We start from the raw sequence: 54,172 nt of genomic DNA, 5'->3' as shown, positions 1-54,172 counted from the left end.
GTACGGTTCAGGCGGCGGTAGCCTCGTGAGTGGCGCATTTTATCGTTCCTTCAGTCTATACTTTGTACGGGTCGCCGATGCGTGTCGGTGCCTCTGTTGGGGCAGAATTGCCCAGTTTTTCCCGGTCATTTCGCCGGTATTTTCGTGGTCTGCTAAGCGTCGGCATTGCGTCGGACTTTTGTCGGGCACGCCGGGCAGAGCGGTAAGGCGGGATTTCTCCCGCCCTACAGTATTATTTAGAACGCGTCTTCGAATTTCTTGGCAAGATCTTCGATGTTCTCTGGTGGCCAGTCCACAATGTCCATCCCGAGATGCAAGCCCATGCCAGACAGCACTTCTTTGATCTCGTTGAGGGATTTGCGACCAAAGTTCGGGGTGCGGAGCATCTCGGCTTCGGTCTTCTGGATCAGGTCGCCAATGTAGACGATGTTGTCGTTCTTCAGGCAGTTTGCAGACCGCACGGACAGTTCCAGCTCGTCCACTTTCTTCAGCAGAAGCGGGTTGAACTCTAGCTCGTCTTCGTCGTCTTGCGCACGGGCCGATTCAGGCTCGTCGAAGTTGACGAAGATGCCCAGCTGGTCCTGAAGAATGCGCGCGGCGTAAGCCACTGCATCGTCAGGTGTCAGGGAGCCGTCGGTTTCAATCTTCATTGTCAGCTTGTCATAGTCGAGCACCTGACCTTCGCGGGTCGGCTGCACGTCGTAGGACACTTTTTTGACAGGCGAGAAGATTGCATCAATCGGGATCAAACCGATTGGCGCGTCTTCGGGCTTGTTCTTGTCTGCAGAGACATAACCTTTACCGGTGTTCACCGTCAGCTCCATGAACAGCTCGGCGCCGTCATCGAGGTGGCAGATCACGTGGTCGCGGTTCAGAATCTCGATCCCAGCGGAATCGGAGATGTCACCAGCGGTTACGATCGCAGGGCCCTTCGCGGAAACCGACAGGCGCTTTGGCCCTTCGACTTCCATACGGATTGCCACGCCTTTGAGGTTCAGGATCACGTCCGTCACGTCTTCGCGCACACCAGCAATCGAGGAGAACTCGTGCAGCACGTTGTCGATTTGAACCGAAGTGATCGCCGCACCTTGCAGCGAGCTCATCAGCACGCGGCGCAGGGCGTTGCCCATGGTCAAACCAAAGCCACGCTCCAGCGGCTCGGCAATCACAGTTGCTTTGCGTGCAGGATCGTTGCCGGGCTTTACGTCCAGTTGGGTTGGCTTAATCAGCTCTTGCCAATTTTTATGGATCATGTGTGTCGCCTCCATGCTCGACCGCGGATCATGTCCAAATCCGGGGCCACTCGAGGTTGAAATGACAAACACGGACCCCGCCCAAAATAAGGACGGGGACCGCGCGATAGAATACGTAGCTTAGACGCGGCGGCGCTTTGGTGGGCGGCAGCCGTTGTGGGCCATAGGTGTCACGTCGCGGATGGACGAGATCTGGAAGCCAGCGGCAGCCAGCGCACGCAGCGCGGACTCACGGCCAGAGCCTGGGCCCTGAACTTCGACTTCCAGCGTCTTCACGCCGTGTTCCTGAGCCTTGCGGCCTGCGTCTTCGGCAGCCATCTGTGCAGCATAAGGCGTCGATTTACGCGAGCCTTTGAAGCCACAAGTCCCGGCGGAGGACCAAGAGATAGCATTGCCCTGAACGTCAGAGATCAGGATTTTGGTGTTGTTGAACGAAGAGTTCACGTGTGCAACGCCAGCGGCGATGTTCTTACGGACCTTCTTCTTCGTGCGTACTTTTTCACGTGCCATGGATCAGATCTCCCCTTACTTCTTCTTGCCAGCAATGGCCTTAGCAGGGCCTTTGCGGGTACGTGCGTTCGTATGGGTCCGTTGACCGCGAACAGGGAGGTTACGACGGTGGCGCAGGCCACGGTAGCAACCCAGATCCATCAGACGTTTGATGTTCATGGTGGTCTCGCGACGCAGGTCGCCTTCGACGTCATAGTTTTCGTCGATATGCTCACGAATTTTCAAAATCTCGGCGTCCGAGAGATCGTTCATGCGGCGGGATGCGTCGATACCAACAGCTTCACAAATCGCTTTCGCGGAGGTGTGGCCGATGCCGGTAATGTAAGTCAGTGCGATGGGGACGCGCTTCGCGTCGGGCAGGTTAACGCCGGAAATACGTGCCAAGAGGCAATTCCTTTTTCAGTCGCGGTTCCGTAGCTCCGGAACCTTTTTTCACAACGTAAGCCCGAAGGTTTTTCATAACCTGCGGGCTTGGCTTAGATATGGTCAACACCGTGTCAGCTAGCTAGGCCGTGGTGCGATTCCCGTTAGGGATGGTGCGGCTTAGGAGGTTTTTAACATATGGTCAAGAGCCCCCCGCCCTGCCGTAGGGTCTAGCTGTCCAAAACCCCAGAAATGGCCTTCGCCACCACGTTGATTTCACCCAAGCCGTCAATGCTGCTCAGGTCGCCTTTGGCGTAGTAATAGCCAATCAGCGGAGACGTCTTTTTGTAGTATTCCATCAGCCGCGTGCGCAGGCTTTCTTCGTTGTCGTCGGCACGGCGCTTGAACTCTGTGCCACCGCAGTTGGAACATTTGCCATCGCTTGGGATCGGCTTGGTCTGGTCGTTATAAACCTCGCCACACGCCCCGCATGTGGACCGTGCGGTGATCCGCGCGACCAACGCGTCGTCATCCACCCGCATCTCGATCACAGCGTCCAGCGTGGTGCCGTGCTTTTCCAGCAAAGCGCCCAATGCATCCGCCTGAGGCAGCGTGCGTGGGAACCCGTCGAAGATGAACCCACCCGCGTGGTCGCCTTCCAGCTTTTCCTCGATCAGGCCGATGACGATGTCATCGGTGACCAGCTGGCCCGCATCCATGATCGCCGCAACCTTGTTGCCCATCGCGGTGCCAGAGCTTTTCGCCTCGCGCAGCATGTCGCCGGTAGAGAGCTGCACCATGCCGCGTTCCGCGACCAGTTTACGGGCTTGTGTGCCCTTCCCCGCGCCAGGCGGCCCAAGCAGAATGATGTTCATCGACGCGACGGGCCTTTCGACTTGGTCTTCCCGCCGCGCTTCTTGCCGCGCAGCTGGGACTTCTCGATCAGGCCTTCATACTGGTGCGCCAGCATGTGTGACTGAACCTGCTGGATGGTGTCCATGGTCACCGACACAACGATCAGCACCGAGGTACCCCCGAAGTAGAACGGGATCGCCAGCTGGCTGCGCAGGATTTCCGGCAGCAGGCAGACGGCGGCCAGATAAGCGGCACCGACGACCAGAATGCGGTTTACCACATATTCCAGATATTCGGCGGTGCGCTCGCCCGGACGGATGCCGGGGATAAAGCCGTTTTGGGACTTCAGGTTTTCGGCCACTTCCTCGGGCTTGAAGGCCACGTTGAAGGTGTAGAAATACGCGAAGAACACGATCATCGACGTAAAGAACAGCAGGTAGAGCGGCTGACCAGGGCCGAAATAGGCCAGGATCGTCGCCATCACTTCGCCGGTTTGCGCACCCGAGAAGGTCGACACGGTCGTCGGCAGCAGCAGCAGCGACGAGGCGAAGATCGCAGGGATAACGCCCGCTGGGTTTACCTTGACCGGCAGGTGCGAAGAGCCGCCGTCATAGACCTTCATGCCGACTTGGCGGCGCGGGTATTGGATATGGATTTTGCGCAAGGCGCGCTCCATGAACACCACGAACATGATCGTCGCGATCACCACCAGCAGCACGCCCACGATGACCGCAGGGCTGATCGAGCCGGAGCGGCCTTGCGCGAAGAACTGCGCCAAAGCGGCAGGGATTTCGGCAATGATGCCGACGAAGATGATCAACGAAATGCCGTTGCCGATGCCGCGTTGGGTGATCTGCTCGCCCAGCCACATCAGGAACATGGTGCCGCCGACCAGCGTGATGACGGCGCCGACGCGGAAATACAGGCCCGGCTCGGTTGCCAGACCGGAGCCTTCAAGACCTGCAGAAAGCCCGTAGGCCTGCAACGTGGCAAGGAACACGGTGCCGTAGCGGGTGTATTGGTTGATCTTCTTGCGGCCCTGCTCGCCCTCTTTCTTCAACTGCTCCAGCTGCGGGACCATGGCGGTCATCAGCTGCACAATGATCGAGGCCGAAATGTAGGGCATGATCCCGAGGGCAAACAGGCCCATGCGGCCAATCGCGCCGCCGGTGAACATGTTCAACACGCCACCGATGCCTTGCTGCGCTTGCTCGACGAACTGGCGCAAGGCGTCGCCGTCGATGCCGGGAACCGGAATGTAGGTGCCCAAACGGTAGACGATCAGCAGACCGATGGTGAAGAGGATGCGTTGGCGTAACTCGGTGGCCTTCCCGAAGGCGGACCAGCTCATGTTTTGTGCCATTTGCTCGGCGGCTGAAGCCATGTGCTTGGGTATCCCTGTCTAGATATGCACAGCGCCGCGAACGGGGCTCCCCGTCGCGGCGCTGGAAAACTTAAGAGGTATGTAAGAGGCGCGTTGGCCTCTCACAAGGCTTATTCAGCAGCCGCTGCGGTGTTGAGCTTGCCGCCGGCCTTTTCAACGGCGTCTACAGCCGTTTTGGAAGCGCCAGTAACAGTCAAAGTCACTTTGGATGTGATGTCACCTTTGGCCAGAATGCGAACGCCATCCAGCTTGCGACGGACCAGACCACACTCAAGCAGCGTGTCTTCGGTGATGTCGCCTTTGGCGTCGAGTTTCTTGGCGTCGATGAATTTCTGGATCATGCCGAGGTTCACAACTGCGAAAGATTTCTTGTTCCGCGAGTTGAAGCCGCGTTTTGGCAAACGCATGTAAAGTGGCATTTGGCCACCTTCGTAGCCGTTCAGGGCAACACCCGAGCGGGACTTTTGACCTTTGATACCACGGCCAGCCATTTTACCTTTGCCAGAGCCCGGGCCACGGCCCACGCGCTTTTTGGTTTTGGTGGCACCTGGATTGTCGTGCAATTCGTGCAGTTTCATATCGCTTCTCCTATTGCCGGAAGGGTCCTCGAAGCGAAATGGACCAAACGCGGCGTTTCTTGTTTGTGAGTCGGACCTTTAGCAGGCCACCGGCGGGCTATAGACCGCTCCGCCGCGTGTTGCAAGTGTTGGCTTAGCCCTTTGCAGCGGTCTGGCGTAGGTACTCTGTCCAGGAGGGGGCAGGATCTGTTTTCAGAAGGGTTTTAATACGCGGCCCGAAGGCTTTGAGCAGGATGAGAACGGTCATGCGTGAAATGTCCTAATCAGGAGTTTGAGTCAGCGCGCTCACTACGCTTCGACCGTTCATTTCACTACATATGATTTGGAATGTCAGGGATGTGTCTTTTGCATGGGTTAGCCATGGACGGCAAACAGACCCAAGGTTTCAAAGCCGTTTAACACCGAGTCGACTGCAACCGTGGCTAAGATCATTCCCATCACCCGGCTGATGACATCCGCTCCGGTCGTCCCGATAACCCGTTTTAAGCGCGCAGCCAGCAACAACAGCAACAAGGTGATTAACAGCACTACCCCAAGCACCCCCGCGGTCACCAACTGATCCGACACCGAGTTTCGGTTGTTATCCGTCAAGATGACGATTGCCAGCATCGCCCCCGGCGACGCGATAGACGGGATCGCCAGCGGGTAAACCGCGCCGGATAGGTCTGTGTGCTCTGCTTCTTCGATCTCACGCGCAGGCTTCGACGGACCGAAAATCATTGTCAGGGCAAACAGAAACAAGATGATTCCACCCGCGATCTGGAAAGATCCGAGCCGCAAACCAATCGCCTCGATCACCACCTGCCCCGCGATCAAGAAGAAATAGAGCACCAGTGCCGCGACCAAAACGCCACGCAAGGCGAACTTCCAATGGAAGCGCGCCGCGACCGACGATGTCGCAAAATAGAAGACCGGAAGCGACCCAATCGGGTCCACCACGACAAAAAGCGTGATGAACTCGCGGAGAAGCTGGGCTGAACTGATCTCAAACATGCGGGCGACATACCAGCGTTATCGGCGTCAGTGCAATGGGCGGTCCCGTGTCAATCGCTTCACCTCAAGCACATTCTTGTGCACAGGCGTCTAAGACGAAAAAAACGCCCCGCTTTTCAGCGAGGCGTTTCAAACTCTGCGTAGGGCGGGGTTCACCCCGCCGCCACTTAGCCTTTTTCTTCGATGATCTCGACCATGTGCGAGATTTTCTCGACCATGCCGCGGATGGAAGGTGTGTCTTCCAGCTCACGGGTTTTGTGCATCTTGTTCAGGCCCAAACCGACTAGCGTAGCACGCTGTTTGGCGGGGCGACGGATTGGCGAGCCAATCTGTTTTACAACGATAGTTTTAGCCATGTCTTAGGCCTCCGTTACAACTGGGGCTTGCTCGCCGTCGACCTTGGGGCCGTCTTCGGAGCGCAGGATGTCGGCAACTTTCTTACCACGACGTTGCGCAACCATACGAGGAGAGGCTTCTTTAACGAGGCCATCCAAAGTTGCACGGATCATGTTGTAAGGGTTTTGCGAGCCAATCGACTTTGCAACAACGTCTTGAACGCCGAGCATTTCGAACACAGCACGCATTGGACCACCAGCAATGATACCGGTACCTTGTGGTGCAGTGCGCATCACAACTTTACCAGCACCGTGACGGCCAGCTACATCGTGGTGCAGCGTACGGCCTTCGCGCAGTGGAACGCGGATCATTTGGCGCTTGGCTTGCTCGGTGGCTTTGCGGATGGCCTCTGGGACCTCTTTCGCTTTACCTTTGCCGAAGCCTACACGGCCTTTTTGGTCGCCAACAACGACAAGTGCGGCGAAGCCAAAGCGCTTACCACCCTTAACGGTCTTGGATACGCGGTTGATCGCAACGAGGCGATCTGCAAATTCGGGGGTCTCGTCCCGATCGCGGCGACCGCGATTTCCTGGTTCTCTTGCCATTGGGCAAATCCTTTAATTTCTGCGCCTTAGCGCCGTTTGTTCTCAATCGCAGTGGGCGTGAGCCCCCCGATCATCGAGGCCCGAAGGCCTGCAAAAATGGGCGCCCCTGTTGGAGCGCCCAAAGGCTTAGATTTTCAAACCGCCTTCACGGGCAGCTTCGGCCAAGGCCTTCACTTTACCGTGGAAGAGGAAACCACCGCGGTCAAAGTAGGCAGTCGTCACGCCAGCTTTTTTGGCGCGTTCCGCGATTGCGGCACCGACTTTGGTTGCAGCTTCGATGTTGTTCTTGCCAACGATGCCCAGATCCTTCTCGAGAGAAGACGCCGAAGCCAGCGTTACGCCATTCACATCATCAATCAGCTGAACGCTGATGTTTTTGTTGGAGCGGTGAACCGACAGACGCGCGCGTCCGGCGTTTACCTTGCGAAGTTTGTTCCGAACGCGCAGGCGGCGTTTGATGAACAGATCACGTTTGCTATTAGCCATTACTTCTTCTTCCCTTCTTTGCGGAAGACGAACTCGCCTTTGTAGCGGATGCCTTTGCCTTTATAAGGCTCTGGCTTGCGCCACGCGCGGATGTTGGCAGCCACTTGGCCGACAACCTGCTCGTCAATCCCCTCGATGGTGATCTCGGTGGGCTTGGGAGCCGCAACGGTTACACCCTCAGGCACTTCATAAACAACGTCATGCGACAGACCGAGGTTCAGCTTCAGGTTTTTGCCTTCCATCGCGGCGCGGTAACCCACACCTTGAATTTCAAGCTCTTTCTTGAAGCCATCGGTCACGCCGGTGATCAAGTTCGCGACCATCGTGCGGCTCATGCCCCACTGCTGGCGCGCGCGCTTGGACGACCCGCGTGGCGTGATCGTAACGATGTTGTCCTCAACCGAGAGGGTCACATCATCAGTTGCTTTGAAGGAACGGACGCCCTTGGGGCCCTTAACTTCGATGGTCTGGCCAGAGACGGACGCGGTCACGCCGGAGGGCAGATCGACTGGTTTTTTACCAATACGAGACATAACTGGCGCTCCTTAGAATACCGTGCAAAGCACTTCGCCGCCGATATTCTGGCTGCGAGCATTTGCGTCCGACATCACACCGCGAGGCGTGCTGACAATCGACACGCCCAGGCCCTGACGGACCACCGGGATGTCTTTGGAACCCACGTAAACGCGACGACCGGGCTTGGAAACCCGCTTCAATTCGCGAATGACAGGAGTGCCTTCGTAATATTTCAGCTCAATGTTCAAAGCCGGGTGACCGTCTTTGCCCGTCGTCGCTTCGTAGCCACGGATGTAGCCCTCGTCGGCCAACACGTCCAAAACCCAAGCACGGATTTTGGAAGCGGGGGTCTCGACGGTTGCTTTGCCGCGCAGCTGCGAGTTGCGAATGCGTGTGAGCATATCTGCGATAGGATCGTTCATAATCTAATGCCCTCCTTACCAGCTGGACTTAACCATGCCGGGGATCAGGCCAGCAGAGCCCAAGTCCCGCAACATGATCCGAGAAATCTTCAGCTTACGGTAGTAAGCGTGAGGACGGCCCGTCAGTTGGCAGCGGTTATGCAAACGAGTAGCCGAGCTGTTGCGCGGCAGTTCAGCCAGTTTCAGACGCGCTTTGAAACGCTCTTCCATTGGTTTCTCTTGGTCGTTTGCGATTGCAAGCAGAGCTGCACGTTTAGCGGCGTATTTCTTCACCAGCTTTTCGCGCTTCTTCTCGCGTTCGATCATTGCTTTTTTAGCCATGTTCTATTCCTTCCCGCGGATCAGCTGTTGAAAGGCATGTTGAAAGCTTTCAACAGGCTCTTTGCTTCAGCATCGGTGTCGGCGGTCGTGCAGATTACGATATCCATGCCCCAGGCTTCATCGATCTTGTCAAAGTCGATCTCTGGGAACACGATGTGCTCCTTCATGCCCATGGCGTAGTTGCCACGGCCATCAAACGACTTGCCGGATACGCCGCGGAAGTCGCGGATACGAGGCATTGCGATGGTGATCAGGCGATCAAGGAATTCGTACATTCGCTCGCCGCGCAGGGTTACCTTGGCACCGACAGGCATATCTTCACGCAGGCGGAAGCCGGCGATGGATTGCTTGGCACGGGTGACCATGGCTTTTTGACCTGCGATTGCGGTCAGATCGGCAGCAGCGCCCGCAGGCTTCTTGCTGTCTTTCACGGCCGCACGACCAGCCCCGATGTTCAGGACGATTTTGTCCAGACGCGGGATCTGCATGTCATTTTTGTAGCCGAATTCTTCTTTCATGGCGGCACGGATCGTGTCGACATAAACAGACTTCAGGCGCGGGGTGTATTTTGCGTCGTCAAGCATCAGATCACGTCCCCTGTTGTCTTGGCAAAGCGCACCTTCTTGTCGCCGTCCAATTTGAAACCTACGCGGGTAGGTTTGCCATTGGCGTCGATCAAAGACAGGTTGCTCAATTGGATTGGCATCGCCTGTGGCACGCGGCCACCTTGGTTGTTCTGGCTTTGCTTCACGTGACGGATGGCGACGTTGACGCCTTCCACGATGGCTTTACCGGATTTGGGGTCAACGGAGGCGATGGTGCCTTCTTTGCCTTTGTCTTTGCCAGCCAGCACGACGATCTTGTCGCCTTTTTTCAGTTTAGCAGCCATATCACAGCACCTCCGGGGCGAGCGAGATGATTTTCATGAAGTTCTTTGCGCGCAGCTCACGAACAACCGGGCCGAAGATACGGGTGCCGATAGGCTCGTTGTTGTTATTCAGAATAACAGCTGCGTTGCGGTCGAAGCGAATGGCGGTGCCATCGTCGCGACGAACTTCTTTGGCGGTGCGTACAACGACAGCCTTACGGACGTCGCCTTTTTTCACGCGGCCGCGCGGGATGGCTTCCTTGACCGACACGACAATAATGTCGCCGACGGATGCGTATTTACGCTTGGAACCACCCAGAACCTTGATGCACTGAACACGGCGAGCGCCGCTGTTGTCAGCTACATCCAGGTTGGTCTGCATCTGGATCATTTGATGTCTCCCGACCTTTGGGGACCTAACCTTAGGCCCCAGGGTTTCGAATTAATTAGAAAAGCTTCACGCGTCAGCGAGAATAACTTCCCAACGCTTGGTTTTGGATTTCGGAGCGCATTCTTGAATGCGGACCAGATCACCCACGTTAAACGTGTTCTTCTCGTCGTGAGCCCGGTACTTCTTGGACTTACGGATCGTCTTCTTCAGAACAGGGTGGCGGAAGCGGCGTTCAACGGAAACCGTTACAGTTTGCTCGTTTTGGTTGCTGGTGACGACACCGTTCAGGATACGCTTAGGCATTAGTTAGCCTCCCCAGCTGCAGCTTTCGCTTTTTCGTTCAGAATTGTTTTCACACGTGCCGCGCCACGTTTGACGTCGCGCATGCGTGCAGTGTTTTCAAGTTGGCCGGTGGCCTGTTGGAAGCGCAAGTTAAAGGCTTCCTTTTTCAGTGCGACAAGCTCTTCGTTGAGCTGGTCAGCAGTCTTCTCGCGAAGCTCGCTGGCGTTCATAGCCGTTTCCTTTTTTCATACATCGGAGGGCCCCCAAGAGGGTCACCCTGATTCCAATGGAGTTCATGATGAAACGTGGCTTTAGACCCCTGCCCGACTTATTGCAACCCCCGTAGCTGTCTAGCCGCATATATCTGTAAAATAGGGGCCAACTTGCGTGTTTGGCTGCGATATCAGGTGAGATGAACATGCGCGACCTCTTGGTGACCCGCCTCAATCAAGTCCGCCTTGCCGATCATGGCAATCCCATTGATCCGGAGGAGTTGAATGACAACTACCTTGGCATCACCGAGGATGACGAGGCCGGTCAGGACTGGTGCGAGGAGAACGGCAACACGGGCTACACCAGCTATGCGTTTCTGACGGATGGGACATCTCCACGACACCCCACTCTCGCCGAAAACTCCTTGATTTGCGGCCTCTGACTGCCCAGACTTGGCGCATTATCAAAATCATTATCACAGAGAGGGTTAATTATGCGCTCCTTTATATGCGTCGGTGCGGCACTTCTATTGGCCGGATGCACCCCGGGCGGCGGGCCGGTCAAAGTCACCGCCAATCTCGATTACGCCAATACCAGCCTCGGCTACCGCAACTCTGGCGTGCTGTCGTCGGGGCAGCTGATGTTCTGGGATCTCCAGACCAACCAGCTGGTCACGGTGCCTGCCGACATCAAGCTGCAGTCGAAACGTCCGACGCGAAGGCGCGACCTAGAGGCCAGTCAGGTCCGAGGTTTTGACTTCAAGGCCGATGCCTCGCTCACGAGCCAAGACGAGGCCACACTGAAAGCCGCCGTACAAAACAAGGTCAAGTTCACCGTCAAGGACGCCCAACGGGTCGACCGGCGGCAGATATTCACTGCCGTCAGCACCGCCTACACCGATGCAAAAAGCCGCGGCGAGAACCCGTTCTCCAGTTGGCGGGTCGATGACGCCACCGCAAATCCGGCGCGGTTCAAATTCGTGCTGCTTGACGACGAGGTCCGCGCCAGCTCCGAGAGCATCGAGTTGCTCGGCGAGCGCACGGCGTCGGGTAGTCTGATCGTGGGTGGTGGCGACAAGGGCGGCATCTCGGTGTCCTTCCCCAACTCCACCACGGCGAAATGCTCGGGCGATCAGGTGAGCTGCTATATCAACGCCTCGGTGTTCACGGTGTTTTTGAACCAAAGCGGCGGTTTGGATTACAAGCCCACGGGCTTTGACCGCGAAGCCTTGGCGGCGGCCTTGCGAGACCTCAGCTAGCGGGCTATCCAAGGCGGCATGGATATTCGCTCCCTCTTCGTGACCCGCCTCTACCAAGCCCGCCTTGCCGATCATGGCAACCCCATTGATCCGGAGGAGTTGGAGGATGAATGCCTTGGCATCGCCGAGGATGACGAGGCCGGTCAGGACTGGTGCGAGGAGAACGCGTTCGCGGGCTACACCAGCTATGCGTCGCTGACGGACTTGCCGTGGCGGTCGCCCATCTTCAAAGAAGTGGTGGATGCGCTAGATAAACACGTGGCGGAGTTCGCCAAGGATCTGCAACTTGATCTGGACGGGCGCGAATTGAAGCTGGAGGACATCTGGATCAACATCCTGCCCCAAGGCGGCATCCACACGTCCCACATCCACCCGCACTCGGTCATTTCCGGCACCACCTACGTGGCCATGCCCGAAGGTGCGTCGGCGTTGAAGCTGGAGGACCCGCGGTCTCAAATGATGATGGCTGCCCCGACCCGCCTGAAAGATGCGCGCGAGGAGATGCGGCAGTTCATCTATGTGAAGCCGGTGGTCGGGGATGTGTTGTTGTGGGAAAGCTTCCTGCGCCATGAGGTGCCGATGAATATGTCTGAGGAAGATCGGATTTCCGTCTCGTTTAACTACGCTTGGGCGTAGGGAAACGAGACGCGTGCGCGGCAGTTGCTTTTGCGTAGAAAAAGCAATGAGAGCGTCACTCGGTAGTGTTGGGGTGCCTGAAGCTTCTAAATCTGAGCTAGCTAAATTTAGTTTTGTAACGACCGAGTATAGAAACCATTGAGTATTCGATAGAACTAGTATGAAATAACCATTGCTAAGTAAAAATATTTTAAAGAGGGGGGCTCAATTTTGGGAGCTATCGTACGATTTGTTGTAATTGCAGTGGCGGGCGCTGCTGGTGTGGCCGCCATTGAGAAGAGTCCTTTGGCTGGATTTATTTTTTTTGTATTCTCCTTAGCCGCGGTGGTTTCTTTGTTGGACACCTTGGGTATTGTGAGCTTGGAAGATTGGACCGGAATTTTAGCGTATACTCTTGGATTTTTGGCAACTGTAGTCAGTCTCTTAATCGACGCTGTTGTCGGTTAACTTGATGAGAAAAACTCAACTATGCTTTGGGCTGGGAGTATTTCTAGTCGCTGCGTCGAGCCTGCAGATATTGCTCGTAAGCCCTCAAGTTCCAGCGATATATCGAGCCATAAATGAACTTAGCGAACAGCAGTTCATCCACGCTTTTTTTGTCATTACTAGGGTTGGGTTACTTGCCGGATTTTCATTGATCGGGCTTGTATCTCTGTTTTTACTATTTCGAAGGCGAACTAGATCATAACTACAATTACAGAGTCCAATACAAAACAAGCCCCCGCCGATTTCTCAGCGGGGGCTTCTCTATAACTACCGTGGCGGAACGCGCGTTTTCTAGAAACACGCTGCCTCCGCCACGTCGCGCTAAAGCGCGACGAGTTTACCAATCCTCGCGGACGACTACCCGTGTTTTAATTGGCAGCTTCATCGCAGCAAGGCGCAGGGCCTCACGGGCGATTGGCTCGGCCACACCGTCGATTTCGAACATCATACGGCCGGGTTTGACCTTACATGCCCAAAAGTCCACGGACCCTTTACCCTTACCCATACGAACTTCGATAGGCTTGGAGGTCACTGGCAGGTCCGGGAAAATACGGATCCAGACACGGCCTTGACGTTTCATGTGACGCGTCATTGCACGACGGGCAGCTTCGATCTGGCGCGCAGTGATACGCTCAGGTTCAGTTGCCTTAAGACCGTAGGTGCCAAAGTTCAGGTCTGTCCCGCCCTTTGCTTCACCGTGGATGCGGCCTTTGTGCATCTTGCGAAATTTAGTACGCTTTGGTTGTAGCATTGTTCACGCCCCCCTTAGCGACGACCGCCAGCACCGCGAGGTGTTGGGCCGTCTTGGAGTTCCTGTTGCTTACGGTCACGCGCTTGTGGATCGTGTTCCATGATCTCGCCTTTAAAGATCCAGGTTTTGATCCCGATGATGCCATAAGCAGTCATCGCTTCAACGTGTGCGTAATCGATGTCGGCACGCAGGGTGTGCAAAGGCACGCGGCCTTCACGGTACCATTCGGTCCGCGCGATCTCGGCGCCACCAAGGCGGCCAGCGAGGTTCACACGGATACCCAAGGCACCCATACGCATTGCGTTCTGTACCGAGCGCTTCATAGCGCGACGGAAGGACACACGACGTTCCAGCTGCTGGGCGATGGACTCGCCAACCAGTGCTGCGTCCAACTCGGGCTTGCGGACCTCAAGGATGTTGAGGTGCAGCTCGCTGTCGGTGAACGCGGACAGCTTCTTGCGCAGACCTTCAATATCGGCGCCTTTTTTGCCGATGATGACGCCCGGGCGTGCTGTGTGGATCGTAACGCGGCACTTCTTGTGCGGACGCTCGATGATCACACGGCTGATGCCGGCTTGTTTGCACTCGGTCTTGATGAATTCGCGCATCCGGAGGTCTTCCAGAAGCAGATCACCAAAGTCCTTGCTTTCAGCGTACCAGCGGCTGTCCCAGGTGCGGTTGACCTGAAGACGCATGCCGATAGGATTTACTTTGTTACCCATTATGCTTGCTCCTCAACTTGGCGCACCAGGATCGTCAGTTCGGAAAACGGCTTGACGATTTTGCCGAACCGGCCACGGGCCCGAGGGCGACCGCGCTTCATGGTCAAGTTTTTGCCAACATAGGCCTCGGCCACGATCAGATCATCCACGTCGAGGTTGTGGTTGTTCTCTGCGTTCGCGATGGCGGATTGCAGGCACTTTTTCACGTCGTCAGAGATACGCTTCTTGGAGAAGGTGAGGTCGGCCAGAGCCTTGTCCACTTTCTTGCCACGGATCAGCTGAGCCACGAGGTTCAGTTTTTGCGGGGAAGTCCGGAGCATGCGCAGCTTTGCCATTGCTTCGTTATCTGCCACGCGGCGGGGGTTCTTATCCTTGCCCATGGCTTACTTCCTTTTCGCTTTTTTATCAGCGGCGTGACCGTAATAGGTCCGGGTTGGCGAATACTCACCAAACTTCTGACCGATCATGTCTTCGGTGACGTTCACTGGGATGTGCTTCTTGCCGTTGTAGACACCAAAGGTGAGGCCAACGAACTGAGGCAGAATGGTGGAGCGGCGGGACCAGATCTTGATCACGTCGTTGCGGCTGCTTTCTTTCGCAGCTTCGGCTTTCTTCAACACATAAGCGTCGACGAAGGGGCCTTTCCATACAGAGCGAGACATATACTAGCGTCCCTTCTTCTTGGCGTGACGCGAGCGGATGATCAGCTTTTGCGACGCTTTGTTCTTGTTCCGAGTACGCGCACCCTTTGTCGGCTTGCCCCATGGGGAAACCGGGTGACGACCACCAGATGTCCGGCCTTCACCACCGCCGTGCGGGTGGTCAACCGGGTTCATCACAACACCACGCACAGACGGGCGGATGCCCTTGTGGCGGTTGCGACCGGCCTTACCGAAGTTCTGGTTCGAGTTGTCCGGGTTCGACACGGCACCAACGGTACACATGCATTCCTGACGGACGAGGCGAAGCTCGCCGGAGCTCAGACGGATCTGAGCGTATCCACCGTCACGACCCACGAACTGGGCGTAAGTCCCAGCCGCACGGGCGATCTGGCCGCCTTTGCCTGGCTTCAACTCGATGTTGTGGATGATTGTGCCGATTGGCAGACCGGAGAACGGCATTGCGTTCCCAGGCTTCACGTCGGCCTTGGCCGATGCGATAACGGTGTCACCAACGCCAAGGCGTTGCGGAGCGAGGATATAGGCCTGCTCACCGTCTTCATATTTAACCAGTGCGATAAACGCGGTCCGATTCGGGTCATATTCGATCCGCTCAACTGTAGCAGCGACGTCAAATTTCGTCCGCTTGAAGTCTACGATCCGGTAAAGACGCTTGGCGCCCCCACCCTTGCGACGCATCGTGATCCGTCCGGTATTGTTCCGTCCGCCATTCTTGGTCAGACCCTCGGTGAGGGACTTGACCGGGCGGCCTTTCCAGAGTTCCGAACGGTCGATCAGAACCAACCCACGTTGGCCTGGCGTCGTCGGCTTATACGACTTGAGTGCCATGCTTTCTGTCTTCCGTTGTTGCAGCAAACGGGTCGCCCCGCCGCTTGTGTTTATAGGGCCCCGAAGGTCCCCGATTAGATGTCCTGTTGGCATCAGCTACGCTGAGCCATGAACAACAGCAAAGCCCCAGACGAATCTGGGGCTTGGCCGATGTGGGTGTTTAGGAGTGAGGGGGGATGGGGTCAAGGGGGTAGTGACGGCTATGGCGGGACGAAGCCGTCATTGGGAAGTGAGAAACGCCTCTAAGTCAGAGTTAGAGTAGTACCAGTGTGAAACATCCGCGATGTCATCACCCAGATAGCCGAAAAACCGCTCGGGTGCGGAAAGGTCTAGGTAGTATAGGGCAATTTCATCTCCCTTCGAACCATCCTCAAATTCAAGGTAGATGCGGCGCTCGAAATTTGACACGTCGACCGTAACAGGCATGAAGCGCTCACCGATATAGACGCCGGCATCTTCCTGATCTGGAAAGTCTGACAAACGCATTCGCTTGTCATCGGTATCCCCTGCAAACTCAGACGCAACAATCGGATACAACCAAAGCGTTCCCACACCGTCGTCACCAATCTCGACACTCACAAATAGTGCGGTTGGTCGCCGCTCTTCGAGAATGATCTTTAGGGCATTAATCCATTGCTGCTCATATTGAGCGCGTGAGAAGCAACCAAACGATGAGCGAAAAGTTTCCAAGTGCTCCCCAAGCGTAATCGAACCATTGCAGCCATTGTTGCTGGAAAATTGAATGGAGAACTTCATACATCGGCCTTTCCAGATAAGGGGGTTTGCCACAGCAGATTTAGCCTCAATTGAATACAACACACAATGCGACTTCCGCTTCGGGCTCGAAGCAGACGTTCAGTCAAACAACCGAGCATCGCTGGACCGGGGGATGGCGATCCGACCTCCTTGGACACCACTTTATGGCAGCCGAGCACGTCCTCCCCTTCAAGGTAAAACCAAGCCCAACCAAATCGCCAGCCCGTGGGACGGGCCAGCGATGCTCGGCGCCTGCGGCTTGTTTCCGAGCTTTGCGTATCTCGGAAACGCTTGACCTTACCTTTGGTGATCTTGGCATTAGAGATCCGCGACAATTTCGCCCTTCATCTCACCAGTCATCCGGGTCTTGTCCTCCGTATGGACAGATCTGCGCACTTCGTCGATTTTCAACTCGGCGGCGTCCCTCGTGGCCTTGTCTGGCCATACAGTTATGGCAGCACTGGTTCGCTCGCTGGTGCGGATCACCGTTATACGGCTCGCCCCAAAACCTTTCAAAGCGGGTAGGCGTTTCTCTTCGATCGCACGCAAGGATATATGGTAATCCACACCATCTGCGATTTCCCAAGTTGTTATTGTTACGTAGCTCATATTCCCCTCCATCATTTGTTGTTCCATTCTACCACAAAAACGGCCCATATCTTAGCGCGCTGTCAGGACCTGTAGCGGGATCCAGTCACAGAGGGGCTCTAGCGGGCGTTTGGTGACGCAGAACAAGCGAACGGACGAAGGAATAGAAAAAGCCCCACTTTTCCAAGCGGGGCTTCTTCAATTCTATGCGTCGGGCAGGGATCACCCCGCCGACCATTTACAGACCGGTAGAGACGTCGATCGTGTTACCTTCTTCGAGGGTAACATACGCCTTCTTCACGTCTTTGCGGCGACCGGGCTGACCCCGGAAGCGCTTGACCTTACCTTTGGTGATGGTGGTGTTAACCGCCTTCACCTTGACGCCGAAGAGTGTTTCCACTGCTTCTTTGATCATCGGCTTGTTGGCCGCGATGTCGACTTCAAACACAACCGCGTTGTTCTCCGAGGCCAGTGTGGCTTTCTCGGTGATCAGCGGCTTGCGGATCACGTCGTAGTGCTCAGACTTCGTGCTCATGACAGGCGAGCCTCCAGTGCTTCGAGACCGGCTTTGGTGATAACCAAAGTGTCACGTTTCAGGATGTCGAAGACGTTGGCGCCCATTGTAGGCAGAACGTCCAGACCAGCGATGTTGCGGGCAGCTTGAACGAAGTCAGCGTTCACGTCGGCACCATCAATGATCAAAGCGCGTTTCCAACCCAGTTCCTTGATCTGTGCGGCCAAGGTCTTGGTTTTCACATCTTTGATGTTGATGCTGTCGATGATGACCAACTCGCCTGCAACCGCTTTGGCGGACAGGGCGTGCATCAGGCCAAGCTTACGAACCTTCTTGGGAAGCTCGTGGCCGTGGCTGCGAGGTGTTGGGCCTTTGTAGACACCACCACCGCGGAAGATCGGAGCCGAGCGTGCGCCGTGGCGAGCGCCACCGGTGCCTTTTTGGCGGTAGATCTTCTTGGTCGAGTAGTTAACTTCCGAACGGGTCTTCACCTTGTGGGTGCCGGCCTGTGCGTTGTTGCGCTGCCAGCGAACCACACGGTGCAGAATGTCCGCACGTGGCTCAAGGCCGAAGATGGCGTCAGACAGCTCTACCGAGCCAGCCTTCTTGCCGTCCAGATTGATGGCATCAGCTTTCATCGGACTTGTCTCCTTCAGGTGCATCGCCTTCGGCTTTATCAGCGTCAATGGATGCTTCTGCTTCTTTCATTGCGGCTTCTTCAGCGGCGGCAGCTTCTGCGGCTGCTGCTTCTGCTGCTGCGGTTGCTTCGGCTTCAGCGGCGGCGGCGGCTTCGTCTGCGGCTTTCATCGCTTCACGGGCAGCGGAGGCCAGCGCAGCAGGGAAGATCACGTTTTCAGACAATGGCTTCTTCACCGCGTCTTTAACGGTGACCCAGCCACCTTTGGAGCCGGGAACGGCGCCTTTGATCATGATCAGGCCGCGCTCGTTGTCGGTTTTGATCACTTGCAGGTTCTGCGTGGTCACGCGGGCAGCGCCCATGTGGCCGGCCATTTTCTTGCCTTTGAAAACCTTGCCAGGATCCTGACACTGACCCGTCGAGCCGTGCGAGCGGTGAGAGATGGACACACCGTGAGTAGCGCGCAGGCCCCCGAAGTTGTGACGCTTCATCGCACCTTGGAAACCCTTACCGATAGACGTACCGGCAACATCCACGAATTGACCCTCAAAGTAGTGGGCCGCGATGATTTCTTCACCAACGGGGATCAGGTTTTCCTCAGCAACGCGGAACTCAGCGATCTTGCGCTTAGGCTCCACCTTTGCAGCGGCGAAGTGGCCGCGCATGGCTTTAGAAGTCCGTTTGGCTTTGGCAGTGCCAGCACCGAGCTGAACAGCTGTGTAGCCGTCCTTCTCCATGGTGCGGTTGGCAACCACTTCCAGCTTGTCGAGTTGAAGAACGGTCACAGGGATCTGCTTGCCGTCTTCCATGAAGAGGCGGGTCATGCCGACCTTCTTCGCAATTACACCAGAGCGCAACATATCAAGAAGCCCTCCTTAAACCGAGATCTGGACGTCAACGCCAGCAGCCAGGTCGAGCTTCATCAGCGCGTCCACGGTTTGCGGTGTTGGGTCAACAATGTCGAGCAGACGCTTATGCGTGCGGATCTCGAACTGATCGCGGGATTTTTTGTCCACGTGTGGGCCACGCAGAACGGTGAATTTTTCAATTTTGTTGGGCAAAGGGATCGGGCCACGAACGTCAGCGCCGGTGCGCTTTGCAGTGTTTACGATCTCTTGGGTAGATGCATCCAGGACCCGGTAGTCAAACGCCTTCAGGCGGATGCGAATGTTTTGGCTAGCTGCCATGACATATATCCCTCGAAATGAGGTCTTAACGGATTGGAGGATGGCGGCTCATCCGGCACCCTCATCGCGTCTATTTTTCCGAAACAAAAGAAGGGCACGCATGGCGTACCCCTGTTCCGTGTGGGTTCTTTAGGGGGAGTCGCTGTGTGTGGCAAGGGGTTTTGTATGAGCTTGGAGCAAGTGCGCGAGTTTTGATTAGTTGCGCCCCCAAGCCGTTGCTTACATCATAGCTTAAATAGTAATGCCGTATGCGGCCGATTGACGGAGAAACGCACCCACATGATGACTTGGGCAAAAGCTAATATACTAAAGTGGACAGTGTGCATAGCGTTCGTCAGCTTTCTATTCGGACCCTTTATTCAGTCATATTTCACTGATTGGCTTCAAGTTGTAGTTGGCCCCAAACGTGGGATTGAAGTCATAGTTTGTACACCGTTAAGGAATGCCACTCTCCTTGTAAGTTCGTCAGATGGGCAGACCAGCAAAACGCACTCAGCTGGCCACTACCCATTTCTGCAGCAAGCAAAGGTTATTGTTGTAAATCATAGTGAAGTGCCTGTGCCCAACAGCTCAGTCTTCGTGGCTCCATTGAATATTTCGTCCAACCACCTCGCGGCGGTAAATTTTTATTCTGATAACAACGTCTCGAAGAATGAATATTTTGTTGAAGAGTTAGCCGGCAATGCCTTCCATATTCAACTTGGTAACTTTGCCAGCAAACAAATACTTGTTTTGGAGTTTGTAACCCTGCTCCCGACAAGTTTCGTTGTAGAATTTGGGGGCGAAACCCAGAGTAAAAAGCGGGTAGTTAATGCTGGATATTGCGATGAAGCCCGTGGGCCAAATTCTCTCGCATTGCCAGTAGATTTCTACGCGCAAGATGATTTCCCGAACAACAGTGATGAACGGCTATTTGGGAAAATTGAGGACATTTCCGATCCGATTGGTTTAGTAAGTTTCGATGTTGTTTTGGACTATGACTGCGGAAGTGGACTTGAGCGTCAAACCATTCCAATGGGTGGAGCGGTAGAGTACTGCAATATTAGGTTAAATATGACGCCAGATGGCTAATTCTAAAGCACTTCAAACGCAAAAGGCCGCCTCCCTTCGGAAGCGGCCTTCTGTTTAGCAACACCTGAGTGGGTTCTCATTGCTCTTGCGAGCAACTTCCACCCACGTGGCGTGTTTCCAAAATCAATCCGTGATTTTAGACACAACACCAGCGCCAACAGTGCGGCCACCTTCGCGGATCGCGAAGCGGAGGCCTTGCTCCATGGCGATCGGCGCGATCAGCTCGACGTCGAACTTCAGGTTGTCGCCCGGCATAACCATTTCCGTGCCTTCTGGCAGGTTAACGGTGCCCGTGACGTCTGTTGTCCGGAAGTAGAACTGTGGACGGTAGTTCGCGAAGAACGGCGTGTGACGGCCACCCTCTTCCTTGGTGAGGATATACGCCTCGGCCTCGAACTTGGTGTGTGGTGTCACCGAACCCGGCTTGACCAGAACCTGACCACGCTCAACGCCGTCACGGTCGATGCCGCGCAGCAGGACGCCGACGTTGTCGCCTGCTTCACCGCGATCCAGCAGTTTGCGGAACATTTCAACACCGGTACAGGTGGTTTTTGTGGTGTCACGGATGCCCACGATGGACAGCTCGTCACCCACGTTAACCACACCGCGCTCGATACGGCCGGTGACAACCGTGCCGCGACCGGAGATCGAGAACACGTCCTCGATCGGCAGCAGGAACGGCTGGTCCACAGCCCGCTCTGGCGTTGGGATGTATTCGTCAACAGCGGCCATCAGCTTGCGGATGGACTCCTCGCCGATTTCCGGGTCGCGGCCTTCCATAGCGGCCAGAGCGGAGCCCGGGATCACTGGAATGTCGTCGCCAGGGTAGTCGTAGGAGGACAGCAGCTCGCGGATTTCCATTTCAACCAGCTCGAGCAGCTCGTCGTCATCCACTTGGTCAACTTTGTTCATGTAAACGACCATCTTCGGGATGCCAACCTGGCGGCCCAGCAGGATGTGCTCACGGGTCTGTGGCATCGGGCCGTCAGCCGCGTTCACAACCAGGATCGCGCCGTCCATTTGGGCGGCACCGGTGATCATGTTTTTGACGTAGTCGGCGTGGCCGGGGCAGTCAACGTGGGCGTAGTGGCGGTTTTCGGTCTCGTACTCGACATGCGCGGTCGAGATCGTGATGCCGCGGGCTTTTTCTTCGGGCGCGCCGTCGATTTGGTCATACGCTTGGAAGTCACCGAAATACTTGGTGATCGCTGCTGTCAGCGTGGTTTTGCCGTGGTCAACGTGGCCGATTGTGCCGATGTTGACGTGTGGTTTAGAGCGTTCAAACTTTTCCTTAGCCATGATGGCCTCCTGATTTTTTGTATGTTCAGACGGCGGGTCAGACCCGATGCCTTAGAAGTGGGACGATGCGCGCCCGAGGCGCGCACCGGAATTATGCAAATTTGGCCTGAATTTCTTCAGAGATCGCGTGTGGCACTGGCTCGTAGTGATCGAACTGCATGGTGAAGTTCGCACGACCAGAAGACATCGACCGCAGCGTGTTGATGTAGCCGAACATGTTCGCCAAAGGCACGGTGGCGTCGATAGCAATCGCGTTGCCGCGTGTATCTTGACCCTGCACCTGACCACGACGCGATGTCAGGTCACCGATGATGCCGCCGGTATATTCTTCCGGTGTCACAACTTCGACCTTCATCACAGGTTCCAACAGTTTGGCGCCAGCTTTGCGCATCCCTTCACGCATACACATACGTGCTGCGATCTCGAATGCCAAAATGCTGGAGTCAACGTCGTGGAACTTACCGTCGATCAAGGCCACCTTGAAGTCGATCACGGGGAAGCCAGCCAGCGGGCCGCTATCCATAACGGACAAGATACCTTTTTCAACACCTGGGATGTATTCCTTCGGAATAGCACCACCGACGATCTTGCTTTCAAACGAGTAACCTTCGCCCGGCTCTGTCGGGGAAATGATCATTTTCACTTCGCCGAACTGACCAGAACCACCCGACTGTTTCTTGTGGGTGTAGGTGTGCTCGACCTCGTGACCAATGGTCTCGCGGTAAGCAACCTGAGGCGCACCAATGTTGGCTTCAACTTTGAATTCGCGCTTCAAACGGTCCACAAGGATATCGAGGTGAAGTTCGCCCATGCCCTTCATGATGGTTTGACCGGACTCGATGTCGGTCTCCACGCGGAAGGATGGATCCTCGGCAGCCAGACGTTGCAGGCCCAGAGACATTTTCTCTTGGTCGGCTTTTGTCTTCGGCTCGACGGCAATCTCGATCACTGGATCGGGGAATGTCATCGTTTCCAGCACCACCTGCTCTTTTTCGTCCGACAAAGTGTCGCCCGTGGTGGTGTTTTTCAGACCGGCAAGCGCGATGATGTCACCAGCAAACGCTTCGGTGATCTCTTCTTGCTTGTTCGAGTGCATCATAACCATACGGCCGATACGCTCTTTGTTGCCTTTAGTGGTGTTCATCAGGTTATCACCCTTGGCGAGCTTGCCAGAGTAGATACGTGTGAACGTCAACGTCCCCATGTAAGGGTCGTTCATGATTTTGAACGCAAGGCCAGAGAACGGCATGTTGTCATCCGCACGGCGCGGAATGTCACGTGTTTCTGTCTCGTCGCCCGGCTTAAAGCCCATGTAGTCGACAACGTCCATTGGAGACGGCAGGTAGTCGATAACAGCGTTAAGCAGCGGCTGAACACCTTTGTTCTTGAATGCAGAACCACCCAGAACCGGAACAAATTTCAGCGCCAGACAACCCTTGCGCAGCAAAGCGCGCAGAGATTTAACGTCCGGCTCGACGGCGTCCATCAGGTAGGCTTCCATCGCGTCGTCGTCCATTTCGACGGCGGCTTCGATCATTTTGCCACGCCATTCGTCGGCTTGCGCTTTCAGACTGTCGCGGATCGGAGCTTTGATCCAGGATGCACCAAGGTCTTCACCCTGCCACAGCCACTCTTCCATAGTCACGAGGTCGATAAGACCTTCGAGTTCGGTTTCGGCACCAATCGGGATACCAACCGGAATAGCGGTTGCGCCTGTGCGGTCTTCGATCATGCGAACGCAGTTAAAGAAGTCTGCGCCGATCTTGTCCATTTTGTTAACGAACACGATCCGCGGGACCTTATAGCGATCAGCCTGACGCCAAACAGTTTCGGTTTGCGGCTCGACACCAGCGTTACCGTCAAGAACGGTCACGGCACCATCGAGAACAGCCAAGGAACGCTCGACTTCGATCGTGAAGTCAACGTGGCCCGGTGTGTCGATGATGTTCATGCGGTGCTTCAGAGAGTCAGGCTCGACGCCGTTCTCAGTGCGCTCCCAGAACGTGGTTGTCGCAGCAGAGGTGATCGTGATGCCACGCTCCTGCTCTTGCTCCATCCAGTCCATGGTTGCTGCGCCATCGTGCACTTCGCCGATGTTGTGGGATTTGCCTGTATAGAACAGGATACGCTCGGAACATGTGGTTTTACCGGCATCAATGTGCGCAATAATACCGAAGTTCCGGTAGCGTTCGAGGGGATAGTCGCGTGCCATATCAGATGCGCTCCCTTACCAGCGGTAGTGGCTGAACGCTTTGTTAGCGTCGGCCATCTTATGTGTGTCTTCACGCTTCTTGACGGCGGAACCACGGGAGTTCACGGCATCCATCAATTCGCCTGCAAGACGCTCTTCCATTGTGTGCTCGTTGCGCGAACGCGCAGCTTTGATCAACCAACGGATGGCCAGGGCTTCGCGGCGCTCGGGGCGCACTTCGACAGGAACCTGGTAGGTAGCACCACCGACGCGGCGCGAACGCACTTCGACGGAAGGCTTGATCAGCTCGAGAGCTTCGTGGAACACTTCCACAGGAGCTTTCTTCAGCTTGGCTTCAACGCGATCAAAGGCGTTGTATACGATGCGCTCGGCGGCAGATTTCTTGCCGTCGATCATCAGGTTGTTCATAAATTTGCTCAGAACGCGGTCGCCAAATTTGGCGTCCGGCAGAATCTCGCGTTTTTCAGCGGCGTGACGACGTGACATGTAATCTCTTCCTTACTTCGGACGCTTCGCGCCGTATTTCGAACGACGTTGCTTACGATCTTTAACGCCTTGGGTATCCAACACACCGCGCAGGATGTGGTAACGGACACCCGGAAGGTCTTTTACGCGACCGCCGCGGATCAGAACCACAGAGTGCTCCTGAAGGTTGTGGCTCTCACCACCGATGTACGAGATAACCTCGAAACCGTTTGTCAGGCGCACTTTGGCGACCTTCCGCATAGCGGAGTTCGGCTTCTTTGGTGTCGTGGTATAAACACGAGTACAAACGCCACGCTTTTGCGGGCATTGCTCGAGGTGCTGAGACTTGGAAGTCTTGCGTTTTGGCTGGCGCGGTTTGCGGATCAGCTGTTGGATCGTTGGCATGGAGGATCGTCCCCTTGGTTTCAACTTCGTTTGGGCCACACGCGCGCAGCCCGCTAATTCTTGGTTGTATTTACGCGTCCGCAAACACAAAGACCCGCAGCGGGTTACCCTACCTGGGATCCGCGCGGTGGGATTACAGAGGATCGGGACGAATAAGTGTCCGGATCGTGACCACTAAATTTTGAGTGCAAGCCGAGCGATCCCCGACCTGATTGCGCGCGTGATATGCGGAGTCGCCAATAGTGTCAACAGGTGCAGGTCGGATAAGGCCTCGAATTCCTGTCGCGTCTTATCTTGGTCTGAGCCCAAGGTGCTGCCGTTTGGCTGTTAGGCGTTCACGGTAGAGCGTGAACAGCCCGGTCGCGACAACGATCCCAGAGCCGAGCATGGTCAATCTGTCTGGCCACTCGCCAAACAAGAACAACCCTAAAATCAGAGCTACAACCAGACTTGTGTACCGGAACGGAGCGACGAACCCGATTTCCCCCGAGCGCATTGCCGAGACGGAAAAGATATAGCCGCCGATCACGAAGAAGCTCGCACCCGCCAGCCACATAACCGACGTCACGCTGACCGGTTGCCAAGGTTGCGTTATACTGCCGACGGCACCAAGCGACATCACTCCGACCGCCGCCGCAAGAGCAATGGTCATGGACGGCACCGCGGCAGAGATACGGCGCGCGCACAGGTCGCGCACAGTCACACAGACCACCGCCAGCAGCACATATATGGAGTAGACGGAAAACCCGCTTCCCTCCCCGAAAAGGAAGGGCGGGCGCAAGATCAGCATGACCCCTGCGAAACCGACCAAAATCGCCATCAAGCGTTTCCAACCGACGGCCTCCCCCAGAAACACAGCCCCCGCGAGTGTGACGGTCAAAGGCAGGGCTTGGAGAATTGCTGTGACGTCGGCAATTGGCAGGTGGAACAATGCGGAAATGAAGAAATACGCCGCAGCGATTTCCACAACGGTGCGCAGCGCGATCAGCATTTGGTCTTTGCGACTGATACGGGTCCGGAACGTCCCTGCCCGCCAAGCCATAAAGCTAATGAATGCAATCACCGCAATTGATCGCAGGAGCAAAGCCTGAAACAGCGGCAACTCGCCCGAGAGCGACTTCATGCACGCGTCGTTCAAGGTAAAGGCGGTCATTGAGCCCATCATGAAAAGGGCGCCACGGGTGTTGTCTGAAAGGTCCATGGAATCGCAGCTATCACCGATATGTGGAACTGAACAGAGCCTGTCTGTTTCTTCATTGGATGTCCTGAACAAGCCATACAATCAGCCAGAAAGATGGAACCGGACGATCCATCAGACGTTGTCCCCTCATAACAGACGCCAACTTGCGTCGTAGAAAATGAATGGAGACACCATGTTTAAGTCACTTGTGCCCGCAGCGGCAGCCCTTTTGATGAGCTCGTCCGCGTTTGCAGAAACTTCGGTCAGCAGCGTTGACGTCACCGTAGACCTGACGGCGATCAAAAACGAGAGTGCCGCGGCTTACTACACCAGCATCGAGGAAGACCTTGAGACTGCGATTGTAGCCAAGCTTACGGATCAACTGTCTGACGACGGAGCAAGCGTTGTTGTGGACATCGACGAATTGTCGCTGGCAAACAGCTTCCAGTCTGTCCTTGGCCTTGAGGAATCCGAACTTGCCGGATCGGTCAGCGTCAACAATCTAAACGATAACTCGGAGCACCAAGCCTACGAGCTTACAGTTTCGTACCTGCCAGCTCCGATCGTTTTTGATCCCGGTGAAGATATCGTCATCATCCGTCGGGACACCACGGACTATTACATCCAAATGGTCGACACCTTTGCCGAGCATTTGACTGAAAAACTGAAGTAACCTCGATTTCAGGATGATGAATGCAAGAGCGCCCGCCGATTTCTCGGCGGGCGCTTTTTTGTTCAACAGTAAACTGTGTTTTACTCGTCGCGGCTTTCAGGTGTTTCCACCATGATTGTCTCCATCGGGTCATCCATTGGGGACTCCTCCGGTGCGGCCAGTGCAAGTGCGGCTTCCGCCTCGGCCTTGCGGGCCTCGATGACAACGTTGTCACGATCTTGAGCAACACGGCGCATTTTCTGCGTCGCACCACCGGTACCAGCCGGGATCAGACGGCCCACAATGACGTTCTCTTTCAGACCGATCAGCTTGTCACGTTTGCCCATGGTAGAGGCCTCCGTGAGCACGCGTGTCGTTTCCTGGAACGATGCAGCGGAGATGAACGAACGCGTTTGCAGCGACGCCTTGGTGATCCCGAGCAGGATTGGCTCGCCGGTTGCAGGCTCGCCCCCCTTCGCGATCGCCTTTTCGTTGGCGGCGTCGAACTCGGCCTTGTCCACATGCTCGCCCTTCAGAAGCGTGGTCATACCAGAGCTCTGGATTTCCCACTTCTGCAGCATCTGACGAACGATAACCTCGATGTGTTTATCGTTAATCTTCACGCCTTGCAGACGATACACGTCTTGGACTTCGTCGATCATGTAGTCGGCCAGAGCCTCCACACCCATGATGGCGAGAATGTCATGCGGCGCAGGGTTGCCGTCCATGATGTAATCGCCCTTCTGGACGAAGTCGCCTTCGGCCACAGGGATGTGTTTGCCCTTCGGCACCATGTATTCGACTTTGACCTCAGCGTCGTCCGAGGACTCAATCGCAATGCGACGCTTGTTTTTGTAGTCCTTGCCGAAGCGAACGTAGCCGTCGATTTCCGCGATGATGGCGTGGTCTTTGGGGCGACGTGCCTCAAAGAGTTCGGCCACACGGGGCAGACCACCGGTGATGTCCTTGGTTTTGGCACCCTCACGAGGGATACGCGCAACCACGTCACCAGCCTTGATGTCTTGACCATCTTCGATGGACAGAATGGCATCCACGGACATTGGGTAGGTGGCAGGGTTGCCATTCTCCAAACGCACCGGCTCGCCGTCTGCACCTTCGATGATCACCTCTGGCTTCAGATCGTTGCCTTTTGGCGCAGCGCGCCAATCGACCACGATTTTCTGGGTCATGCCGGTCGCATCATCGGTCTCGTCCTTAACGGCGATACCGGAGATAAGATCGACAAAACGGGCCTTACCGTCTTTCTCGGCGATGATCGGAAGGGTGTATGGATCCCATTCGAACAGCTTGTCACCGCGGACCACCTTGGCGCCATCCTTGATGTGCAGCTTCGAGCCATAGCTGATTTTATGGCGCGCACGCTCGGTGCCATTGGCATCGGTGATTGTCAGCTGCATGTTGCGGCCCATAACCACTTTCTCGCCAGACGCGTTCTCGAGGATGGACGCGTTCTCGAACGCGACCTTGCCCTCCTGCGAGGCCTCAAGGAACGACTGTTGGCCACCTTGCGCAACACCACCGATGTGGAAGGTCCGCATCGTCAGCTGTGTACCGGGCTCACCAATGGACTGCGCAGCAATAATACCGACAGCTTCACCAGTGTTCACCAGCGTACCACGGGCCAAGTCACGACCGTAGCACATGGCGCAAACGCCTTCTTCTGCTTCACAAGTCAGCGGCGAACGCATGCGGGCAGCGGGAATATCCGCCGCGTCGATGGCATCAGCCTTACGCTCGTCAATCAGCTCGTCACGGGCGACAAGAATCTCGTCCGTGCCAGGCATCAGGATGTCTTCGGCAGCGGTCCGCCCCAGAAGACGCTCGCCAATGGACGAGACAACCTCACCATCATTCACCGCCGAGGAGGCGTTGATGTAGTTTTCGGTGCCACAATCATGCATGCGCACGATGCAGTCCTGAGCAACATCCACCAGACGACGTGTCAGGTAACCGGAGTTGGCCGTTTTCAAAGCCGTATCCGACAGACCCTTACGAGCACCGTGAGTAGAGTTGAAGTACTCCAGAACGGTCAGACCTTCTTTAAAGTTCGAGATGATCGGTGTCTCGATGATCTCGCCGTTCGGCTTGGCCATCAGACCACGCATACCGCCCAGCTGTTTCATCTGAGTAACCGAGCCACGCGCACCGGAGTGGGCCATCATGTAAACCGAGTTCGGCTCGTTTTGCGAACCGTCCTCAGCCCGACCGGAGTCGGAAATGTTGGCCATCATGGCGTCAGTGACTTGGTCGTTACATTTCGACCATGCATCAATGACTTTGTTGTACTTTTCGCCCTGAGTAATCAGGCCATCCATGTACTGCTGCTCGAACTCTTTGACCTGTCCACGCGTGCTGTCGACAATTGGCCACTTGCTGTCAGGGATGATCATGTCGTCCTTACCGAACGAAATGCCTGCCTTGAACGCTTCGCGGAAGCCCATGGTCATGATCTGGTCACAGAAGATCACAGACTCTTTCTGACCACAGTAGCGGTAGACCGTGTCAATAACCTGCTGAACTTCCTTCTTACGCAGAAGACGGTTCACCAGCGAGAACGGAGCTTTCGCATTCAATGGCAGCAGCGCGCCCAGACGGATACGACCAGGTGTGGTCTCGAAGCGCTTCAGCACCTCGTTCCCTTCCTCGTCGATCTGTGGAAGACGGGCTTGGATCTTGGCGTGCAAATGCACTTCGCCGGAATCCAGCGCGTGCTGAACTTCGTCGACATTTGCGAAGATCTTGCCTTCGCCATGCATGCCTTCGCGCTCCATGGTGATGTAGTAGAGACCAAGGATCATGTCCTGCGATGGCACGATAATCGGCGCACCGTTCGCAGGGGACAGGACGTTGTTGGTCGACATCATCAGCACGCGAGCTTCCAGCTGGGCCTCAAGGCTCAGTGGCACGTGAACAGCCATTTGGTCACCGTCGAAGTCAGCGTTAAAGGCCGAACAAACCAGCGGGTGCAGCTGGATGGCTTTCCCTTCGATCAGAACGGGCTCGAACGCTTGGATGCCAAGACGGTGCAAAGTCGGCGCACGGTTCAGCATGACCGGATGCTCGCGGATAACTTCGTCGAGGATATCCCACACTTCGGGACGCTCTTTTTCGACCAGTTTCTTCGCCTGCTTCACGGTGCTGGACAGACCTTTGGCCTCCAGACGCGAATAGATGAACGGCTTGAACAGCTCCAACGCCATCTTCTTGGGAAGACCACATTGATGCAGTTTCAGTTCCGGACCAGTCACAATGACCGAGCGGCCAGAGAAGTCGACGCGCTTACCCAAAAGGTTCTGACGGAAGCGACCTTGCTTACCTTTCAGCATGTCGGACAAGGACTTCAGCGGGCGCTTGTTGGCACCCGTGATGGTCCGGCCGCGACGGCCGTTGTCGAACAATGCGTCCACAGATTCTTGAAGCATACGCTTCTCGTTGCGCACGATGATGTCCGGCGCGCGAAGCTCGATCAGGCGCTTCAGGCGGTTGTTCCGGTTGATCACGCGGCGATACAGGTCGTTCAGGTCGGAGGTCGCAAAGCGGCCACCGTCCAGCGGCACCAGCGGGCGCAGCTCTGGCGGGATCACGGGAACTACCGTCAGAACCATCCACTCGGGACGGTTGCCGGACTCGAGGAAGTTCTCCACCAGTTTCAGACGCTTGATGATCTTCTTCGGCTTCAGCTCGCCAGTTGCGACGGCCAATTCCTCACGAAGCTGGTCAGCCTCGGCTTCCAGATCAATTGCGGCCAGCATTTCGCGGATCGCTTCAGCACCAATGTTGGCGGTGAAGGCGTCCATGCCATAGGCGTCTTGCGCGTCGAGGAATTCTTCCTCGTTCATCAATTGGCCGTAAGTCAGGTCGGTCAGACCGGGCTCGATCACAACGTAGTTCTCGAAGTAGAGAATGCGTTCCAGATCGCGCAAAGTCATATCCAGCATCAGGCCGATCCGGGATGGAAGCGACTTGAGGAACCAGATGTGCGCAACTGGGGCAGCCAGCTCGATGTGGCCCATACGCTCGCGGCGTACTTTTTGAAGCGTAACTTCAACACCACATTTCTCGCAGACAACGCCGCGATACTTCATGCGCTTGTATTTACCGCACAGGCATTCGTAGTCTTTGACCGGGCCAAAGATGCGTGCACAGAACAGGCCGTCACGCTCTGGCTTGAACGTACGGTAGTTGATGGTTTCCGGCTTTTTGATCTCGCCGTAAGACCAGCTCAAGATGCGCTCGGGCGATGCCAAGGATACTTTGATCTCGTCAAAGCTTTTCGGCGGAGCGATCGGGTTGAACGGGTTGGTTGTCAGTTCCTGGTTCATTTTGCGTCCTTACAAATTAGGGGATGGGTTGAGTGGGGCGCGAGCGCCCTACTCCTCCTCCGCATCCAGGAGTTCCATGTTGAGGCCGAGGCCTCGCACTTCTTTCACGAGAACGTTGAACGATTCCGGAATACCGGCCTCGAAATTGTCCTCGCCCTTGACGATCGACTCGTAGACTTTCGTCCGGCCTGCCACGTCGTCCGATTTCACCGTCAGCATTTCCTGCAAGGTGTAAGCGGCGCCGTAGGCTTCCAGAGCCCAGACTTCCATCTCCCCGAAACGCTGACCACCGAACTGGGCTTTACCACCCAGCGGTTGTTGCGTGACGAGCGAGTATGGCCCGGTAGAACGTGCGTGGATTTTGTCGTCCACAAGGTGGTGCAGTTTCAGCAGGTATTTCACACCCACGGTCACTTTGCGCGAGAACTGCTCGCCCGTGCGACCGTCAAACAGGACCGATTGGCCTGAAGTGTCGAAGCCCGCTTTGGTCAGCGCCTCGTTGATGTCCGCTTCCTTGGCACCGTCGAAAACCGGCGTGGCGATTGGAACACCAAAGCGCACGGCCTCGGCGGATTCAATCATGTCGGTTTCGATCATGTTGCCGAACGCGTCATTGTAGGTCTCGGAACCATACGCATGCTCCAGAGCTTCGCGCACCGGCTGGCTATCGCCAGAGCGTTTGAACTCGTCCAAAGCCTCGTCGATCTTCAGACCCAGACCACGTGCGGCCCAACCCATGTGGGTTTCAAGGATCTGACCGACGTTCATACGCGACGGCACACCCAGCGGGTTCAGACAGAAGTCGACCGGGGTACCGTCCGCAAGGAACGGCATGTCTTCCATTGGAACGACCTTCGAGATCACACCTTTGTTGCCGTGACGACCGGCCATCTTGTCGCCCGGTTGCAGCTTACGCTTCACCGCCACGAACACTTTGACCATTTTCATCACGCCCGGTGGCAAGTCGTCACCACGGCGAACCTTCTCGACCTTGTCTTCGAAACGGGCCTGAAGCGCGTCTTTTTGCGCCTCGTACTGGCCGTTCAGCGCCTCGACGGAAGCGGCTTCGGTTTCTTCAGCCAAAGCCAACTGCCACCACTGGCCACGCGACAGGGTTTCCAGCAGTTCAGGGGTGATTTCCGAGTTCGGCTTCACGCCCTTCGGACCCTTCACGGCCTTCTTGCCCAACAGCATCCCTTGCAGACGCGCGTAGATGTTGCGGTCAAGGATGCCCATCTCATCGTCGCGGTCACGAGCAAGGCGTTCGATTTCCTCACGCTCGATTTGCAGCGAGCGTTCGTCCTTCTCAACGCCGTGGCGGTTGAACAGGCGAACCTCCACAACCGTCCCGAAATCACCCGGCTTCACACGCAGCGAGGTGTCGCGCACGTCGGACGCCTTCTCACCGAAGATGGCGCGGAGAAGTTTCTCCTCCGGCGTCATCGGGCTTTCGCCCTTTGGTGTGATCTTACCGACCAGAATGTCGCCCGGCTCCACGTCGGCGCCGATGTAAACGATGCCAGCCTCGTCGAGGTTGCGCAGCGCTTCTTCACCGACGTTCGGGATGTCGCGGGTGATCTCTTCCGGACCAAGCTTGGTGTCACGGGCGGCGACTTCGAATTCCTCGATATGGATCGAGGTGAAGACGTCGTCACGGGCAATCCGCTCGGAGATCAGGATGGAGTCCTCATAGTTGTAGCCGTTCCAAGGCATAAACGCGACGAGCACGTTCTTACCAAGGGCCAACTCGCCCATGTCGGTCGACGGACCGTCGGCGATCACTTCGCCTTTGGTTACGACACCGCCCACTTTCACCAGCGGACGCTGGTTGATGCAGGTGTTCTGGTTGGACCGCTGGAACTTGCGCAGACGGTAGATGTCCACGCCGGGATCGCCCGGCTCCAGATCGTCAGTCACGCGGACAACAATGCGGGTCGCGTCCACTTGGTCGATAATACCGCCACGATGCGCCTGAATGGCAGCGCCCGAGTCAGTGGCAACGACGCCTTCGATGCCGGTGCCCACGTAAGGCGCATCAGCTTGCAGCAATGGCACAGCCTGACGTTGCATGTTCGAGCCCATCAAGGCCCGGTTAGCATCGTCGTTTTCAAGGAACGGGATCAGCGAGGCCGCAACCGAGACCAACTGCTTTGGCGACACGTCGATCAGGTCAACATTGTCACGCGATTGCAGCATGTAGTCGCCGGATTGGCGGGTCGATACCAGATCGTTGGAGAACCGGCCTTCGTCGGTCAGTTGCGCGTTGGCTTGCGCCACCGTGTGACGCATCTCTTCGGTGGCGGACATGTATTGCACGTCATCCGTCACCTTGCCGTCCACAACCTTGCGGTATGGGGTTTCGATGAAGCCGTATTTGTTCACACGGGCAAAAGTAGCCAGCGAGTTGATCAGACCAATGTTCGGCCCTTCCGGCGTCTCGATCGGACACATACGACCGTAGTGGGTCGGGTGAACGTCGCGCACCTCAAAACCGGCACGCTCACGTGTCAAACCACCTGGGCCCAAAGCGGACAAGCGACGCTTGTGCGTCACTTCCGACAGCGGGTTGGTTTGGTCCATGAACTGCGACAGCTGCGAGGAGCCGAAGAATTCACGCACGGCGGCAGCCGCTGGTTTCGCGTTGATCAAGTCCTGCGGCATGACCGTGTCGATTTCGACGCTGGACATACGCTCTTTGATCGCGCGCTCCATGCGCAGCAGGCCAACGCGGTACTGGTTTTCCATCAGCTCGCCAACGGAACGCACACGACGGTTGCCCAAGTGGTCAATGTCGTCGATGTCGCCGCGACCGTCACGCAGGTCAACCAGCGCCTTGATGCAGGCGATGATGTCTTCCTTGCGCAGGGTGCGCACGGTGTCTTCCGCGTCCAGATCAAGACGCATGTTCATCTTCACCCGGCCCACAGCGGACAGGTCATAGCGCTCGCTATCGAAGAACAGCGTCTCAAACAGGGCCGAAGCGGATTCAACGGTGGGTGGCTCGCCCGGACGCATAACGCGGTAGATGTCCATCAGCGCAGTTTCGCGGCTGAAGTTCTTGTCCACGGCCACTGTGTTGCGGATGTATGGACCCACATTGATGTTGTCGATGTCCAGCGTCGGGATAGTGGTCACGCCGTTATCAACAAGGGTCTTCAGCGTACCGCCGATGACTTCTTCACCTTTTTTGTCCAGCTCCCAAGTCAGCTCGTCGCCAGCTTCAACCCAGATCTCGCCGGTTTCTTCGTTGATGATGTCACGCGCCACGAAACGGCCGATGATGCCCTCAAACGGCAGCAGGACGTTTTCGACGTTGCCCTCTTCGATCAGTTTCTTGACCGCGCGCGGCGTGACTTTCTTGCCGGCTTCGGCAATGACTTCACCCGTCTTGGCGTCGATGATATCCGAGGTTGGCTTGGTGCCTTTGATCCGCTCCGGGAAGAACTTGGTGGACCAGCCAGCTTTCTTCACGGCTTTGAAGTCAACGGTGTCGTAATAGGCATCCATGATGCCTTCCTGATCTAGCCCCAATGCGTAGAGCAGGGTCGTCACCGGCAGTTTACGACGACGGTCAATGCGCGCAAAGACAACGTCTTTGGCGTCAAACTCGAAGTCGAGCCACGAGCCGCGATATGGGATGATGCGGCAAGCGAACAGCAACTTACCCGACGAGTGGGTTTTGCCTTTGTCGTGATCGAAGAACACGCCCGGGGAGCGGTGCATCTGGGAAACGATAACACGCTCGGTGCCGTTCACAACGAACGTCCCGTTTGGGGTCATCAAAGGCATGTCGCCCATGAAGACGTCTTGTTCTTTGATGTCTTTAACCGATTTTGCACCAGTATCTTCGTCGATATCAAACACGATCAGACGCAAGGTTACCTTCAGCGGGGCGCTGTAGGTCATGTCGCGTTGCTGACATTCCTCGACGTCGTATTTCGGCTTTTCCAGCTCGTATTTTACGAACTCGAGAATTGCCGTCTCGTTGAAGTCTTTAATCGGGAAGACCGACTGGAAGACACCTTTGATACCTTCGCCGTCCATCGGTGCCAGCTGGTCGCCGGACTTCAGGAACAGATCATAGGAGGATTTCTGCACTTCAATGAGGTTCGGCATAGCCAGAACTTCATCAATTTTGCCGAAATATTTGCGGATGCGTTTTTGACCAACGTATGTTTGAGCCATGCTCGTCAAAGCCTTTCAATTTCCTCGGATATGTCACCCCGGGGCCGGGCGGCATACCACTTGGACTAAGGACGTCTGGTTCAATACCCGCGCGCCGTCCCAATGGCGCACTCCCGAACCGTTGCCGCTCCTTAGACAGGGCTTTGCTTGAAAGCACTGTCTGAGACGCGGAAAGCTGGACCCGGAATTAACCCGGATCCAGCTATTTTGAGGTCTACGCAGCGAAGCTGCGCAGCAATTACTTGAGCTCGACTTCTGCGCCAGCTGCTTCCAGCTTGGCTTTGATGTCTTCTGCTTCGGCCTTGTCGACGCCTTCTTTGACAGCTTTGCCGCCAGCTTCGACCAGGTCTTTTGCTTCTTTGAGGCCCAGGCCGGTGATGCCGCGGACTTCTTTGATGACGTTGATTTTTGCTGCACCAGCAGAAACCAGGATCACGTTGAATTCGGTCTGCTCTTCAGCAGCCGCACCGCCAGCGTCGCCGCCAGCAGCCATCATCACTGCGCCACCGGCTGCAGGTTCGATGCCATACTCGTCTTTGAGGATGGTTTTCAGTTCTTGTGCTTCGAGAAGGGTCAGACCAACGATCTCTTCAGCAAGTTTTTTCAGATCAGCCATTATACTGTTTCCGTTCTATTAAGTTGTGTTCCAACGTGTAGGTTTCAACCCCACGAAGGTATCTGTCGAAGATCAAGCGGCTGCTTTTTCCTCGATGGTGCTGAGAATGCTTGCCAAGTTCGAAGCAGGTGCGCCAATCGCGCCGGCAATGTTCGAAGCAGGAGCAGCGATGCAACCCACGATGGAAGCAATAAGCTCCTCGCGGCTTGGCATGGCGGCCACGGCTTTAACACCAGCGACATCCAACGCGTTATCACCCATAGCACCCCCAAGGATAACGAGCTTGTCGTTGTCCTTGGAATAGTCGTTCACCACTTTCGCGGCGGCAACTGGGTCCTCTGAATAGGCGAGAACGGTCATCCCTGTCAGGTGTGTTGCAATGCTTGCGCATGGCTTACCTTCGAGGGCGATTTTGGCGAGCCTGTTCTTGGCGACGCGTACAGACCCACCAGCTTCGCGCATACGCGCACGCAGGTCTTGCATCTCAGCAACCGTGATACCCTCGTAGTGGCTAACCACTACGACGCCAGAGCTTTCAAAGATTTGGCCGAGTTCGTCGACCAGTTTCTCTTTTTGTGCTCTATCCACAGTTTCACTCCAATTGTGGAAGGTTACCCTTCCGGCTCAGTCTACCGGATTACTCCGGCGGTTGGGTCCATCGTACACGGGACGCCCGAACCGCCTGGAGTTTGCACCCACAGTCAATCTGGTCTGATCCCGTCTCAGGCAGGAATTAAAGGGGTTTGAAGCCCCAACCCGCCATCTCGGACGAAACGCAAAAGAGCGCGTGACGAATCGCGCGCTCTAGAGCATGTGGTCAAGTAGTCCCCTGAGACCGAAATGCCAAGCCCGAAGTGGTCGTTTTTTTATGTTTCTTCAAGTTTTTGAGGAGTCGGCTGCAGGGTCGCCAGCGCCCCCTAGTGCTGCCTTGCCGGGGCCTCTCCGGCTAGCAACCTTTCGTGCGAACACTCGAAGGGCCTGCGCACTGCCAAAGACGCGGCTAGACGCGGGTCAATACTCTTCTTCCTCTGCGAGTTCTTTCAGCAGAGTCGAAAACTTGGCTTTCTGGGTTACCCAAGGAAAAGTGTAACGCGGGTTCGGAATTTCCCATGTGTCGCCATAATTTTCCCTAAGCAGCACTTCCGGCCGCGCAGGCAAAGGTAGCTTGCTTACGGGGCATGTTGTCAGAGGCCAGATGTCCGCGAAAACCAGTTGCTTGCGCGAATACGGAAAGATGTTGTACCGGCGATGAGCGCCATATGCTGGGAACAGGTCAACCTCGAAGCCATCAATGTTTGGAAGTTTGATGATTGCGTTTTTGCTTTCGACAAAATAGCAATCCAGCCCCTCGGCCAGCAGGCATCCCAGCAACACCTTGAATTCTTCCGCCGCGTCCTCGTCGCGGCGAGCCGACAAAATTACCGCCAGATCAATATCGTCGTCATAGGGGATCAACCCCTTGTCCCTCACCAAGCCAAGCAACGTACCGGAATTGGCAAAGGCGTCGTAACCCAGCTTTTTCAAAACCTGAAGGATCTTGTGAACGCCCGTGTAGATCGTTTCGGCGTCTGCGTCCTCAAGCTGTCTGGTGCGGTAGCCGTGTGCGCCAAAGGTGACACCATCCATCTGGGATTCAAGAATTGCTTCAAAATTCTCGTAGTCTTCCAGCTTCTGGGCCTTCTCTCGCGAGGCGCGCAAAAGCGACATCTGTTTGTTCGCGGCTGCGGGCCGGCACTTACCCAAAACTGCATTGATAACAAACGCTTCGCGAAACTCGTCGAGGGACCGAAGCTCTGTCGGCATCTTATCCATCATCTGCAGCCGCTTACGGGGTTGCAGGTTCAGATCTTCTCCACGAAAGGCCCGAATGGCCTCGTCCCGAAATTTCAATAACGTTTCCTGGCTCGTTAAATCCATAGTTCCCACCTCACTAACGATGATGTAACCAAACAAGCAAATGCGGCTCGAATAAGAAAATACTATGATACCAAAATGAAAAAAGGGTGCTCCTAAGGAACACCCTTTTCTTTTTCTGACGGGGCAGGCGTTAGTTGCCGGTCGCGCTATCCACAGAAATGGTAACGCCAGGACCCATAGTCGAGCTCAGTGCGATTTTCTGCATGTAGCTGCCTTTTGCGCCAGCCGGTTTAGCTTTGGCAACCGCGTCAATGAAGGCGCGTACGTTCTCGACCAGCTTGTCTTCGCTGAAGGAAGCTTTGCCGATACCAGCGTGAACCACGCCAGCTTTTTCAACTTTGAACTGCACTTCGCCGCCTTTAGCAGCTTCAACAGCCGCTTTGACGTCCATGGTCACTGTACCAACTTTTGGGTTTGGCATCAGGTTACGTGGGCCAAGTACTTTACCCAGACGGCCAACGATTGGCATCATGTCCGGGGTTGCAATGCAGCGATCAAACTCGATCTTGCCGGATTGCACGATTTCCATCAGGTCCTCGGCACCCACGATATCTGCGCCAGCCGCTTTGGCTTCTTCAGCTTTCGCGTCGCGTGCGAACACAGCTACCCGCATGGTTTTGCCGGTTCCGTTTGGCAGAGCAACCACACCGCGAACCATTTGGTCAGCGTGACGTGGGTCGACGCCGAGGTTCATCGAGATTTCGACAGTTTCATCGAACTTGGCTTTGGCGTTGTTCTTTACCAGAGCAACCGCCTCATCGACAGTGACGTTGCGCTTGCCAGCGAATTGCTCACGAGCAGCAGTAGTGCGTTTTCCGTACTTAGCCATTACTTCACCTCGATGCCCATAGAACGGGCAGAACCCAGGATGATCAGCATCGCGGACTCGATGTCGTTCGCGTTCAGATCTTTCATTTTTGCTTCGGCAATCTCGCGCACTTGCTTCGTGGTCACGTGACCAACAACTTCGCGCGAGGGTGTTTTAGCGCCGGACTTCAGCTTGGCCGCTTTCTTCAGGAAATAGGACGCTGGTGGCGTCTTGATATCCATCGAGAACGACTTGTCCTGATAGTAGGTGATCACGGTCGGGCAAGGCGCACCTGGCTCCAGATCCTGCGTCTTGGCGTTGAACGCCTTACAGAATTCCATGATGTTAATCCCGCGCTGACCCAATGCTGGGCCTACGGGTGGGGATGGGTTGGCTTGACCTGCAGGAACCTGCAGCTTCATCGTGCCAGCGATCTTCTTGGCCATTGGCCTTCTCCTTTATCAACACCCTCGGGTCGCGACCGTCAGGCTGGTGGTTGCCGTGGTCCGGGTCGCAGCACGCGTGCCGCTCGCCTCCCACGTGATGCACATCAGGACGTCTTGGTGACCTGTGTGAATTCCAATTCGACCGGTGTAGCCCGGCCAAAGATCGAGACCGTCACCTTCAGGCGCTGGTTCTCGTCGTCTACTTCTTCGACCTGCCCCGAGAAGCCCTCGAACGGGCCGTCGGTTACGTTCACGTTCTCGCCAATGTCAAACACGATGGTCGAGCGTGGGGCTTCTGCACCCTCTTCAACGCGGCCAAGGATGGCCTGAACTTCGGCGTCACGCATCGGCATCGGCTTGCCCTGCGGTCCGAGGAAACCAGTCACGCGGTTGATCGAGTTAATCATGTGATAGCCGCGATCGGACATCTCCATGCGGACCAGAACGTAGCCAGGCATGAAGCGGCGCTCTGCGGTGACTTTCTTGTTGCGGCGGATTTCGATGACTTCTTCGGTCGGAACCAAGACTTCGTCGATTTCATCCTGCAGGCCATTTTCTTCGACAGCCGCGCGAATTTGCTCCGCGATCCGCTTCTCGAAGTTGGACAGCACTGATACCGAATACCACCGTTTTGCCATCTTGCCTGCGCCTCTATCTTTTCCGACTCTGCCGGTATGTTCCAATATTTTCAGCAGGTTACACCGGTTTCACCAGTGACATTTGCCGAAACGAAAACAGCGCGCATCTCGAATCGATACGCGCCATGGGTTCGTGTTGAGCGCTGAACTACGCCGCAAGCGCCCAAGATTCAAGGGGTTCTCCCATGATTTAACGCCCTAGGAACCATTCCTGCACGTCTCAGCTCTGGGCACGCGTCAGGGCCTGCTCAAGATCATAGATCAGATCATCAGCGTCCTCGATGCCGATCGACAGGCGCAGCAAACGCGGATGAACCGGAAAACCCTCGCCAGATACGGTTTTGCGATGCTCGATCAGGCTCTCGACCCCACCAAGCGACGTCGCAGGATAAAACACCTCGCAAAAGCGTGTCACATCAATCGCCGTCTGCTCCGAGCCATTCACAATGATCGACATCATGCCCCCGAACTGGCCGCCGGTTTGGCGCTTCGCAACGCCGTGGCCGGGATCGGAGGGCAGTCCGGGATACAGAACCTTCTCGATATGTGGGTGGCCTTCGAAATGCTTGGCGACGGCCATCGCATTCTGGCAGGACCTCTCCACCCGCAAAAACAATGTGCGCATCCCCCGAATTAACAACCACGCATCAAAAGAATGCAGGACGGTGCCTTGCAGCTTGCGCACCATGCAGATGTCTTCCCAGAACTGGCCCGTTTGCCGCACTGACAGCACGCCAGCGGTAACATCTGAATGGCCGTTCAAATACTTGGTGGCGGAGTGGAATGAAATGTCTGCGCCGAAGTCCAGTGCCCGCGTCAGGTTGGGTGGCGTGCCCGTACAATCCGTCAGCAACTTGGCCCCTGCCCCATGCGCAATCTCCGCTGCGGCAGCGATGTCGGTGACCTCCCAGTCGGGGTTGTTGGGCGTCTCGACCCAAACCAACGCCGTTTCGCCCGGGCGCACCGCCTTTGCCAGCTCCTCAAGGTTGCCAGCGGCATAGGACGTCAGCTTGATACGGCCATTTGCCTCATATCTCTGAAGCTGCGCCAGAACGCCGTGATACATAACTTTCGGCGCAACGACATGCGCGCCGGTTGGCAAATGCTCGACAACGGCTGTGCAGGCCGACATGCCGGATGCAAACAGCAGCGACTCGGCGGCGCCCTCCAGCTCTGCGATCACAGCTTCTGCCTGCGCGGTGGTCTGGCTGCCGTCTCGGCGATACCAATACGGCTTGCGAACCTCGTAATTTTCGTCCCGCGCATAGGTCGCCGTAGGCTGTATCGAGGGAATAACGGCCCCGGTCTCGGCCTCAACAAAGTGCAGCGCTTGCGCCACGCGGGTCGCAAGGGAGGGCGTTCGGTTGCTTTTATCGGTCATGGGGGGCGTTGCCTCTGATAGAAAACTCAGGGGCAATCTGACGCGAAAACACAAGGCGCTGCCAGCGCTTTCTACAAAATACAGCAGAGGCGGTGGTGAAGGTCTAGAACAGGCCGAAGATAGCGTTCAGGCCGGTCCGGATGCCAATATCCACGAACGAGAAGAAGATCGCGGTGATTGTGGCCATAATAAACACCATGACGGTCGTCAGCATTACTTCGCGACGGGTCGGCCAAACGATCTTCGAGACCTCGCCGCGGACCTGCTGGATAAACTGTGCTGGATTCGTGCGTGCCATGATCGGACCCTTGGTTGTGTTCAGTGGGTCAGTTACGTCCACTTGACCCGCTTTGCAAGAGGGCTGCCGGTTTTAGTCGTCCTCGCGCAGCCGTGCGAACTGGTCAATCACCATCTGAATATAGGGCGTGCCGTCAGGATGCGTGCCATCTAACACCTCGTCGACCTGAGACACATGGCCTTTAACTTTGGTGTTCATCAGCGTCAGGGGCGCACCGAGTTGTTCTGCCCGAGCAGCCCCCAATTGAGCATTCCCGATATCAATAATCCGGTCGTTTGGGCCATGAAACATCAAGCAAGGCGGCCCATCTTTCTCCAGCCGCCAAGGTTGAACAACCGCAGAGCTTATAGCGACCACAGCGTCGGGGCGGGATACCCGCCGCACCCAAGCCATCGGCGGATAGGCCAACGCCAAACCGGCGATCCCGCCAGCGGAAATCCCCAACACACCAAGTTTTCGGGACGCGATACCCAGACGTTCGCCTTCGACCCAAAGGTACTCGATCGCGTTGGACATATCTTCCATCGCTGCGATGAATGCCGCCCCGTAAAGGTTGGGTGACATGTCCAGCCCCACCTTCTCGGATCGGGCCACTTGAGCCTGAATATGCTCAATATCCTCTTCCGAGAACGCGTCCAGATCAGTCCGCAGGCGATAACTAATAGAGGCCATCGCGAAGCCCGCATCCGTCAGTTTTTGGGCGAAGTGGCCCGTTTCGACATGCGCGCGGTGTCCACGGCGAAAGCCTCCCCCGTGCGCGTAGATCACACAGGCATCAGCAGTCAGAGTATCGGGAAGGTAGAGGTCAAGCTCGAGCTTATGACGAGGATCGTATACAATGTCGGAGACACATTTCATGGTGGCCGACGCGACCTCTTACTCAAAAAAATCAATGGCAGGGGATGAGAGACTCGAACTCACGACCCTCGGTTTTGGAGACCGATGCTCTACCAACTGAGCTAATCCCCTGCACTTAATGGTGAGGTGTTATTAAAGCAGAGGTGGCTTTGCAAGGGATCATCTGCTCCAAAAAGTTAAAATTGAGTTCCTACCCACCGATCTCGCGAGCGGTTTGGCAGAAAAGCAACGCCCTACTGACGCGGCAGGCCCGACAGTATGGATACCAATGCATCAAGCTGCGTTTCAGACAGAGTGTCCAAACTGGTCGGGCTGGATTGATCAGTGGAATCAGCAATTGCGGGGCCGCCAAGTAGGCCAAGCACCACGCCAAAAGACAGTATTACATTTTTCATTGCCTGCAGTCCTTGCGACGATCACTCGAAGCCCTTCGAGCACGGGTCGAACCGCACTGGCTCGACACGGCTCTATTTGGCCATCTGAACAGCGATTAACAGACACGAACCTGTCACCGTCGATCACGCCAGCGTGGTTTAGCCGTAAAAACTGTATAAGAATTTGTTTTAATTATTATATTTGAAAGCATTCCAATCCGCACAGCTCCTGTGCAGGAAAGCCCGATCCCGCCGGCGCGCTTGAGAATGGTCACTAAACTGCCCAGCCCCGCTCATGACGACGGCGCCGCACGCCTCAGGGCATCCATATCCGCTCCGCAAATGGCGGATTCATGGTCTACAATCTGGTTTATGGGCCAGTCCCACCATGCAACCTTCAGCAATGCCGACACTGTCGGAGCATCAAATCGCATTCGGACCAGTCGCGCAGGATTGCCTGCATAGATCGCATAGTCCGGCACCTCGCCCGCCACGACACTCCCCGCGCCGATAATCGCGCCGGAGCCAATGCGCGCGCCCGGCAATATCCGCGCACCCTGCCCGATCCAGACGTCATTCCCGACCACCGTATCCGGCCCGGGCGCAGGCATCGAAGGACGCCCCTCCCTATCGCCTCCGAACACGGCGAACGGAAAGCTGGAGAAACCGTCATGACGGTGGTTGGCGGACGACGTGATAAACGTCACCCCATCCGCGATCTGGCAAAACTTTCCGATCACCAGCTTCTCTGGCGAAAAGTCGTACAGATACGGCGCAAAATGGGCTGCCCAATCATCAGGCGGCGTGTGGGCGCTGGCATAGGTGTACTCGCCCACCACAAAACGCGGATGCTTCAGGACCGGCTTCAGGAACACCGTTCCCGAATGCGCAGAGCCGTCCGGCAAGACAATCGGAAACGGCGTCGAAGGTGCAGGGAAATTATCGGACATAAAAACGGCCTTTGTGGGTCTGGATTTAACTCTAAACCAGATCGCAGCTCTGCCCGCCACCCTGCCATACGTTTTGCCGACACTTTGCCGACGCCTTGCAGACCGCTATATTTCGGTCCCTTCAAGAAAAAAGGCCGCCCCCTTCGGAGCGGCCTTTTCTAATCTGTAACGCCTAAATGGGTGACAGATTAATCTGTAATCTTCGACACAACACCAGCGCCAACAGTGCGGCCACCTTCGCGGATCGCGAAGCGGAGGCCTTGCTCCATGGCGATCGGCGCGATCAGCTCGACGTCGAACTTCAGGTTGTCGCCCGGCATAACCATTTCCGTGCCTTCTGGCAGGTTAACGGTGCCCGTGACGTCTGTTGTCCGGAAGTAGAACTGTGGACGGTAGTTCGCGAAGAACGGCGTGTGACGGCCACCCTCTTCCTTGGTGAGGATATACGCCTCGGCCTCGAACTTGGTGTGTGGTGTCACCGAACCCGGCTTGACCAGAACCTGACCACGCTCAACGCCGTCACGGTCGATGCCGCGCAGCAGGACGCCGACGTTGTCGCCTGCTTCACCGCGATCCAGCAGTTTGCGGAACATTTCAACACCGGTACAGGTGGTTTTTGTGGTGTCACGGATGCCCACGATGGACAGCTCGTCACCCACGTTAACCACACCGCGCTCGATACGGCCGGTGACAACCGTGCCGCGACCGGAGATCGAGAACACGTCCTCGATCGGCAGCAGGAACGGCTGGTCCACAGCCCGCTCTGGCGTTGGGATGTATTCGTCAACAGCGGCCATCAGCTTGCGGATGGACTCCTCGCCGATTTCCGGGTCGCGGCCTTCCATAGCGGCCAGAGCGGAGCCCGGGATCACTGGAATGTCGTCGCCAGGGTAGTCGTAGGAGGACAGCAGCTCGCGGATTTCCATTTCAACCAGCTCGAGCAGCTCGTCGTCATCCACTTGGTCAACTTTGTTCATGTAAACGACCATCTTCGGGATGCCAACCTGGCGGCCCAGCAGGATGTGCTCACGGGTCTGTGGCATCGGGCCGTCAGCCGCGTTCACAACCAGGATCGCGCCGTCCATTTGGGCGGCACCGGTGATCATGTTTTTGACGTAGTCGGCGTGGCCGGGGCAGTCAACGTGGGCGTAGTGGCGGTTTTCGGTCTCGTACTCGACATGCGCGGTCGAGATCGTGATGCCGCGGGCTTTTTCTTCGGGCGCGCCGTCGATTTGGTCATACGCTTGGAAGTCACCGAAATACTTGGTGATCGCTGCTGTCAGCGTGGTTTTGCCGTGGTCAACGTGGCCGATTGTGCCGATGTTGACGTGTGGTTTAGAGCGTTCAAACTTTTCCTTAGCCATAGCGTTAGGCGCCTCAAAATTAGGGGGCCCGCCAGGACCCGTTTCACTTCGCGCGCTACCTATGCAGGATCACAAGAAAAATCAAGCGTCAGTTGGCCAAGGGGTCAACAACCGTGGGCGCTGCGGCATCAGGATCAGCCGCGGCATCGGCTTTCGCCTTCTCAGCCAGCGCGGCAAGGTCGTCTTTGGCTGATGCTTCTTTGGCCTCAGCATCCACGTCTTGGCCGAACAAATCTCCATTCGCGACCAGCCAACGCTCAACGGCTTTAGCAAATTGTGCTGCCAGATTTTGCATCTGCTGTTCGGTTGAGTTGAAGAAACCGGATCCGATAAAGGTCTCGCCATCGAGCTGTTCTAAAACGAGAATTTGCTTGGAGCGCTCTTCTAACCTTGTCTTGGTCGCGCTGTCCCAGATATGAACCGTGGCACTCATCGCTGACCGGGGCGCCAAGGCAAGCCGCCCACCTTTTGTGGCCAGAATATATCCGTCGAGACTGTAGCTGATGTGATAGAGCTTCTCGCCCTCATACCGCCGAAAGCGCTTGTCGATGGCGGCTTCCAGCACCTTCTCCCAGTCTTCGGCAGAGGCCGAGCGGGACACTCCCATTTTACTGGCCTTGTCTGTTACCGCAACATTCAGGTCCAGCTTGAAGTCGCCAAGCGGGGGCTGGTCCTCGGTATCAGGGTTTGGCACCGCACAGGCTGCCAAAACGAATACAGCGGTCAAAGCAGGAATAATGGCGCGCATGGATCGGGTTTCCTTCAAGTCTCGTTCAGCTTGGATACCTGAGCTGCTCCAAGGGTGCAATCATACGCCGCGTTGCCGTGGCGCGAAGACCGCATATATTGATGCCTATGGAAGACAACAGCACCATCTACCCGCCCCGCGTGAAGCTTGTCACTGAAAAGTGGGGCATTCTGCAGTCCCTACGTGCAGCACAACGCAACCTGATCGAAATCATCCCCGAAATCGCGCTGCACCAGCCGATTGTGACGGGCAAGATGGGCAAACCATGGCACATGGTGATGGACCCTGACGCCATTCGCCAGATTTTGCGCGACCGGCTTGATGACTACCCCAAATCCGATGTCACCAAAAACATCCTGCGCCCCGCAATCGGCGACAGCTTGTTCGTGGCCGAAGGGGCTCATTGGCGCTGGCAGCGACGTGCGGCGGCTCCGGTTTTCTCGCATCGAAACGTCGCCAACCTTGCCCCGATCATGAGTGCTGCGGCGGACCGGTCCTGCGCACGCATTGATGCCAATGTGGGAAGAGCCGCCGACATGTACGCAGAGATGGTGACGTCAACATTCGAGGTGATCTCGGATGTGACGTTCTCTGGTGATGAAGGTTTTGACCGTGCGGCCATCCACAAGGCGATCGACGGATACATTGATAGCACTGCAAAGGTATCGCTGTTCGACGTGCTGGGCCTACCCACATGGATCCCCCGCCCCGGTCGCATGATGTCCTCGGGTGGCATGAAGACGATGAAATCCATGGCCGACGGCGTGATCAGCAACCGCAAGGCAAAGCCTGATGGCGAAGTGCCTGACCTTTTGGATTTGCTCATGGCGGGCGAAGACCCTGAAACCAAACGGTCGATGAACACCTCCGAGTTGCGCGACAATCTTCTGACATTCATCGTCGCCGGGCACGAAACAACGGCGCTGACCTTGGCTTGGGCGCTTTACCTCTGCGCCTTCGACGAAAGTGTTCAGGATCGGGCGCGGGACGAGGCACAATCAGTTCTGCAAGGGCGCACTGCCACGGAAGGTGACCTCAAAGACCTGCCTTACATACGGCAAATCATAGATGAAACGCTGCGGCTCTACCCGCCCGCTGCCTTCCTGTCGCGGACCGCGCAAGTGCAGGACGAGCTGTGCGGGCGGCCAATTGCACCGGGTGATACGGTGATGCTTCCCGTTTACGCGCTGCATCGGTCGCGGTTGCTTTGGGATGATCCGGACGCCTTTGATCCGGAACGGTTCGCCAAGGACAAGAAGGTCGACCGCTTCGCCTATCTGCCATTTGGCGACGGGCCACGTATCTGCATCGGAATGAGTTTTGCCGTACAAGAAGCGGTCATCATTCTGGCCACAATCCTGTCGCGGTTCAAATTCACACGGGTGAAGGGCAAAGACCCTTACCCCGTTTTGATCCTGACATTGAGACCCGAGGGCGGGGTATGGCTGAACGTTGAATGCGCCGATTAAGCAGCTGAAATCGCGTCAATCGAACTTGTAGCTTTTCGGGAAGCCGTAGGGCGGGCGCTTGCCGACTCCGGCGCGCTTGCCAAGCCATTCCGTCATGTCGGGCTCATGGCGAACTTTGCCGCCACCCATGCCCCAAGTTAGCCCCTCGTCCCATGCGAATGTCATGAGATCGGACAGGCCGCCATCAAGTTCGAGTGAGCCTTGTTTGCCACGGGCCATATTGTATTTCTGAAGTCGCACGCCTTTGCCACGGCCCATCTCAGGAAGCTCGGACGCTGGGAAGACCAGAAACTTGCCGTTCTGGCTGACGATGGCGACGTGGTCGCCCGTTACAGGACGACAGACGACAGCGTAGGCGTCTTTGACATTGAGTACCTGCTTACCACTGCGGGTCTGTGCAACAACGTCATCCTCTGGCACCACAAAGCCGTTACCCTCGGAGGACGCGACCAGCAGTTTGCGGCCCGGCGCGTGGATGAACATGTCGACAATTTCCGCCTCGTTGGGCAAGTCGACCATCAGGCGCAACGGCTCGCCCATGCCACGCCCGCCGGGCAGATTGGCAGCGGACACGGTATAGAAACGTCCGTTTGATCCGAAGACCAACAGCTTATCGGTGGTTTCCGCGTGGAAAACAAAGCGACCCTCATCGCCGTCCTTGAATTTCAGCTCTCGCGTCAGGTCAATATGGCCAGTCATTGCGCGGACCCAACCCATCTTGGAGCAGACCACAGTGATCGGCTCGCGGTCGATCATGGCCTCCAGCGGTACCTCCGCGATCTCGGTGGCTTCGGCGAATTGCGTGCGCCGTGCGCCGCCTTCGCTGTCCTTTCCGAATTGCTTGCGCACGTCACGCAGTTGCTCAGTGATCTTCTTCCACTGCAAATCGTCGCTATCGAGCAGGTCTTCTAGACCAGCGCGCTCGATCATCAATTCATCACGCTCGCGCTTCAATTCCATTTCTTCGAGGCGACGTAAGCTCCGCAGACGCATGTTGAGGATGGCGTCAGCTTGGACTTCGGTCAGCGATGGCTCGCCGGTGCGGGAACTCGGGCCGACATAATCTTTCTCGTCCATCGCACGCGGATGATCTTTGCCCCAGTCCTCAAACATCAGCCCGGATTTGGGGTCATCGTCATAACGGATGATATCAATCACACGATCAAGATTGAGGAAGGCGAGGATGAAGCCTTCCAAGACCTCTAAACGGTGATCTATCTTTTCCAGACGGTGCTGCGAGCGGCGCTGCAAAACTTCGCGGCGGTGGTCGAGGAAGGCGCGCAGCACCTCTTTCAAGGAACATACCTTGGGCGTGCGCCCGTCGATCAGCACGTTCATGTTCAGCGAGAACCGCACTTCCAGATCGGAATTGCGGAACATCATGCCCATCAGAACTTCAGGATCGACATTCTTGGAGCGCGGTTCCAGCACAACGCGGATATCTTCGGCGCTTTCGTCGCGGATATCGGCGAGGATCGGGACCTTCTTGGTCTGGATCACTTCCGCGATTTTCTCGATCAGCTTGGATTTTTGAACCTGATAGGGAATCTCGGTGACCACAATTTGCCAAAGACCACGACCCAGATCCTCGACCTCCCACTTGGAGCGCAGACGGAAGGAGCCCCGCCCTGTACGGTAGGCCTCAAGGATATTCTCACGCGGCTCGACGATCGTGCCACCTGTCGGGAAGTCTGGCCCCGGCACATGTTCCAGCAAAGTCTCATCGCGGGCGTTCGGGGCTTTGATCAGGTGAATACACGCGTTGATCAGCTCATCGATATTGTGGGGCGGAATATTGGTCGCCATGCCCACCGCGATCCCGCTGGAGCCATTGGCGAGCAGGTTGGGGAAGGTCGCGGGCAGAACGGCGGGCTCTTCAAGCGTGCCATCGTAGTTGGGGCGATAATCGACCGCATTCTCGTTGAGGCCTTCGAGCAGGGCCTCAGCGGCAGCGGTCATGCGTGCTTCGGTATATCGGGCTGCAGCGGGGTTATCACCGTCGATATTGCCGAAGTTGCCTTGGCCGTCGACCAACGGGTACCGGACGTTAAATTCCTGCGCCAGACGCGCCATTGCGTCATAAATCGCGGCGTCACCGTGCGGGTGGTAGTTGCCCATCACGTCGCCGGAAATCTTCGCCGATTTACGGAAGCCGCCATTCGAGGCGAGCTTGAGTTCGCGCATCGCATACAGAATGCGGCGATGAACCGGCTTCAATCCATCCCGCGCATCGGGCAGCGCACGGTGCATAATCGTCGACAACGCATAAGTCAGATAGCGGTCGCCAATCGCTTTGAGCAGCGGTTCGGCCAGTTCGGACGGCTCAATCTGGGGGGTGTCGGCGTTGTCAGACATAGATGCTGTGTAGCGCCACTGATCGGGAGCGTAAAGCGGCGAGATTTGCAATCAGGGGAGTAATTCTTCCGGTTTCCCCGTGGTCGTTTCGTGATAAGATGGCACAAGGGCTTGGATACGCCTTGGGGGATTGTTTTATGTTAAAGTGGGTCGTCGGCTTGTGCGCCGCGTTGTACTTGGTCTTGATCACGATGGGGGAACCCACGAGTGAGGAGCTGGCATCGCGAAAAGCGCGGGCAGAGCAACAAGTTACCAGAACTGTATCGACCACTTTGGAAGCTCCCGCCATTCAGGTTTCCAACGCTGTGGCGGAACCCGAAACAACCGCCATTCCTGCCGCTTTGACGACGCTGGAAGAGATCGAATCCCCCGCGCTTGTGTCCGCATCGACAGATGCGACCACGCCCGCCGCGGCTGAGCCAGTGGCGACGCAACAACTTGCAACCACCCCAGAAGTTGCGACGACGACGATCCGCCGCGTGACCGGCAAACGCGTCAACTTGCGCGCGGGTCCGTCCACCACCGCAAAAATTGTCGGTCGTGCCGTACGCAACGACAGCGCAGAACTAGTTGAGATGCTGCCCAGCGGTTGGGCCAAGGTCTACATTTTGGAAACCGGCATCGAAGCCTACATTTCTGCACAGTTTCTATCAGACGCGGGCTAGTCGCCGTAGCGCGGTTGCGATACCGATAGCCACATGACACGCAAATCCATTCTTATCACCGGCTGTTCCTCGGGTATCGGCTATGACGCGGCACATGCGCTGCACAAGCGCGGTTGGAGGGTCTTTGCCACCTGCCGGAAACAAGACGACTGCGACCGGTTGATCCGCGAAGGGCTCGAGAGTTTCGTACTGGATCAAAGCGATACCGCTTCCATGTCTGCGGCAATTGAAGAAGTGCTGACCCGTACCAGCGGCACTCTAGACGCGCTGTTCAACAACGCGGCCTTTGGCTTTCCGGCGGCGGTAGAAGACGTGCCGACGGACGCGTTGCGCTCGATCTTCGAGACCAACCTGTTTGGCTATCACGAGCTAACCCGCCAAGTGATCCCGATCATGCGAGCGCAGGGGCACGGACGGATATTGAACTGCTCTTCGGTGTTGGGGTTCGTCGCGCTGAAACTGCGCGGGGCGTATAACAGCACCAAATTCGCCATGGAAGGATTGACGGATACGCTTCGCGTCGAGATGCGCGGCAGCGGGATCGACGTGATCCTGATACAGCCGGGTCCGATTACGTCAAAACTGCGCCAGAACTCGATCCCGCATTTCGAGAAATGGATCGACTGGCGCTCCTCGGCCCGCAAGGCTGAGTATGAGGAGAAGGTGCTAACGCGGCTGTATGAAGATCGCGGTCCCGACACGTTCGAGCTGCCAGCCTCCGCCGTCAGTGACAAGGTGTGGCGGGCGCTGACAGATGCGAACCCCAAGGCCCGCTATAAGATCACCACGCCGACCTATTTGATGGCTTTTCTGAAGCGCCTTCTGCCGACCCGTCTGGTCGATTGGCTAATTGACCGCATGTGATTCAGGTTCGCTTTTTGCATATGCTCCGCTAGATGCAATTCTAACACATGCAACCTACGGGGGCTGAAACATGGCCGACGATCCACTTTTCATTGTAGTCGCAGTCGCGTGTATCGCGGTGTTGATCATCCTGCTGATCGGCATTGGCGGCTTCGCCAAAGGCGGCGATTTCAACCGCAAACACGCCAACCGCATCATGCGCTACCGCATCGCGGCGCAGTTTATCGCGGTAATCCTTATCCTGATTTTTGTCTTTTTCCGGCGCATGGGAGGCGCGTAATTTCATGGTCGTTCTGAACAAAATCTATACCAAAACCGGCGACGCTGGCGAAACAGCCTTAGGCAACGGATCGCGCGTAGCTAAGCATTCATCCCGCGTAAATGCCTACGGCACTGTTGACGAGACGAACGCAACCGTTGGTTTGGCTCGCCAGCATGCAAGCGGCGAAATGGACGCGCAACTGGCGATGATCCAAAACGATCTGTTCGATCTTGGCGCAGATCTGTGTCGCCCCGATATGGAAAAAGATGCAGATGCCGAATACCAGCCTCTGCGCATGGCGGCGGCGCAAGTGTCACGTCTTGAAAACGAGATCGACGCGATGAATGCGGCACTGGAGCCACTGCGGTCCTTCATCCTGCCCGGTGGCTCGGCACTAGCAGCGCAACTGCATCTATGCCGCACGGTATCGCGTCGCGCGGAGCGGCTGACTGTGGAACTGGCGGCAATGGAATCAGTGAACGCGGACGCCGTGAAATATCTCAATCGTCTGTCGGACTGGTTCTTTGTGGCGTCTCGCATTGCCAACAATGATGGCAAAGACGACGTACTTTGGGTGCCGGGCGCTAATCGCTAGCGCAAACATCTTGCGTTTGTGAAATTTTTCGTCATTTTTTCACAAACGCGGCGTCACAGACCAGTTTGGCGTCGATTTTAACCTGTTTTCCGCAGACTGCCTCCGGTATCTCGGAAAGTGGAATTATAATGTGTCCACTCCGGATGCTGAACTAGGGAGATACCGCAGATGAAGGTCCTCGTACCCGTCAAACGCGTGATCGACTATAACGTGAAAGTCCGTGTCAAAGCGGACGGGAGCGGCGTCGATCTTGCTAACGTCAAAATGTCCATGAACCCGTTCGACGAAATTGCCGTTGAACAGGCCATCCGCCTGAAAGAAGCCGGTAAGGTCGACGAGGTCGTGGCGGTTTCCATTGGTGTGAAGCAAAGCCAGGAAACACTGCGCACGGCGCTGGCAATGGGTGCGGACCGCGCGATCCTGATCGTGGCGGCTGATGACGTGCATAACGATATCGAACCACTGGCCGTTGCCAAATTGCTCAAAGCAGTTGTTGACGAAGAGCAGCCCGGCCTTGTGCTCTGCGGCAAGCAAGCGATCGACAATGACATGAATGCCACCGGCCAAATGCTGTCGGCGCTTTTGGGTTGGTCTCAAGCGACCTTCGCCTCCGAGTTGGAAATCGACGGTGACAAGGCTGTAGTGACCCGCGAAGTCGATGGTGGTCTGCAAACCATCAAGGTCAACATGCCAACCGTTGTGACCGTAGACCTGCGCCTGAACGAGCCACGCTATGCGTCGCTTCCGAACATTATGAAGGCCAAGAAAAAGCCTTTGGATGAAAAGACCGCTGCCGACTACGGCGTGGACGTGGGCAACCGCCTCGAAATCGTGAAAACGGCAGAGCCTGAGACCCGCAAGGCGGGCATCAAAGTCGCTTCGGTCGAAGAACTTGTGGCGAAACTTAAAGACGAAGCAGGAGTACTCTGATGGCTGTTCTACTTCTTGCAGAAATCACCGATGGCCAGTTGGCCATGGACGCCACCGCGAAAACCGTGACGGCATCAAAGCCCTTGGGCGACATCACCGTGCTGTGTGTTGGTGCTACTTGCGCCGCCGCTGCCGAAGAGGCCGCGACGATCGAAGGTGTTTCCAAAGTATTGTGCGCAGAGCATGATCTTTACGGTCACCGCCTTGCGGAGCCTGCCGCCGACTTGGTGGTCAGCCTTGCGGGGGATTACTCGCACATCGTTGCTCCTGCGACGACCGACGCGAAAAACCTGATGCCGCGCATCGCAGCTTTGCTCGACGTGATGGTGATCTCTGACATTACCGCGGTGATTGATGCCGATACGTTCGAGCGTCCGATCTACGCAGGCAACGCCTTGCAAACGGTCAAATCCGCTGACGCGACCAAAGTTATCTCGGTGCGCGGGTCAGTCTTTGATGCAGCAGCGACGGGTGGATCGGCTTCGGTCGAAAACATCGGCGCGGCTGGCGACCCCGGCCTTTCGGCATGGGTCGAAGACAAGGTCGCAGAATCTGATCGTCCAGAGCTGACCTCCGCTGGTGTCGTTGTATCCGGCGGCCGTGGCGTTGGCTCGGAAGATGACTTCGCATTGATCGAGAAACTGGCAGACAAGCTCGGGGCCGCCGTTGGCGCATCCCGTGCAGCTGTCGACAGTGGTTATGCCCCGAACGACTGGCAAGTTGGCCAGACTGGAAAGGTTGTGGCACCGGATCTGTATATCGCAATCGGGATTTCCGGCGCGATCCAGCACTTGGCTGGGATGAAGGATTCCAAAGTCATCGTTGCAATCAACAAAGATGAGGAAGCCCCGATCTTCCAAGTGGCTGATTACGGTTTGGTCGCTGACCTGTTCGATGCAGTTCCAAAGTTGATCGACGCGCTGTAGGTCATTGCAAATTTATGGAAAAGGCCCGCCGATAGCGGGCCTTTTTTTGTGACTACAGAACCTTGAGCAGCCGATCCGCAATTTTTCGATGGGTCGCGGGACCGATCATTTGCTGCGCCACGGGCGCTTCCATGGCACTGTAGACCATCCCGTCCAAAACCCCGCGTTCATGCGCGATGTCGACCTCCACGATTTCGTCCACCATGCCTTGCAAACGCCCCACAAGCGGAGCGTCCAGAAACAGCGGCTCTGGTCCCAAATCAGCTGCGGAGAATATTTCCGGCTGCGGTTCCCGCAGCCAAAGCAAGATGCAGCGCCCGTTGATCTGGCGCAGCATAAGCTCCATCCGGGCAAACCACGCTGACCGCAATTCCATCTCGACCGCCGCAAACCGTTGCGGTGAAACGGCCTTCAACGTCGTGAGAAGGTGCCGTGTAAACGAAAACTCACTGAAATCTACCTCCCGATAGATCGACC

At 56.3% G+C, this 54,172-nt stretch carries 65 protein-coding genes and 1 tRNA gene (2 of these 66 only partly in view); 13 read left to right on the top strand and 53 right to left on the bottom strand.

The window, feature by feature from the left end; genetic code table 11:
- The 19 genes from rplQ to rpmC all read right to left on the bottom strand — a co-directional run.
- On the bottom strand, positions 1–38 hold the start of the coding sequence (gene rplQ / locus BUB72_RS07235) for a 50S ribosomal protein L17 (RefSeq protein WP_073142273.1). 376 nt of this gene lie to the left of the window's left edge; only the first 38 of its 414 coding nucleotides appear in the window; it begins with the start codon at positions 36–38; the stop codon falls past the left edge of the window.
- A gap of 198 nt (positions 39–236) precedes the next feature.
- Positions 237–1,253: a DNA-directed RNA polymerase subunit alpha gene (locus BUB72_RS07230; protein WP_073142271.1), complete on the bottom strand. Its 1,017-nt coding sequence runs from the start codon at positions 1,251–1,253 to the stop codon at positions 237–239.
- A 120-nt stretch (positions 1,254–1,373) separates the two neighbouring features.
- Complete coding sequence (gene rpsK, locus BUB72_RS07225) at positions 1,374–1,763, bottom strand: 30S ribosomal protein S11 (protein WP_073142268.1); 390 nt, start codon at positions 1,761–1,763, stop codon at positions 1,374–1,376.
- Between the two features lie 15 nt (positions 1,764–1,778).
- On the bottom strand, positions 1,779–2,147 hold the full coding sequence (gene rpsM / locus BUB72_RS07220) for a 30S ribosomal protein S13 (protein ID WP_021101942.1): 369 nt from the start codon (positions 2,145–2,147) through the stop codon (positions 1,779–1,781).
- Positions 2,148–2,356: 209 nt separating this feature from the next.
- Positions 2,357–3,001: an adenylate kinase gene (locus BUB72_RS07215; RefSeq protein WP_073142266.1), complete on the bottom strand. Its 645-nt coding sequence runs from the start codon at positions 2,999–3,001 to the stop codon at positions 2,357–2,359.
- On the bottom strand, positions 2,998–4,365 hold the full coding sequence (secY, locus tag BUB72_RS07210) for a preprotein translocase subunit SecY (protein ID WP_073142264.1): 1,368 nt from the start codon (positions 4,363–4,365) through the stop codon (positions 2,998–3,000). Before secY ends, BUB72_RS07215 begins: the two co-directional genes overlap by 4 nt.
- A gap of 110 nt (positions 4,366–4,475) precedes the next feature.
- Positions 4,476–4,943 carry a 50S ribosomal protein L15 gene (rplO, locus tag BUB72_RS07205; protein WP_073142262.1) on the bottom strand — a complete coding sequence of 156 codons (468 nt, stop codon included), beginning with the start codon at positions 4,941–4,943 and terminating at the stop codon, positions 4,476–4,478.
- Positions 4,944–5,297: 354 nt separating this feature from the next.
- Positions 5,298–5,936 carry a MarC family protein gene (locus BUB72_RS07200; protein WP_073142260.1) on the bottom strand — a complete coding sequence of 213 codons (639 nt, stop codon included), beginning with the start codon at positions 5,934–5,936 and terminating at the stop codon, positions 5,298–5,300.
- Between the two features lie 167 nt (positions 5,937–6,103).
- Complete coding sequence (rpmD, locus tag BUB72_RS07195) at positions 6,104–6,292, bottom strand: 50S ribosomal protein L30 (protein WP_073142257.1); 189 nt, start codon at positions 6,290–6,292, stop codon at positions 6,104–6,106.
- A gap of 3 nt (positions 6,293–6,295) precedes the next feature.
- Positions 6,296–6,877, bottom strand: coding sequence for a 30S ribosomal protein S5 (rpsE, locus tag BUB72_RS07190; protein WP_073142255.1), 582 nt, complete (start codon positions 6,875–6,877; stop codon positions 6,296–6,298).
- 126 nt (positions 6,878–7,003) lie between these two features.
- Positions 7,004–7,363, bottom strand: coding sequence for a 50S ribosomal protein L18 (gene rplR, locus BUB72_RS07185; RefSeq protein WP_073142252.1), 360 nt, complete (start codon positions 7,361–7,363; stop codon positions 7,004–7,006).
- On the bottom strand, positions 7,363–7,896 hold the full coding sequence (rplF, locus tag BUB72_RS07180) for a 50S ribosomal protein L6 (RefSeq protein ID WP_073142250.1): 534 nt from the start codon (positions 7,894–7,896) through the stop codon (positions 7,363–7,365). Before rplF ends, rplR begins: the two co-directional genes overlap by 1 nt.
- Before the next feature lie 12 nt (positions 7,897–7,908).
- Positions 7,909–8,301: a 30S ribosomal protein S8 gene (gene rpsH, locus BUB72_RS07175; protein ID WP_073142248.1), complete on the bottom strand. Its 393-nt coding sequence runs from the start codon at positions 8,299–8,301 to the stop codon at positions 7,909–7,911.
- Between the two features lie 15 nt (positions 8,302–8,316).
- Entirely contained in the window at positions 8,317–8,622 is a 306-nt protein-coding gene (gene rpsN / locus BUB72_RS07170) for a 30S ribosomal protein S14 (RefSeq protein ID WP_073142245.1), read from the bottom strand.
- A gap of 20 nt (positions 8,623–8,642) precedes the next feature.
- Entirely contained in the window at positions 8,643–9,206 is a 564-nt protein-coding gene (gene rplE / locus BUB72_RS07165; protein WP_073142242.1) for a 50S ribosomal protein L5, read from the bottom strand.
- Positions 9,206–9,511 carry a 50S ribosomal protein L24 gene (gene rplX, locus BUB72_RS07160; protein ID WP_073142240.1) on the bottom strand — a complete coding sequence of 102 codons (306 nt, stop codon included), beginning with the start codon at positions 9,509–9,511 and terminating at the stop codon, positions 9,206–9,208. Before rplX ends, rplE begins: the two co-directional genes overlap by 1 nt.
- Position 9,512: 1 nt before the next feature.
- On the bottom strand, positions 9,513–9,881 hold the full coding sequence (gene rplN, locus BUB72_RS07155) for a 50S ribosomal protein L14 (RefSeq protein WP_013963207.1): 369 nt from the start codon (positions 9,879–9,881) through the stop codon (positions 9,513–9,515).
- 66 nt (positions 9,882–9,947) lie between these two features.
- Positions 9,948–10,184 (bottom strand): 30S ribosomal protein S17, encoded by a 237-nt coding sequence (gene rpsQ, locus BUB72_RS07150; RefSeq protein ID WP_073142238.1) that lies wholly within the window; start codon positions 10,182–10,184, stop codon positions 9,948–9,950.
- Complete coding sequence (gene rpmC / locus BUB72_RS07145; protein ID WP_073142235.1) at positions 10,184–10,393, bottom strand: 50S ribosomal protein L29; 210 nt, start codon at positions 10,391–10,393, stop codon at positions 10,184–10,186. Before rpmC ends, rpsQ begins: the two co-directional genes overlap by 1 nt.
- Before the next feature lie 188 nt (positions 10,394–10,581).
- On the opposite strand from rpmC, the gene BUB72_RS07140 reads away from it, so the two are divergent.
- The 4 genes from BUB72_RS07140 to BUB72_RS07125 all read left to right on the top strand — a co-directional run bounded on the left by BUB72_RS07140 (position 10,582) and on the right by BUB72_RS07125 (position 12,717).
- Positions 10,582–10,818: a 2OG-Fe(II) oxygenase family protein gene (locus BUB72_RS07140; protein ID WP_139250629.1), complete on the top strand. Its 237-nt coding sequence runs from the start codon at positions 10,582–10,584 to the stop codon at positions 10,816–10,818.
- A 51-nt stretch (positions 10,819–10,869) separates the two neighbouring features.
- Positions 10,870–11,634: a hypothetical protein gene (locus BUB72_RS07135; protein WP_073142231.1), complete on the top strand. Its 765-nt coding sequence runs from the start codon at positions 10,870–10,872 to the stop codon at positions 11,632–11,634.
- Between the two features lie 18 nt (positions 11,635–11,652).
- Positions 11,653–12,270, top strand: a complete 618-nt coding sequence (locus BUB72_RS07130) for a 2OG-Fe(II) oxygenase family protein (protein ID WP_073142229.1) — start codon at positions 11,653–11,655, stop codon at positions 12,268–12,270.
- A 210-nt stretch (positions 12,271–12,480) separates the two neighbouring features.
- Positions 12,481–12,717 (top strand): hypothetical protein, encoded by a 237-nt coding sequence (locus tag BUB72_RS07125; RefSeq protein WP_073142227.1) that lies wholly within the window; start codon positions 12,481–12,483, stop codon positions 12,715–12,717.
- Positions 12,718–13,093: 376 nt separating this feature from the next.
- Here BUB72_RS07125 and rplP read toward each other — a convergent pair whose 3' ends face one another.
- The 11 genes from rplP to rpsJ all read right to left on the bottom strand — a co-directional run bounded on the left by rplP (position 13,094) and on the right by rpsJ (position 19,419).
- Positions 13,094–13,507, bottom strand: a complete 414-nt coding sequence (gene rplP, locus BUB72_RS07120; protein WP_073142224.1) for a 50S ribosomal protein L16 — start codon at positions 13,505–13,507, stop codon at positions 13,094–13,096.
- 14 nt (positions 13,508–13,521) lie between these two features.
- Positions 13,522–14,229, bottom strand: a complete 708-nt coding sequence (gene rpsC, locus BUB72_RS07115) for a 30S ribosomal protein S3 (RefSeq protein ID WP_073142222.1) — start codon at positions 14,227–14,229, stop codon at positions 13,522–13,524.
- Positions 14,229–14,609, bottom strand: coding sequence for a 50S ribosomal protein L22 (gene rplV / locus BUB72_RS07110; RefSeq protein WP_073142219.1), 381 nt, complete (start codon positions 14,607–14,609; stop codon positions 14,229–14,231). Before rplV ends, rpsC begins: the two co-directional genes overlap by 1 nt.
- 3 nt (positions 14,610–14,612) lie before the next feature.
- The gene (gene rpsS, locus BUB72_RS07105) at positions 14,613–14,891 is read right to left on the bottom strand and encodes a 30S ribosomal protein S19 (protein WP_073142217.1); all 279 of its coding nucleotides are present in this window, start codon (positions 14,889–14,891) and stop codon (positions 14,613–14,615) included.
- A gap of 3 nt (positions 14,892–14,894) precedes the next feature.
- The gene (gene rplB / locus BUB72_RS07100; protein WP_073142214.1) at positions 14,895–15,737 is read right to left on the bottom strand and encodes a 50S ribosomal protein L2; all 843 of its coding nucleotides are present in this window, start codon (positions 15,735–15,737) and stop codon (positions 14,895–14,897) included.
- Positions 15,738–15,956: 219 nt separating this feature from the next.
- Positions 15,957–16,493 (bottom strand): hypothetical protein, encoded by a 537-nt coding sequence (locus BUB72_RS07095; protein ID WP_073142212.1) that lies wholly within the window; start codon positions 16,491–16,493, stop codon positions 15,957–15,959.
- Positions 16,494–16,811: 318 nt separating this feature from the next.
- Entirely contained in the window at positions 16,812–17,102 is a 291-nt protein-coding gene (locus BUB72_RS07090; RefSeq protein WP_139250628.1) for a hypothetical protein, read from the bottom strand.
- Between the two features lie 217 nt (positions 17,103–17,319).
- On the bottom strand, positions 17,320–17,616 hold the full coding sequence (locus BUB72_RS07085) for a 50S ribosomal protein L23 (RefSeq protein WP_073142208.1): 297 nt from the start codon (positions 17,614–17,616) through the stop codon (positions 17,320–17,322).
- Positions 17,613–18,233 (bottom strand): 50S ribosomal protein L4, encoded by a 621-nt coding sequence (gene rplD / locus BUB72_RS07080; protein ID WP_073142206.1) that lies wholly within the window; start codon positions 18,231–18,233, stop codon positions 17,613–17,615. Before rplD ends, BUB72_RS07085 begins: the two co-directional genes overlap by 4 nt.
- Positions 18,223–19,092 carry a 50S ribosomal protein L3 gene (rplC, locus tag BUB72_RS07075; protein WP_073142204.1) on the bottom strand — a complete coding sequence of 290 codons (870 nt, stop codon included), beginning with the start codon at positions 19,090–19,092 and terminating at the stop codon, positions 18,223–18,225. The genes rplD and rplC overlap by 11 nt, the downstream gene beginning before the upstream one ends.
- Before the next feature lie 15 nt (positions 19,093–19,107).
- Positions 19,108–19,419 carry a 30S ribosomal protein S10 gene (gene rpsJ / locus BUB72_RS07070; protein WP_021101968.1) on the bottom strand — a complete coding sequence of 104 codons (312 nt, stop codon included), beginning with the start codon at positions 19,417–19,419 and terminating at the stop codon, positions 19,108–19,110.
- Between the two features lie 279 nt (positions 19,420–19,698).
- Between rpsJ and BUB72_RS07065 the strand changes: the two genes are divergently transcribed.
- Entirely contained in the window at positions 19,699–20,490 is a 792-nt protein-coding gene (locus BUB72_RS07065) for a hypothetical protein (protein ID WP_073142202.1), read from the top strand.
- A 123-nt stretch (positions 20,491–20,613) separates the two neighbouring features.
- On the opposite strand, the gene tuf (BUB72_RS07060) is transcribed toward BUB72_RS07065, so the two are convergent.
- From tuf (BUB72_RS07060) to BUB72_RS07040, 5 genes are all read right to left on the bottom strand, one after another.
- A complete protein-coding gene (gene tuf, locus BUB72_RS07060; RefSeq protein ID WP_073142162.1) occupies positions 20,614–21,789 on the bottom strand; it encodes an elongation factor Tu in 1,176 nt (391 codons plus the stop codon).
- A 91-nt stretch (positions 21,790–21,880) separates the two neighbouring features.
- On the bottom strand, positions 21,881–24,001 hold the full coding sequence (gene fusA, locus BUB72_RS07055; protein WP_073142200.1) for an elongation factor G: 2,121 nt from the start codon (positions 23,999–24,001) through the stop codon (positions 21,881–21,883).
- A 15-nt stretch (positions 24,002–24,016) separates the two neighbouring features.
- Positions 24,017–24,487, bottom strand: a complete 471-nt coding sequence (rpsG, locus tag BUB72_RS07050) for a 30S ribosomal protein S7 (RefSeq protein ID WP_073142197.1) — start codon at positions 24,485–24,487, stop codon at positions 24,017–24,019.
- Between the two features lie 12 nt (positions 24,488–24,499).
- A complete protein-coding gene (gene rpsL / locus BUB72_RS07045) occupies positions 24,500–24,871 on the bottom strand; it encodes a 30S ribosomal protein S12 (protein WP_073142194.1) in 372 nt (123 codons plus the stop codon).
- Positions 24,872–25,160: 289 nt separating this feature from the next.
- Positions 25,161–26,072 (bottom strand): DMT family transporter, encoded by a 912-nt coding sequence (locus tag BUB72_RS07040; RefSeq protein ID WP_073142191.1) that lies wholly within the window; start codon positions 26,070–26,072, stop codon positions 25,161–25,163.
- A gap of 172 nt (positions 26,073–26,244) precedes the next feature.
- Here BUB72_RS07040 and BUB72_RS07035 point away from each other — a divergent pair, with 172 nt between their 5' ends.
- On the top strand, positions 26,245–26,724 hold the full coding sequence (locus BUB72_RS07035) for a hypothetical protein (RefSeq protein WP_073142189.1): 480 nt from the start codon (positions 26,245–26,247) through the stop codon (positions 26,722–26,724).
- Positions 26,725–26,804: 80 nt separating this feature from the next.
- Here BUB72_RS07035 and rpoC read toward each other — a convergent pair whose 3' ends face one another.
- The 16 genes from rpoC to BUB72_RS06960 form a co-directional block, all read right to left on the bottom strand.
- Entirely contained in the window at positions 26,805–31,046 is a 4,242-nt protein-coding gene (rpoC, locus tag BUB72_RS07030; RefSeq protein ID WP_073142187.1) for a DNA-directed RNA polymerase subunit beta', read from the bottom strand.
- A 48-nt stretch (positions 31,047–31,094) separates the two neighbouring features.
- Positions 31,095–35,231 (bottom strand): DNA-directed RNA polymerase subunit beta, encoded by a 4,137-nt coding sequence (rpoB, locus tag BUB72_RS07025; RefSeq protein WP_073142184.1) that lies wholly within the window; start codon positions 35,229–35,231, stop codon positions 31,095–31,097.
- A 238-nt stretch (positions 35,232–35,469) separates the two neighbouring features.
- The gene (rplL, locus tag BUB72_RS07020) at positions 35,470–35,847 is read right to left on the bottom strand and encodes a 50S ribosomal protein L7/L12 (RefSeq protein WP_073142181.1); all 378 of its coding nucleotides are present in this window, start codon (positions 35,845–35,847) and stop codon (positions 35,470–35,472) included.
- Positions 35,848–35,919: 72 nt separating this feature from the next.
- Positions 35,920–36,435 carry a 50S ribosomal protein L10 gene (rplJ, locus tag BUB72_RS07015; protein WP_073142178.1) on the bottom strand — a complete coding sequence of 172 codons (516 nt, stop codon included), beginning with the start codon at positions 36,433–36,435 and terminating at the stop codon, positions 35,920–35,922.
- Between the two features lie 423 nt (positions 36,436–36,858).
- Complete coding sequence (locus tag BUB72_RS07010) at positions 36,859–37,764, bottom strand: LicD family protein (protein WP_073142176.1); 906 nt, start codon at positions 37,762–37,764, stop codon at positions 36,859–36,861.
- A 130-nt stretch (positions 37,765–37,894) separates the two neighbouring features.
- The gene (rplA, locus tag BUB72_RS07005) at positions 37,895–38,593 is read right to left on the bottom strand and encodes a 50S ribosomal protein L1 (protein ID WP_073142174.1); all 699 of its coding nucleotides are present in this window, start codon (positions 38,591–38,593) and stop codon (positions 37,895–37,897) included.
- Positions 38,593–39,018, bottom strand: coding sequence for a 50S ribosomal protein L11 (gene rplK / locus BUB72_RS07000; RefSeq protein ID WP_073142172.1), 426 nt, complete (start codon positions 39,016–39,018; stop codon positions 38,593–38,595). The genes rplA and rplK overlap by 1 nt, the downstream gene beginning before the upstream one ends.
- A 104-nt stretch (positions 39,019–39,122) precedes the next feature.
- Complete coding sequence (gene nusG / locus BUB72_RS06995) at positions 39,123–39,656, bottom strand: transcription termination/antitermination protein NusG (protein ID WP_073142169.1); 534 nt, start codon at positions 39,654–39,656, stop codon at positions 39,123–39,125.
- A 220-nt stretch (positions 39,657–39,876) separates the two neighbouring features.
- Positions 39,877–41,037: a trans-sulfuration enzyme family protein gene (locus BUB72_RS06990; RefSeq protein WP_073142166.1), complete on the bottom strand. Its 1,161-nt coding sequence runs from the start codon at positions 41,035–41,037 to the stop codon at positions 39,877–39,879.
- Between the two features lie 103 nt (positions 41,038–41,140).
- Positions 41,141–41,335 carry a preprotein translocase subunit SecE gene (gene secE, locus BUB72_RS06985; protein ID WP_073142938.1) on the bottom strand — a complete coding sequence of 65 codons (195 nt, stop codon included), beginning with the start codon at positions 41,333–41,335 and terminating at the stop codon, positions 41,141–41,143.
- A gap of 72 nt (positions 41,336–41,407) precedes the next feature.
- Positions 41,408–42,193: an alpha/beta hydrolase gene (locus tag BUB72_RS06980; RefSeq protein WP_073142164.1), complete on the bottom strand. Its 786-nt coding sequence runs from the start codon at positions 42,191–42,193 to the stop codon at positions 41,408–41,410.
- Positions 42,194–42,228: 35 nt separating this feature from the next.
- Positions 42,229–42,304, bottom strand: a tRNA-Trp gene (locus BUB72_RS06975).
- Positions 42,305–42,426: 122 nt separating this feature from the next.
- Positions 42,427–42,588 carry a hypothetical protein gene (locus BUB72_RS18775; RefSeq protein WP_175549129.1) on the bottom strand — a complete coding sequence of 54 codons (162 nt, stop codon included), beginning with the start codon at positions 42,586–42,588 and terminating at the stop codon, positions 42,427–42,429.
- Positions 42,589–42,860: 272 nt separating this feature from the next.
- The gene (locus BUB72_RS06970; protein WP_083588600.1) at positions 42,861–43,517 is read right to left on the bottom strand and encodes a CatB-related O-acetyltransferase; all 657 of its coding nucleotides are present in this window, start codon (positions 43,515–43,517) and stop codon (positions 42,861–42,863) included.
- Positions 43,518–43,705: 188 nt separating this feature from the next.
- On the bottom strand, positions 43,706–44,881 hold the full coding sequence (gene tuf / locus BUB72_RS06965; RefSeq protein ID WP_073142162.1) for an elongation factor Tu: 1,176 nt from the start codon (positions 44,879–44,881) through the stop codon (positions 43,706–43,708).
- 88 nt (positions 44,882–44,969) lie between these two features.
- Entirely contained in the window at positions 44,970–45,629 is a 660-nt protein-coding gene (locus tag BUB72_RS06960) for a hypothetical protein (RefSeq protein ID WP_073142159.1), read from the bottom strand.
- A gap of 107 nt (positions 45,630–45,736) precedes the next feature.
- Between BUB72_RS06960 and BUB72_RS06955 the strand changes: the two genes are divergently transcribed.
- Positions 45,737–47,098: a cytochrome P450 gene (locus BUB72_RS06955; RefSeq protein ID WP_139250641.1), complete on the top strand. Its 1,362-nt coding sequence runs from the start codon at positions 45,737–45,739 to the stop codon at positions 47,096–47,098.
- A gap of 15 nt (positions 47,099–47,113) precedes the next feature.
- Here BUB72_RS06955 and BUB72_RS06950 read toward each other — a convergent pair whose 3' ends face one another.
- Entirely contained in the window at positions 47,114–49,453 is a 2,340-nt protein-coding gene (locus BUB72_RS06950; RefSeq protein WP_073142155.1) for a DNA topoisomerase IV subunit A, read from the bottom strand.
- Between the two features lie 137 nt (positions 49,454–49,590).
- Here BUB72_RS06950 and BUB72_RS06945 point away from each other — a divergent pair, with 137 nt between their 5' ends.
- From BUB72_RS06945 to BUB72_RS06920, 6 genes are all read left to right on the top strand, one after another.
- A complete protein-coding gene (locus BUB72_RS06945; RefSeq protein WP_073142152.1) occupies positions 49,591–50,118 on the top strand; it encodes an SH3 domain-containing protein in 528 nt (175 codons plus the stop codon).
- Between the two features lie 33 nt (positions 50,119–50,151).
- Complete coding sequence (locus BUB72_RS06940) at positions 50,152–50,982, top strand: SDR family NAD(P)-dependent oxidoreductase (RefSeq protein ID WP_073142150.1); 831 nt, start codon at positions 50,152–50,154, stop codon at positions 50,980–50,982.
- Positions 50,983–51,052: 70 nt separating this feature from the next.
- Positions 51,053–51,262 carry a twin transmembrane helix small protein gene (locus BUB72_RS06935; RefSeq protein WP_073142147.1) on the top strand — a complete coding sequence of 70 codons (210 nt, stop codon included), beginning with the start codon at positions 51,053–51,055 and terminating at the stop codon, positions 51,260–51,262.
- Between the two features lie 4 nt (positions 51,263–51,266).
- Positions 51,267–51,839 carry a cob(I)yrinic acid a,c-diamide adenosyltransferase gene (locus BUB72_RS06930; protein ID WP_073142144.1) on the top strand — a complete coding sequence of 191 codons (573 nt, stop codon included), beginning with the start codon at positions 51,267–51,269 and terminating at the stop codon, positions 51,837–51,839.
- 168 nt (positions 51,840–52,007) lie between these two features.
- Entirely contained in the window at positions 52,008–52,769 is a 762-nt protein-coding gene (locus BUB72_RS06925; RefSeq protein WP_073142142.1) for an electron transfer flavoprotein subunit beta/FixA family protein, read from the top strand.
- Positions 52,769–53,695, top strand: a complete 927-nt coding sequence (locus BUB72_RS06920) for an electron transfer flavoprotein subunit alpha/FixB family protein (protein WP_073142139.1) — start codon at positions 52,769–52,771, stop codon at positions 53,693–53,695. Before BUB72_RS06925 ends, BUB72_RS06920 begins: the two co-directional genes overlap by 1 nt.
- A 52-nt stretch (positions 53,696–53,747) precedes the next feature.
- Here the strand turns inward: BUB72_RS06920 and BUB72_RS06915 are convergent, their stop codons facing one another.
- Positions 53,748–54,172 carry the 3' portion of a DUF6473 family protein gene (locus tag BUB72_RS06915; RefSeq protein ID WP_073142137.1) on the bottom strand. 382 nt of this gene lie beyond the right edge of the window, so the window shows 425 of its 807 coding nt (coding positions 383–807); its start codon lies beyond the right edge, outside the window; it ends in the stop codon at positions 53,748–53,750.

Source organism: Litoreibacter ascidiaceicola, assembly GCF_900129235.1.
Lineage (GTDB): Bacteria > Pseudomonadota > Alphaproteobacteria > Rhodobacterales > Rhodobacteraceae > Litoreibacter > Litoreibacter ascidiaceicola.
This window is presented reverse-complemented; position numbering and strand designations above follow the sequence as displayed.

What these genes read in the sequence shown, in the direction of transcription:
- BUB72_RS07230 (WP_073142271.1), bottom strand. Translation starts at nt 1,253, where the DNA reads ATGATCCATAAAAATTGGCAAGAGCTGATTAAGCCAACCCAACTGGAC.
- rpsK (WP_073142268.1), bottom strand. Translation starts at nt 1,763, where the DNA reads ATGGCACGTGAAAAAGTACGCACGAAGAAGAAGGTCCGTAAGAACATC.
- BUB72_RS07215 (WP_073142266.1), bottom strand. Translation starts at nt 3,001, where the DNA reads ATGAACATCATTCTGCTTGGGCCGCCTGGCGCGGGGAAGGGCACACAA.
- secY (WP_073142264.1), bottom strand. Translation starts at nt 4,365, where the DNA reads ATGGCTTCAGCCGCCGAGCAAATGGCACAAAACATGAGCTGGTCCGCC.
- rplO (WP_073142262.1), bottom strand. Translation starts at nt 4,943, where the DNA reads ATGAAACTGCACGAATTGCACGACAATCCAGGTGCCACCAAAACCAAA.
- BUB72_RS07200 (WP_073142260.1), bottom strand. Translation starts at nt 5,936, where the DNA reads ATGTTTGAGATCAGTTCAGCCCAGCTTCTCCGCGAGTTCATCACGCTT.
- rpmD (WP_073142257.1), bottom strand. Translation starts at nt 6,292, where the DNA reads ATGGCTAAAACTATCGTTGTAAAACAGATTGGCTCGCCAATCCGTCGC.
- rpsE (WP_073142255.1), bottom strand. Translation starts at nt 6,877, where the DNA reads ATGGCAAGAGAACCAGGAAATCGCGGTCGCCGCGATCGGGACGAGACC.
- rplR (WP_073142252.1), bottom strand. Translation starts at nt 7,363, where the DNA reads ATGGCTAATAGCAAACGTGATCTGTTCATCAAACGCCGCCTGCGCGTT.
- rplF (WP_073142250.1), bottom strand. Translation starts at nt 7,896, where the DNA reads ATGTCTCGTATTGGTAAAAAACCAGTCGATCTGCCCTCCGGCGTGACC.
- rpsH (WP_073142248.1), bottom strand. Translation starts at nt 8,301, where the DNA reads ATGAACGATCCTATCGCAGATATGCTCACACGCATTCGCAACTCGCAG.
- rpsN (WP_073142245.1), bottom strand. Translation starts at nt 8,622, where the DNA reads ATGGCTAAAAAAGCAATGATCGAACGCGAGAAGAAGCGCGAAAAGCTG.
- rplE (WP_073142242.1), bottom strand. Translation starts at nt 9,206, where the DNA reads ATGCTTGACGACGCAAAATACACCCCGCGCCTGAAGTCTGTTTATGTC.
- rplX (WP_073142240.1), bottom strand. Translation starts at nt 9,511, where the DNA reads ATGGCTGCTAAACTGAAAAAAGGCGACAAGATCGTCGTGCTGGCTGGC.
- rplN (WP_013963207.1), bottom strand. Translation starts at nt 9,881, where the DNA reads ATGATCCAGATGCAGACCAACCTGGATGTAGCTGACAACAGCGGCGCT.
- rpsQ (WP_073142238.1), bottom strand. Translation starts at nt 10,184, where the DNA reads ATGCCTAAGCGTATCCTGAACGGTGTCGTCACCAGCAACCAAAACGAG.
- rpmC (WP_073142235.1), bottom strand. Translation starts at nt 10,393, where the DNA reads ATGAACGCCAGCGAGCTTCGCGAGAAGACTGCTGACCAGCTCAACGAA.
- BUB72_RS07140 (WP_139250629.1), top strand. Translation starts at nt 10,582, where the DNA reads ATGCGCGACCTCTTGGTGACCCGCCTCAATCAAGTCCGCCTTGCCGAT.
- BUB72_RS07135 (WP_073142231.1), top strand. Translation starts at nt 10,870, where the DNA reads ATGCGCTCCTTTATATGCGTCGGTGCGGCACTTCTATTGGCCGGATGC.
- BUB72_RS07130 (WP_073142229.1), top strand. Translation starts at nt 11,653, where the DNA reads ATGGATATTCGCTCCCTCTTCGTGACCCGCCTCTACCAAGCCCGCCTT.
- rplP (WP_073142224.1), bottom strand. Translation starts at nt 13,507, where the DNA reads ATGCTACAACCAAAGCGTACTAAATTTCGCAAGATGCACAAAGGCCGC.
- rpsC (WP_073142222.1), bottom strand. Translation starts at nt 14,229, where the DNA reads ATGGGTAACAAAGTAAATCCTATCGGCATGCGTCTTCAGGTCAACCGC.
- rplV (WP_073142219.1), bottom strand. Translation starts at nt 14,609, where the DNA reads ATGGGCAAGGATAAGAACCCCCGCCGCGTGGCAGATAACGAAGCAATG.
- rpsS (WP_073142217.1), bottom strand. Translation starts at nt 14,891, where the DNA reads ATGTCTCGCTCTGTATGGAAAGGCCCCTTCGTCGACGCTTATGTGTTG.
- rplB (WP_073142214.1), bottom strand. Translation starts at nt 15,737, where the DNA reads ATGGCACTCAAGTCGTATAAGCCGACGACGCCAGGCCAACGTGGGTTG.
- BUB72_RS07095 (WP_073142212.1), bottom strand. Translation starts at nt 16,493, where the DNA reads ATGAAGTTCTCCATTCAATTTTCCAGCAACAATGGCTGCAATGGTTCG.
- BUB72_RS07090 (WP_139250628.1), bottom strand. Translation starts at nt 17,102, where the DNA reads ATGAGCTACGTAACAATAACAACTTGGGAAATCGCAGATGGTGTGGAT.
- BUB72_RS07085 (WP_073142208.1), bottom strand. Translation starts at nt 17,616, where the DNA reads ATGAGCACGAAGTCTGAGCACTACGACGTGATCCGCAAGCCGCTGATC.
- rplD (WP_073142206.1), bottom strand. Translation starts at nt 18,233, where the DNA reads ATGAAAGCTGATGCCATCAATCTGGACGGCAAGAAGGCTGGCTCGGTA.
- rplC (WP_073142204.1), bottom strand. Translation starts at nt 19,092, where the DNA reads ATGTTGCGCTCTGGTGTAATTGCGAAGAAGGTCGGCATGACCCGCCTC.
- rpsJ (WP_021101968.1), bottom strand. Translation starts at nt 19,419, where the DNA reads ATGGCAGCTAGCCAAAACATTCGCATCCGCCTGAAGGCGTTTGACTAC.
- BUB72_RS07065 (WP_073142202.1), top strand. Translation starts at nt 19,699, where the DNA reads ATGATGACTTGGGCAAAAGCTAATATACTAAAGTGGACAGTGTGCATA.
- tuf (WP_073142162.1), bottom strand. Translation starts at nt 21,789, where the DNA reads ATGGCTAAGGAAAAGTTTGAACGCTCTAAACCACACGTCAACATCGGC.
- fusA (WP_073142200.1), bottom strand. Translation starts at nt 24,001, where the DNA reads ATGGCACGCGACTATCCCCTCGAACGCTACCGGAACTTCGGTATTATT.
- rpsG (WP_073142197.1), bottom strand. Translation starts at nt 24,487, where the DNA reads ATGTCACGTCGTCACGCCGCTGAAAAACGCGAGATTCTGCCGGACGCC.
- rpsL (WP_073142194.1), bottom strand. Translation starts at nt 24,871, where the DNA reads ATGCCAACGATCCAACAGCTGATCCGCAAACCGCGCCAGCCAAAACGC.
- BUB72_RS07040 (WP_073142191.1), bottom strand. Translation starts at nt 26,072, where the DNA reads ATGGACCTTTCAGACAACACCCGTGGCGCCCTTTTCATGATGGGCTCA.
- BUB72_RS07035 (WP_073142189.1), top strand. Translation starts at nt 26,245, where the DNA reads ATGTTTAAGTCACTTGTGCCCGCAGCGGCAGCCCTTTTGATGAGCTCG.
- rpoC (WP_073142187.1), bottom strand. Translation starts at nt 31,046, where the DNA reads ATGAACCAGGAACTGACAACCAACCCGTTCAACCCGATCGCTCCGCCG.
- rpoB (WP_073142184.1), bottom strand. Translation starts at nt 35,231, where the DNA reads ATGGCTCAAACATACGTTGGTCAAAAACGCATCCGCAAATATTTCGGC.
- rplL (WP_073142181.1), bottom strand. Translation starts at nt 35,847, where the DNA reads ATGGCTGATCTGAAAAAACTTGCTGAAGAGATCGTTGGTCTGACCCTT.
- BUB72_RS07010 (WP_073142176.1), bottom strand. Translation starts at nt 37,764, where the DNA reads ATGGATTTAACGAGCCAGGAAACGTTATTGAAATTTCGGGACGAGGCC.
- rplA (WP_073142174.1), bottom strand. Translation starts at nt 38,593, where the DNA reads ATGGCTAAGTACGGAAAACGCACTACTGCTGCTCGTGAGCAATTCGCT.
- rplK (WP_073142172.1), bottom strand. Translation starts at nt 39,018, where the DNA reads ATGGCCAAGAAGATCGCTGGCACGATGAAGCTGCAGGTTCCTGCAGGT.
- nusG (WP_073142169.1), bottom strand. Translation starts at nt 39,656, where the DNA reads ATGGCAAAACGGTGGTATTCGGTATCAGTGCTGTCCAACTTCGAGAAG.
- BUB72_RS06990 (WP_073142166.1), bottom strand. Translation starts at nt 41,037, where the DNA reads ATGACCGATAAAAGCAACCGAACGCCCTCCCTTGCGACCCGCGTGGCG.
- secE (WP_073142938.1), bottom strand. Translation starts at nt 41,335, where the DNA reads ATGGCACGCACGAATCCAGCACAGTTTATCCAGCAGGTCCGCGGCGAG.
- BUB72_RS06980 (WP_073142164.1), bottom strand. Translation starts at nt 42,193, where the DNA reads ATGAAATGTGTCTCCGACATTGTATACGATCCTCGTCATAAGCTCGAG.
- BUB72_RS18775 (WP_175549129.1), bottom strand. Translation starts at nt 42,588, where the DNA reads ATGAAAAATGTAATACTGTCTTTTGGCGTGGTGCTTGGCCTACTTGGC.
- BUB72_RS06970 (WP_083588600.1), bottom strand. Translation starts at nt 43,517, where the DNA reads ATGTCCGATAATTTCCCTGCACCTTCGACGCCGTTTCCGATTGTCTTG.
- tuf (WP_073142162.1), bottom strand. Translation starts at nt 44,881, where the DNA reads ATGGCTAAGGAAAAGTTTGAACGCTCTAAACCACACGTCAACATCGGC.
- BUB72_RS06960 (WP_073142159.1), bottom strand. Translation starts at nt 45,629, where the DNA reads ATGCGCGCCATTATTCCTGCTTTGACCGCTGTATTCGTTTTGGCAGCC.
- BUB72_RS06955 (WP_139250641.1), top strand. Translation starts at nt 45,737, where the DNA reads ATGGAAGACAACAGCACCATCTACCCGCCCCGCGTGAAGCTTGTCACT.
- BUB72_RS06950 (WP_073142155.1), bottom strand. Translation starts at nt 49,453, where the DNA reads ATGTCTGACAACGCCGACACCCCCCAGATTGAGCCGTCCGAACTGGCC.
- BUB72_RS06945 (WP_073142152.1), top strand. Translation starts at nt 49,591, where the DNA reads ATGTTAAAGTGGGTCGTCGGCTTGTGCGCCGCGTTGTACTTGGTCTTG.
- BUB72_RS06940 (WP_073142150.1), top strand. Translation starts at nt 50,152, where the DNA reads ATGACACGCAAATCCATTCTTATCACCGGCTGTTCCTCGGGTATCGGC.
- BUB72_RS06935 (WP_073142147.1), top strand. Translation starts at nt 51,053, where the DNA reads ATGGCCGACGATCCACTTTTCATTGTAGTCGCAGTCGCGTGTATCGCG.
- BUB72_RS06930 (WP_073142144.1), top strand. Translation starts at nt 51,267, where the DNA reads ATGGTCGTTCTGAACAAAATCTATACCAAAACCGGCGACGCTGGCGAA.
- BUB72_RS06925 (WP_073142142.1), top strand. Translation starts at nt 52,008, where the DNA reads ATGAAGGTCCTCGTACCCGTCAAACGCGTGATCGACTATAACGTGAAA.
- BUB72_RS06920 (WP_073142139.1), top strand. Translation starts at nt 52,769, where the DNA reads ATGGCTGTTCTACTTCTTGCAGAAATCACCGATGGCCAGTTGGCCATG.